General features: G+C 71.4%; 49 protein-coding genes, 22 tRNA genes and 1 pseudogene (1 of these 72 cut by a window edge). 18 read left to right on the forward strand and 54 right to left on the reverse strand.

Going from position 1 to position 55,045, the window contains the following annotated elements; translation table 11 throughout:
• Nucleotides 1-522 precede the first annotated feature (522 nt).
• From CHC05_RS34320 to ettA, 4 genes are all read right to left on the reverse strand, one after another.
• Complete coding sequence (locus tag CHC05_RS34320; protein WP_089254811.1) at nt 523-1,113, reverse strand: type III secretion system chaperone family protein; 591 nt, start codon at nt 1,111-1,113, stop codon at nt 523-525.
• A 129-nt stretch (nt 1,114-1,242) separates the two neighbouring features.
• On the reverse strand, nt 1,243-1,908 hold the full coding sequence (locus CHC05_RS34325) for a DUF8185 domain-containing protein (protein WP_089254812.1): 666 nt from the start codon (nt 1,906-1,908) through the stop codon (nt 1,243-1,245).
• Nucleotides 1,905-2,375 carry an acyl-CoA thioesterase gene (locus tag CHC05_RS34330; protein WP_425426889.1) on the reverse strand — a complete coding sequence of 157 codons (471 nt, stop codon included), beginning with the start codon at nt 2,373-2,375 and terminating at the stop codon, nt 1,905-1,907. Before CHC05_RS34330 ends, CHC05_RS34325 begins: the two co-directional genes overlap by 4 nt.
• A 4-nt stretch (nt 2,376-2,379) precedes the next feature.
• Entirely contained in the window at nt 2,380-4,056 is a 1,677-nt protein-coding gene (ettA, locus tag CHC05_RS34335) for an energy-dependent translational throttle protein EttA (protein ID WP_089254813.1), read from the reverse strand.
• Between the two features lie 151 nt (nt 4,057-4,207).
• On the opposite strand from ettA, the gene CHC05_RS34340 reads away from it, so the two are divergent.
• Together CHC05_RS34340 and CHC05_RS34345 are read left to right on the forward strand one after the other, a co-directional pair.
• Nucleotides 4,208-4,477, forward strand: coding sequence for a hypothetical protein (locus tag CHC05_RS34340; RefSeq protein ID WP_089254814.1), 270 nt, complete (start codon nt 4,208-4,210; stop codon nt 4,475-4,477).
• The gene (locus CHC05_RS34345; protein ID WP_089254815.1) at nt 4,474-4,860 is read left to right on the forward strand and encodes a hypothetical protein; all 387 of its coding nucleotides are present in this window, start codon (nt 4,474-4,476) and stop codon (nt 4,858-4,860) included. The genes CHC05_RS34340 and CHC05_RS34345 overlap by 4 nt, the downstream gene beginning before the upstream one ends.
• On the opposite strand, the gene CHC05_RS34350 is transcribed toward CHC05_RS34345, so the two are convergent.
• Nucleotides 4,857-5,387, reverse strand: a complete 531-nt coding sequence (locus tag CHC05_RS34350; RefSeq protein WP_144022898.1) for a hypothetical protein — start codon at nt 5,385-5,387, stop codon at nt 4,857-4,859. The genes CHC05_RS34345 and CHC05_RS34350 overlap by 4 nt on opposite strands.
• 158 nt (nt 5,388-5,545) lie before the next feature.
• Here CHC05_RS34350 and CHC05_RS34355 point away from each other — a divergent pair, with 158 nt between their 5' ends.
• Together CHC05_RS34355 and otsB are read left to right on the forward strand one after the other, a co-directional pair.
• Nucleotides 5,546-6,949 (forward strand): alpha,alpha-trehalose-phosphate synthase (UDP-forming), encoded by a 1,404-nt coding sequence (locus CHC05_RS34355; protein WP_089254923.1) that lies wholly within the window; start codon nt 5,546-5,548, stop codon nt 6,947-6,949.
• Between the two features lie 73 nt (nt 6,950-7,022).
• Nucleotides 7,023-9,593, forward strand: a complete 2,571-nt coding sequence (gene otsB / locus CHC05_RS34360; RefSeq protein WP_089254817.1) for a trehalose-phosphatase — start codon at nt 7,023-7,025, stop codon at nt 9,591-9,593.
• Here otsB and cobA read toward each other — a convergent pair.
• Genes cobA through CHC05_RS34375 form a run of 3 tightly spaced genes read right to left on the reverse strand, consistent with a single transcriptional unit; the run spans nt 9,583 to nt 14,088 of the window.
• Nucleotides 9,583-10,809, reverse strand: a complete 1,227-nt coding sequence (gene cobA, locus CHC05_RS34365) for a uroporphyrinogen-III C-methyltransferase (RefSeq protein ID WP_089254818.1) — start codon at nt 10,807-10,809, stop codon at nt 9,583-9,585. The genes otsB and cobA overlap by 11 nt on opposite strands.
• Nucleotides 10,806-11,879: a nicotinate-nucleotide--dimethylbenzimidazole phosphoribosyltransferase gene (gene cobT / locus CHC05_RS34370; protein WP_089254819.1), complete on the reverse strand. Its 1,074-nt coding sequence runs from the start codon at nt 11,877-11,879 to the stop codon at nt 10,806-10,808. Before cobT ends, cobA begins: the two co-directional genes overlap by 4 nt.
• A gap of 52 nt (nt 11,880-11,931) precedes the next feature.
• A complete protein-coding gene (locus CHC05_RS34375; RefSeq protein WP_089254924.1) occupies nt 11,932-14,088 on the reverse strand; it encodes a transglycosylase domain-containing protein in 2,157 nt (718 codons plus the stop codon).
• Between the two features lie 91 nt (nt 14,089-14,179).
• On the opposite strand from CHC05_RS34375, the gene cobC reads away from it, so the two are divergent.
• Nucleotides 14,180-15,235: an Rv2231c family histidinol phosphate aminotransferase CobC gene (gene cobC, locus CHC05_RS34380; RefSeq protein ID WP_425426891.1), complete on the forward strand. Its 1,056-nt coding sequence runs from the start codon at nt 14,180-14,182 to the stop codon at nt 15,233-15,235.
• 454 nt (nt 15,236-15,689) lie between these two features.
• Here cobC and CHC05_RS34385 read toward each other — a convergent pair whose 3' ends face one another.
• The 4 genes from CHC05_RS34385 to CHC05_RS34400 form a co-directional block, all read right to left on the reverse strand.
• The gene (locus tag CHC05_RS34385) at nt 15,690-16,142 is read right to left on the reverse strand and encodes a protein-tyrosine phosphatase family protein (protein WP_089254821.1); all 453 of its coding nucleotides are present in this window, start codon (nt 16,140-16,142) and stop codon (nt 15,690-15,692) included.
• 280 nt (nt 16,143-16,422) lie between these two features.
• Nucleotides 16,423-17,781, reverse strand: coding sequence for an APC family permease (locus CHC05_RS34390; RefSeq protein WP_089254822.1), 1,359 nt, complete (start codon nt 17,779-17,781; stop codon nt 16,423-16,425).
• Nucleotides 17,782-17,818: 37 nt separating this feature from the next.
• A complete protein-coding gene (locus CHC05_RS42865; protein WP_245871366.1) occupies nt 17,819-18,415 on the reverse strand; it encodes a hypothetical protein in 597 nt (198 codons plus the stop codon).
• A gap of 316 nt (nt 18,416-18,731) precedes the next feature.
• Nucleotides 18,732-19,538, reverse strand: coding sequence for an SURF1 family cytochrome oxidase biogenesis protein (locus tag CHC05_RS34400; protein ID WP_089254823.1), 807 nt, complete (start codon nt 19,536-19,538; stop codon nt 18,732-18,734).
• A gap of 144 nt (nt 19,539-19,682) precedes the next feature.
• Here CHC05_RS34400 and CHC05_RS43325 point away from each other — a divergent pair, with 144 nt between their 5' ends.
• Both CHC05_RS43325 and CHC05_RS34410 read left to right on the forward strand, forming a co-directional pair.
• Nucleotides 19,683-23,180 carry a cobyrinic acid a,c-diamide synthase CobB gene (locus CHC05_RS43325; protein ID WP_342745713.1) on the forward strand — a complete coding sequence of 1,166 codons (3,498 nt, stop codon included), beginning with the start codon at nt 19,683-19,685 and terminating at the stop codon, nt 23,178-23,180.
• Nucleotides 23,177-23,746, forward strand: coding sequence for a GNAT family N-acetyltransferase (locus CHC05_RS34410; protein ID WP_089254824.1), 570 nt, complete (start codon nt 23,177-23,179; stop codon nt 23,744-23,746). The genes CHC05_RS43325 and CHC05_RS34410 overlap by 4 nt, the downstream gene beginning before the upstream one ends.
• A gap of 9 nt (nt 23,747-23,755) precedes the next feature.
• Here the strand turns inward: CHC05_RS34410 and CHC05_RS34415 are convergent, their stop codons facing one another.
• From CHC05_RS34415 to CHC05_RS34460, 10 genes are all read right to left on the reverse strand, one after another.
• The gene (locus CHC05_RS34415) at nt 23,756-25,312 is read right to left on the reverse strand and encodes an ATP-dependent DNA ligase (protein ID WP_089254825.1); all 1,557 of its coding nucleotides are present in this window, start codon (nt 25,310-25,312) and stop codon (nt 23,756-23,758) included.
• 872 nt (nt 25,313-26,184) lie between these two features.
• Nucleotides 26,185-26,556: a glyoxalase superfamily protein gene (locus CHC05_RS34420; RefSeq protein WP_089254826.1), complete on the reverse strand. Its 372-nt coding sequence runs from the start codon at nt 26,554-26,556 to the stop codon at nt 26,185-26,187.
• A 76-nt stretch (nt 26,557-26,632) separates the two neighbouring features.
• On the reverse strand, nt 26,633-26,839 hold the full coding sequence (locus CHC05_RS34425; RefSeq protein WP_089254827.1) for a hypothetical protein: 207 nt from the start codon (nt 26,837-26,839) through the stop codon (nt 26,633-26,635).
• A gap of 53 nt (nt 26,840-26,892) precedes the next feature.
• Nucleotides 26,893-28,266: a dipeptidase gene (locus tag CHC05_RS34430; protein WP_089254828.1), complete on the reverse strand. Its 1,374-nt coding sequence runs from the start codon at nt 28,264-28,266 to the stop codon at nt 26,893-26,895.
• 32 nt (nt 28,267-28,298) lie between these two features.
• On the reverse strand, nt 28,299-29,405 hold the full coding sequence (locus tag CHC05_RS34435) for a M48 family metallopeptidase (RefSeq protein ID WP_089254829.1): 1,107 nt from the start codon (nt 29,403-29,405) through the stop codon (nt 28,299-28,301).
• A gap of 242 nt (nt 29,406-29,647) precedes the next feature.
• A complete protein-coding gene (locus CHC05_RS34440) occupies nt 29,648-30,217 on the reverse strand; it encodes a uridine kinase family protein (protein WP_089254830.1) in 570 nt (189 codons plus the stop codon).
• Nucleotides 30,214-31,746: a cobyric acid synthase gene (locus tag CHC05_RS34445; RefSeq protein ID WP_089254831.1), complete on the reverse strand. Its 1,533-nt coding sequence runs from the start codon at nt 31,744-31,746 to the stop codon at nt 30,214-30,216. The genes CHC05_RS34440 and CHC05_RS34445 overlap by 4 nt, the downstream gene beginning before the upstream one ends.
• Nucleotides 31,743-32,735, reverse strand: a complete 993-nt coding sequence (locus CHC05_RS34450) for a cobalamin biosynthesis protein (RefSeq protein WP_245871367.1) — start codon at nt 32,733-32,735, stop codon at nt 31,743-31,745. The genes CHC05_RS34445 and CHC05_RS34450 overlap by 4 nt, the downstream gene beginning before the upstream one ends.
• Before the next feature lie 44 nt (nt 32,736-32,779).
• Complete coding sequence (gene solA, locus CHC05_RS34455; protein WP_245871368.1) at nt 32,780-33,964, reverse strand: N-methyl-L-tryptophan oxidase; 1,185 nt, start codon at nt 33,962-33,964, stop codon at nt 32,780-32,782.
• Nucleotides 33,965-34,108: 144 nt separating this feature from the next.
• On the reverse strand, nt 34,109-35,410 hold the full coding sequence (locus CHC05_RS34460; protein WP_089254833.1) for an NAD(P)/FAD-dependent oxidoreductase: 1,302 nt from the start codon (nt 35,408-35,410) through the stop codon (nt 34,109-34,111).
• Nucleotides 35,411-35,457: 47 nt separating this feature from the next.
• On the opposite strand from CHC05_RS34460, the gene CHC05_RS34465 reads away from it, so the two are divergent.
• On the forward strand, nt 35,458-36,141 hold the full coding sequence (locus CHC05_RS34465; protein ID WP_089254834.1) for a TetR/AcrR family transcriptional regulator: 684 nt from the start codon (nt 35,458-35,460) through the stop codon (nt 36,139-36,141).
• Here the strand turns inward: CHC05_RS34465 and ssb are convergent.
• Nucleotides 36,066-36,605 (reverse strand): annotated as a pseudogene (gene ssb / locus CHC05_RS34470) (single-stranded DNA-binding protein); the annotation flags it as partial. The gene CHC05_RS34465 and the pseudogene ssb sit on opposite strands and share 76 nt — an antisense overlap.
• A 178-nt stretch (nt 36,606-36,783) precedes the next feature.
• Here ssb and CHC05_RS34475 point away from each other — a divergent pair.
• The 3 genes from CHC05_RS34475 to CHC05_RS34490 all read left to right on the forward strand — a co-directional run bounded on the left by CHC05_RS34475 (nt 36,784) and on the right by CHC05_RS34490 (nt 39,099).
• The gene (locus CHC05_RS34475) at nt 36,784-37,827 is read left to right on the forward strand and encodes an alpha/beta hydrolase (RefSeq protein WP_089254835.1); all 1,044 of its coding nucleotides are present in this window, start codon (nt 36,784-36,786) and stop codon (nt 37,825-37,827) included.
• Between the two features lie 674 nt (nt 37,828-38,501).
• Nucleotides 38,502-38,577, forward strand: a tRNA-Arg gene (locus CHC05_RS34485).
• 204 nt (nt 38,578-38,781) lie between these two features.
• Nucleotides 38,782-39,099, forward strand: a complete 318-nt coding sequence (locus CHC05_RS34490; protein WP_089254837.1) for a hypothetical protein — start codon at nt 38,782-38,784, stop codon at nt 39,097-39,099.
• A gap of 48 nt (nt 39,100-39,147) precedes the next feature.
• On the opposite strand, the gene CHC05_RS34495 is transcribed toward CHC05_RS34490, so the two are convergent.
• The 13 genes from CHC05_RS34495 to CHC05_RS34545 form a co-directional block, all read right to left on the reverse strand.
• The gene (locus CHC05_RS34495) at nt 39,148-40,710 is read right to left on the reverse strand and encodes a TROVE domain-containing protein (RefSeq protein ID WP_089254838.1); all 1,563 of its coding nucleotides are present in this window, start codon (nt 40,708-40,710) and stop codon (nt 39,148-39,150) included.
• Between the two features lie 436 nt (nt 40,711-41,146).
• Nucleotides 41,147-41,222, reverse strand: a tRNA-Glu gene (locus tag CHC05_RS34500).
• A 5-nt stretch (nt 41,223-41,227) separates the two neighbouring features.
• A tRNA-Val gene (locus CHC05_RS34505) sits at nt 41,228-41,301 on the reverse strand.
• Between the two features lies 1 nt (nt 41,302).
• A tRNA-Met gene (locus tag CHC05_RS34510) sits at nt 41,303-41,381 on the reverse strand.
• A 2-nt stretch (nt 41,382-41,383) separates the two neighbouring features.
• Nucleotides 41,384-41,458 (reverse strand) — tRNA-Lys (locus CHC05_RS34515).
• A 7-nt stretch (nt 41,459-41,465) separates the two neighbouring features.
• Nucleotides 41,466-41,553, reverse strand: a tRNA-Ser gene (locus CHC05_RS41825).
• Between the two features lie 4 nt (nt 41,554-41,557).
• Nucleotides 41,558-41,629 (reverse strand) — tRNA-Asp (locus CHC05_RS34520).
• Between the two features lie 10 nt (nt 41,630-41,639).
• Nucleotides 41,640-41,711 (reverse strand) — tRNA-Arg (locus CHC05_RS34525).
• 4 nt (nt 41,712-41,715) lie between these two features.
• Nucleotides 41,716-41,798, reverse strand: a tRNA-Tyr gene (locus CHC05_RS41830).
• A gap of 1 nt (nt 41,799) precedes the next feature.
• Nucleotides 41,800-41,875 (reverse strand) — tRNA-His (locus CHC05_RS34530).
• 2 nt (nt 41,876-41,877) lie between these two features.
• Nucleotides 41,878-41,949, reverse strand: a tRNA-Val gene (locus tag CHC05_RS34535).
• A 7-nt stretch (nt 41,950-41,956) separates the two neighbouring features.
• Nucleotides 41,957-42,029, reverse strand: a tRNA-Asn gene (locus CHC05_RS34540).
• Between the two features lie 31 nt (nt 42,030-42,060).
• A tRNA-Lys gene (locus tag CHC05_RS34545) sits at nt 42,061-42,138 on the reverse strand.
• A gap of 39 nt (nt 42,139-42,177) precedes the next feature.
• Here CHC05_RS34545 and CHC05_RS34550 point away from each other — a divergent pair.
• Nucleotides 42,178-42,657 (forward strand): LAGLIDADG family homing endonuclease, encoded by a 480-nt coding sequence (locus tag CHC05_RS34550; RefSeq protein WP_144022900.1) that lies wholly within the window; start codon nt 42,178-42,180, stop codon nt 42,655-42,657.
• Here CHC05_RS34550 and CHC05_RS41835 read toward each other — a convergent pair.
• The 4 genes from CHC05_RS41835 to CHC05_RS34565 all read right to left on the reverse strand — a co-directional run bounded on the left by CHC05_RS41835 (nt 42,623) and on the right by CHC05_RS34565 (nt 42,950).
• Nucleotides 42,623-42,709, reverse strand: a tRNA-Ser gene (locus tag CHC05_RS41835). The genes CHC05_RS34550 and CHC05_RS41835 overlap by 35 nt on opposite strands.
• A gap of 1 nt (nt 42,710) precedes the next feature.
• Nucleotides 42,711-42,787 (reverse strand) — tRNA-Pro (locus tag CHC05_RS34555).
• 5 nt (nt 42,788-42,792) lie between these two features.
• Nucleotides 42,793-42,866: transfer RNA gene (locus tag CHC05_RS34560), tRNA-Arg, on the reverse strand.
• A gap of 10 nt (nt 42,867-42,876) precedes the next feature.
• Nucleotides 42,877-42,950 (reverse strand) — tRNA-Leu (locus tag CHC05_RS34565).
• Nucleotides 42,951-43,085: 135 nt separating this feature from the next.
• On the opposite strand from CHC05_RS34565, the gene CHC05_RS34570 reads away from it, so the two are divergent.
• Nucleotides 43,086-43,511 carry a hypothetical protein gene (locus CHC05_RS34570; RefSeq protein WP_089254840.1) on the forward strand — a complete coding sequence of 142 codons (426 nt, stop codon included), beginning with the start codon at nt 43,086-43,088 and terminating at the stop codon, nt 43,509-43,511.
• A 130-nt stretch (nt 43,512-43,641) separates the two neighbouring features.
• Here CHC05_RS34570 and CHC05_RS34575 read toward each other — a convergent pair.
• The 8 genes from CHC05_RS34575 to CHC05_RS34605 form a co-directional block, all read right to left on the reverse strand.
• Nucleotides 43,642-43,715, reverse strand: a tRNA-Thr gene (locus tag CHC05_RS34575).
• A 16-nt stretch (nt 43,716-43,731) separates the two neighbouring features.
• Nucleotides 43,732-43,804, reverse strand: a tRNA-Gln gene (locus CHC05_RS41840).
• A gap of 36 nt (nt 43,805-43,840) precedes the next feature.
• On the reverse strand, nt 43,841-44,281 hold the full coding sequence (locus CHC05_RS34580; protein ID WP_089254841.1) for an HNH endonuclease: 441 nt from the start codon (nt 44,279-44,281) through the stop codon (nt 43,841-43,843).
• A gap of 38 nt (nt 44,282-44,319) precedes the next feature.
• Nucleotides 44,320-44,392: transfer RNA gene (locus CHC05_RS34585), tRNA-Gly, on the reverse strand.
• Nucleotides 44,393-44,433: 41 nt separating this feature from the next.
• Nucleotides 44,434-44,507: transfer RNA gene (locus CHC05_RS34590), tRNA-Glu, on the reverse strand.
• Between the two features lie 67 nt (nt 44,508-44,574).
• Nucleotides 44,575-44,647, reverse strand: a tRNA-Trp gene (locus CHC05_RS34595).
• Between the two features lie 275 nt (nt 44,648-44,922).
• Nucleotides 44,923-47,265, reverse strand: coding sequence for an FtsX-like permease family protein (locus CHC05_RS34600; RefSeq protein ID WP_089254842.1), 2,343 nt, complete (start codon nt 47,263-47,265; stop codon nt 44,923-44,925).
• The gene (locus CHC05_RS34605; RefSeq protein WP_089254843.1) at nt 47,262-47,945 is read right to left on the reverse strand and encodes an ABC transporter ATP-binding protein; all 684 of its coding nucleotides are present in this window, start codon (nt 47,943-47,945) and stop codon (nt 47,262-47,264) included. The genes CHC05_RS34600 and CHC05_RS34605 overlap by 4 nt, the downstream gene beginning before the upstream one ends.
• 137 nt (nt 47,946-48,082) lie before the next feature.
• Between CHC05_RS34605 and CHC05_RS34610 the strand changes: the two genes are divergently transcribed.
• Together CHC05_RS34610 and CHC05_RS34615 are read left to right on the forward strand one after the other, a co-directional pair.
• Nucleotides 48,083-48,871: a sensor histidine kinase gene (locus CHC05_RS34610; RefSeq protein WP_089254844.1), complete on the forward strand. Its 789-nt coding sequence runs from the start codon at nt 48,083-48,085 to the stop codon at nt 48,869-48,871.
• Nucleotides 48,868-49,539 carry a response regulator gene (locus tag CHC05_RS34615; protein WP_089254845.1) on the forward strand — a complete coding sequence of 224 codons (672 nt, stop codon included), beginning with the start codon at nt 48,868-48,870 and terminating at the stop codon, nt 49,537-49,539. Before CHC05_RS34610 ends, CHC05_RS34615 begins: the two co-directional genes overlap by 4 nt.
• On the opposite strand, the gene CHC05_RS34620 is transcribed toward CHC05_RS34615, so the two are convergent.
• Both CHC05_RS34620 and CHC05_RS34625 read right to left on the reverse strand, forming a co-directional pair.
• Complete coding sequence (locus CHC05_RS34620; RefSeq protein ID WP_179266500.1) at nt 49,525-50,184, reverse strand: nucleotidyltransferase domain-containing protein; 660 nt, start codon at nt 50,182-50,184, stop codon at nt 49,525-49,527. The genes CHC05_RS34615 and CHC05_RS34620 overlap by 15 nt on opposite strands.
• 72 nt (nt 50,185-50,256) lie before the next feature.
• Nucleotides 50,257-50,529 carry a hypothetical protein gene (locus CHC05_RS34625; protein ID WP_144022901.1) on the reverse strand — a complete coding sequence of 91 codons (273 nt, stop codon included), beginning with the start codon at nt 50,527-50,529 and terminating at the stop codon, nt 50,257-50,259.
• Between the two features lie 396 nt (nt 50,530-50,925).
• Between CHC05_RS34625 and CHC05_RS34630 the strand changes: the two genes are divergently transcribed.
• The gene (locus tag CHC05_RS34630) at nt 50,926-51,108 is read left to right on the forward strand and encodes a DUF397 domain-containing protein (protein WP_245871370.1); all 183 of its coding nucleotides are present in this window, start codon (nt 50,926-50,928) and stop codon (nt 51,106-51,108) included.
• Between the two features lie 57 nt (nt 51,109-51,165).
• Here CHC05_RS34630 and CHC05_RS34635 read toward each other — a convergent pair whose 3' ends face one another.
• Together CHC05_RS34635 and CHC05_RS34640 are read right to left on the reverse strand one after the other, a co-directional pair.
• Entirely contained in the window at nt 51,166-51,981 is an 816-nt protein-coding gene (locus tag CHC05_RS34635; RefSeq protein ID WP_089254849.1) for an SAM-dependent methyltransferase, read from the reverse strand.
• Between the two features lie 83 nt (nt 51,982-52,064).
• Entirely contained in the window at nt 52,065-52,877 is an 813-nt protein-coding gene (locus CHC05_RS34640; RefSeq protein WP_179266501.1) for a helix-turn-helix domain-containing protein, read from the reverse strand.
• A 165-nt stretch (nt 52,878-53,042) separates the two neighbouring features.
• Between CHC05_RS34640 and CHC05_RS34645 the strand changes: the two genes are divergently transcribed.
• Complete coding sequence (locus CHC05_RS34645; RefSeq protein ID WP_089254851.1) at nt 53,043-53,303, forward strand: hypothetical protein; 261 nt, start codon at nt 53,043-53,045, stop codon at nt 53,301-53,303.
• Here CHC05_RS34645 and CHC05_RS34650 read toward each other — a convergent pair.
• Nucleotides 53,285-53,920, reverse strand: coding sequence for an SRPBCC domain-containing protein (locus CHC05_RS34650; protein WP_089254852.1), 636 nt, complete (start codon nt 53,918-53,920; stop codon nt 53,285-53,287). The two genes, CHC05_RS34645 and CHC05_RS34650, sit on opposite strands and share 19 nt — an antisense overlap.
• 27 nt (nt 53,921-53,947) lie before the next feature.
• On the reverse strand, nt 53,948-54,826 hold the full coding sequence (locus CHC05_RS34655) for a hypothetical protein (RefSeq protein ID WP_089254853.1): 879 nt from the start codon (nt 54,824-54,826) through the stop codon (nt 53,948-53,950).
• A 73-nt stretch (nt 54,827-54,899) separates the two neighbouring features.
• Between CHC05_RS34655 and CHC05_RS34660 the strand changes: the two genes are divergently transcribed.
• On the forward strand, nt 54,900-55,045 hold the start of the coding sequence (locus CHC05_RS34660; RefSeq protein ID WP_089254854.1) for a TfoX/Sxy family protein. 187 nt of this gene lie beyond the right edge of the window; the window shows 146 of its 333 coding nt (coding positions 1-146); its start codon is at nt 54,900-54,902; its stop codon lies off the right edge, out of view.

Below are 55,045 nucleotides of genomic sequence, written 5' to 3' on the forward strand. Positions count from 1 at the left end.
GATGACCTCGATCGTCGCGGAACGCTTGTGCGGATCTACACCGATAACAACCCGAGCCATGAACGACAACGCCCTTCCCCTGGAACCCGACAAAACAGGCCGATCGGCGGGAGGGCAACGCTACTTCGAGCCGGGCAGTCCCCTCTTGAGCCTCTCCACACCCCGGTGACCGGCAGGGTCCACGCCGGGAGAGAGCCACACCCCGCCATATGGGTGGGCAGCCAGAGACAGAGCACCCCTACCAGTCACCTCGACCAAGCCTGGCCGGGCCACGGTCGTAACACCATCCTCAACAAGTAGCCGGGGACCGCTCGCTTCGCTTCGCTGCCAGCTACGCGGTGGGCAGATACCGCCGACTCCGCGGTGGGCATGTTCTCCAGAGATTCAGGATTACGCCGCCCTACGGGAGTTGCTTGTGGACCGCGAGCCTGGCAGGGACGGGCCCCCTTGGGCCCGGCCCGGTCTCCGGCGGGAGCAACGGTCCGGACCACCGCCAACCCGGGACAGGATCGTGTCTCTGGTTTAGAGCAGTGCGCCTTCGTCGTGTAGCCAGTCGACGAAGGTGCTGGAGACGGCGGCGCCGCAGTCGAGCATTTCGACGAGCAACGCGTCGTGCGCGCCGGCGCCGAGCGGCACCTGGATTTCCGCGTAGATGGGTAGCTGGCCGCGTTCCGTCGGGTCGCCCACATACGCCTTGCAGAAGCGGCGCGTGTGGTTCCACTCGTTGACGACGCGGTAGGCGCGGTCGGCCCAGTCCGGCGGGACTGTCGAGTGTGGACGGGCGCGGATCACCAGGATCTCGTCTTCCGGGCCTTCGAGGGTGAACAGCACCGCGTGGCGTTCCCACATCGCCAGCAGGCTGCCGTCGCCGTCGGCGAGGTAGCGGATGTCGAGCAGGTCGAGCGCGTCGCCGAGGCGGCGGAGGGTCACCTGCTCGACCGTCGCGGGCCGATCGGGGGTCTCCCGGGGCACGGCGAGGGCGGCCAGTGGTTCTAGTACGGCAGCGTTCGGATCACGTTGCGGAGGCACTTCCAATCGGACGTTGCCATCCTCCGCCCGAAGCTCGGACTCAACCCCACCGGCGTGGCCGGGACGCCATGACCACCAAGGCATCGCTCGCGCACCTCACTCCCCAGCGAATCCGTCCGCGTACGTTGCGTTGGACCCGGGGTGACGGTACCCGGAAGGTCGGCGGAGGGCATCCCCCCAACGGCAGGCCGGACCCGAACGGCCGGGTGCGTATCAGCCGAAAGTACGAGGCGATGCCGGTTTTAGGGAGAATTGCTGAACGGGCGGTAGCCAGGCGACCCCGTACGGTGCAGAGAGGCCTATCCATCTCCCGGATACACGCACATCAATGGATGACGGAACCGATACGTCCGGCTGACCCAGAAAGCCCATCCGGACTACTGCCTGGATCAACCGTTGTGAGACATCGACCGACGACTGGCCATCGCTGACGACGATCGGTACATGGTCGAGGAGGGCGTCGCGCAGGGCCCGTTGGCCGACCGCCCGCCCGCCGACGCCCTCGGCCGTCGCGGTGCGCAACGTCCCCGCGGCGGCCGTGGCCACGCGGCGCACCTCGTCGCCCGGCACGGACTCCACGACCCGGCCACCGGCGGCCGGTGGCAGTGGCCAGCGCCAGTCCGCGTCCCGGCGCGGCGGCAGCACCACGCCACCCCGGGCGACCTCCTCGAAGAGCGCGGCGGCCGACACCGTGGCGTCGCCGGCGGCGGTGCCGGGCACCGTGCGCCCGACCAGCACGCCCCACGGCAGCGGCGCCCAGAGCTGCACCCGGCCGTCCACCGGGCGCAGCCGGACCACCGTCGCCGCGTCCAGGCGGATCAACCGGCTGAGGAACGCGCCCGCGTCCGAACGGGACGCCAGCCCGTGTGCGGTGGTCATGCCGGCTCGCGGGGCCGCACCGCGGCACCGGCCGCGTCCGGAGCCGGCTCAGCCGCCGGCGCGGGCTCCGGGCCGAAGGGCGACAGGAAGGACCGCTCCTCCGCCGAGAGCCGGCGCGGCCGGCCGGCACTCAGGTCGTACGGCACGCACACCGACCGGGCCCGGCTGGCCACCGCACCGTCGTCGAAGAGCTCGTAGCCGATCACGAACCGGGACGGCCGGATCTCCTCGACCCACATCTCGATCCGCACGGTGTCGCCGTAGTCGACCGGGCGCAGGTAGTCGACCTCGTGCCGCGAGATCACCACGCCCTCCTCCAACGAGGTCAGGCCGTGCTGACGCGCCGCCGTGAACATGAGCGCAACGCGCGCCTCCTCGTACAGCGTGAGGAAGCGCGCGTTGTTGACATGCCCGTAGACGTCCATGTCGGACCACCGCAGGGCGGCCTCGTAGACGAACCTGGCCACGACGTCAGTCGCGGGTCAGCTTGCGGTACGTCACCCGGTGCGGCCGGGCGGCTTCGGCGCCGAGACGGTCGATCTTGTTCTTCTCGTACGCCTCGAAGTTGCCCTCGAACCAGAACCACTTGGCCGGGTCCTCCTCGTCGCCCTCCCAGGCCAGGATGTGCGTCGCCACGCGGTCGAGGAACATCCGGTCGTGGGAGATGACCACGGCACAGCCGGGGAACTCCAGCAGCGCGTTCTCCAGCGACGAGAGCGTCTCGACGTCGAGGTCGTTGGTCGGCTCGTCGAGCAGGATCACGTTGCCGCCGATCTTCAGCGTCAGCGCGAGGTTGAGCCGGTTGCGCTCGCCGCCGGACAGCACCTTGGTCGGCTTCTGCTGGTCGGGGCCCTTGAAGCCGAACGCCGCGACGTACGCCCGGGAGGGCATCTCGACCTTGCCCACCATCAGGTGGTCGAGCCCGTCGGAGACGACCTCCCAGACGGTCTTGTCGCCGTCGAGACCGGAGCGGTTCTGGTCGACGTACGACAGGGAGACCGTCTCGCCGACGCGCACCGTGCCGTCGGTCGGCTGCTCCAGCCCCACGATGGTCTTGAACAGCGTGGTCTTGCCGACGCCGTTCGGGCCGATGATGCCGACGATGCCGTTGCGGGGCAGCGAGAACGACAGGTGGTCGATCAGCGTACGGTCGCCGAAGCCCTTGGTCAGCTCCTTGGCCTCGATCACCGTGTTGCCCAGGCGCGGGCCCGGCGGGATCTGGATCTCCTCGAAGTCGAGCTTGCGGGTCTTCTCGGCCTCGGTGGCCATCTCCTCGTAGCGGTCGAGCCGGGCCCGCGACTTGGTCTGCCGCGCCTTGGCGTTGGACCGCACCCACTCGAGCTCTTCGGAGAGACGCTTCTTCATCTTGGCGTCCTTGCGGCCCTCGACCGCGAGCCGGGCCGCCTTCTTCTCCAGGTACGTCGAGTAGTTGCCCTCGTAGCCGATCGCGCGACCGCGGTCGAGCTCGAGGATCCAGCCGGCCACGTTGTCGAGGAAGTACCGGTCGTGCGTGATCGCCAGCACGGTGCCCGCGTACTTGGCCAGGTGCTGCTCCAGCCACTGCACGCTCTCGGCGTCGAGGTGGTTGGTGGGCTCGTCGAGCAGCAGCAGGTCGGGCGCCTCGAGCAGCAGCTTGCACAGCGCGACCCGGCGGCGCTCACCACCGGAGAGGCTGGTCACGTCGGCGTCCGGCGGCGGGCAGCGCAGCGCGTCCATGGCGAGCTCGAGCGCCGAGTCGATGTCCCACGCGTCGAGGTGGTCGAGCTCCTCCTGGAGCTTGCCCATCTCTTCCATCAGCTCGTCGGAGTAGTCGGTCGCCATCTGCTCGGCGATCTTGTTGAACCGCTCGAGCTTGTTCTTGGTCTCGGCGACCGCTTCCTCGATGTTGCCGAGCACGGTCTTCGCGTCGTTGAGCGGCGGCTCCTGCGCGAGCATGCCCACGGTGTAACCGGGCATCAGCCTGGCCTCACCGTTGCTGGTCTTGTCGAGCCCAGCCATGATCTTGAGCAGACTGGACTTACCGGCGCCGTTGGGACCGACGACCCCGATCTTGGCGCCCGGCAGGAAACTGAGCGTCACGTTGTCGAGCACGACCTTGTCGCCGTGCGCCTTGCGCGCCTTCTCCAGGACGTAGATGTACTGGGCCACGGTGCGGCCTACCTCCGAGTAATTGTCGATACCGGCAGAACGCCGTCGTCAATCCTGACAGGTAGCCAGCCGAACGCCCACATCACCCCAGCGCAAACCGGCAAAACGACAAGGGTAGCCACCGCAAGTATGACCGCTTTACACTATCGGTGTGACCAAGAAGATTACCGTCAGCCTTCCTGACGACGTCGCGGAGCGGCTCGGGTCCGAGCGAAACGTCTCCTTCTTCGTCGCAGACCTCATCAGGCGGCAGATCACCCACGAGCGCACCATGGCCCTGCTGGCCGAAAGCGGCTATTCGATCACGGATGAAGAGATGGACGAGGCGTTCTCGGAGGTCCAGGACGCCAAGCGGACGATGGACGCACGCCTACGCCGGCACGCCGAGGAGGTGCTAGCGACTGGTCGGCGGCCGCGATGACCGCATACTTCGCCGTTTTCGACACCGCCGCGGTCGACGCCTACATCAACGGCGTCATCCGCATTGGCCGCATGCTGGCCGGGGCATCGAAGAACGACCAACGCGTCATCGTTCCGGTGCTCTGCTTCGCCGACGCGCATCGCCGCGCCACGCCAGATCAAGCGTTGATGCTCGATCTCCTCCAGGCCCAACCCGCCGTCCACATCACCCCGGTGCTGGCCGACGACGCGGTCATGGTTGGCGGCTGGTCCCGACGGCTGGGAACGTTCGATGCCGCGCAGGCCGCTCTGGAGGCGGCTACCCATCGGCTGCCGATCATCACCGACCGACGCGAGACCTTGACCCAGATCCTGGCCAAGGAGTGGCCGATCATCGACCTTTAAGGGCGGCGCTCGGTTACCGGGAAAGTGGAGTCTTTTCCGTTCGTGGTTTGGGTCAGGCGGTACGGGGTGACGCTGTAGGTGGTCGTGCCCTGGTCCGTCTGGTTCGTGGCCAGGTAGCCGCCGTCCGTCTGGTCGACAGTCGTCAGGAAAAGGGCGTTCTCGCCCTGGATGAAATCGCCGTCCGCCGGGCCGATGTAGCCCTGGTAGAAGAGCGTCCCCGCCGTGTCCTGGCAGATCCACACCTGGCGGTCGTCCTCGGTGCGGATGTACAGCACCTCCGTCAGTCCACCCGGCGAGCCCGCGGCCCCCGCCGCCTCCTGGGTCGCCCGCGGGCAGTCCTCGCCGCGCGGCGGCGCCTCCTGCACCACCGACGGCGTGTCCTGAATCTCCTCGACCTGCCGGTTCGCCGCCCGCTCGTCCGCGACCTGCGCGCCGTAGATCCACCCGCCGGCTCCGCCGATCACGGCCAGCAGGGCCAGGGCGGCCAGGAAGGCCACCACGCGTGGTTTCCGCCCCGGTGTCGACACGCCTATGAGCCTGACATCCAACAGCAACCGAACGGAAGGATCATTACTTCGGGTGTACGGGTATCCCGTTCCATCGGGGTCAACCAGGCCCGTAACCGCCGCAACGCCACGCAGGTAGGCTCGACGGCGGACTCGTGATCACCGGAGGTGTGCGGAGCGTGACGGTTCGTAGCTCTTTTGTCGTTGTAGCGAACCGACTACCGGTTGACGAGGTCACCACCGACGAGGGGCGCCAGTGGCGACGCAGCCCCGGCGGTCTGGTGACGGCGCTGCACCCGGTGCTGGCCGAGCACAAGGGCACGTGGGTCGGTTGGGCCGGAGGCACCGGCGAGGAGGCACCGGAGCCGTTCGACCTCGAGGGCATCCACATCCACCCGGTGCCGCTGACCGCCAACGACCTCGAGCGCTACTACGAGGGCATGTCCAACGCGACCATCTGGCCGCTCTACCACGACGCGGTCGAGACGCCGGTGTTCAAGCGGCGCTGGCGTGAGTCGTACCGGCAGGTCAACGCCCGGTTCGCCGAGGCCGCCGCCGAGGTGGCCGCCGAGGGCGCGACGGTCTGGATCCAGGACTACCAGCTCCAGCTCGTGCCGGCGATGCTCCGCGAGCGCCGACCCGACCTCAAGATCGGGTTCTTCCTGCACATCCCGTTCCCGCCGATCGAGCTGTTCATGCAGATGCCGTTCCGCGCCGAGATCCTGCGCGGGCTGCTCGGCGCCGACCTGATCGGCTTCCAGCAGCGGCTGGCCGCCCAGAACTTCGTCCGATTGGCGCGGCATTTGCTGGGGCTGCGCTACGAGGGCCAGGTCATCGACGTCGACGGCCGGCCGGTCAAGGCGGGTGCCTTCCCGATCTCGATCGACGTGGCCGAGATGGAGCGGATGGCCGCCGACCCGGCGGTGCAGGCGCGGGCCAAGCAGATCCGGGCCGAGCTCGGCGACCCGCGGATGGTCATCCTGGGCGTCGACCGGCTCGACTACACCAAGGGCATCGAGCTGCGCCTCAAGGCGTTCCGGGAGTTGCTCTCCGACGGCAAGCTGAGCGTGCCCGAGGCCGTGATGGTGCAGGTCGCCACGCCGAGCCGGGAGCGCGTCGAGCACTACCAGACCCTGCGGGTCAAGGTCGAGCGCGAGGTCGGCCGGATCAACGGGGAGTTCGGTCGCGTCGGCGTACCGGCCGTCCACTACCTTCACCAGTCGTACAGTCGCACCGAGTTGGCCGCGCTCTATTGCGCGGCCGACGTCATGATGGTGACCCCGCTGCGAGACGGGATGAATTTGGTGGCAAAGGAATACGTGGCGGCGCGCGCCGACACCGGCGGAGCGCTGGTGCTCAGCGAGTTCGCCGGCGCCGCGACGGAACTACGACAGTCGTTCCTGTGTAACCCGCACGACCCCGACGGAGTCAAGGAGGCGCTGCTGCGCGCGGTACATGTCGAACATCCGGAGGCCCGCCGCCGGATGCGCCTGATGCAGCGGCACCTTCGTACGCACGATGTCGGCCATTGGGCCCGGTCGTTCCTCAACGAGCTGGGCGTGCCTGACGTGGAGGCAGCATGACCGAGCCTTGGCGAGGGCATCATCAGCAGAGCACGCCCGGGCAGGGCGGGTCACCACGAAGTGGAGACCCGTCATGACGAACGTGGTCGAGGTCGATCAGAAGGCCGCCGGCCTGATCGACCCGGAGCTCCGCGCGGCCATCGGCCGGATCGCGCGGGTTCCGCAGCTCCTCATCGCGTGCGACTACGACGGCACGCTGGCCCCCATCGTCGCCGACCCGACGCTGGCCGTACCCCTGCCGGAGAGCGTGGCCGCGGTGCGGGCCCTGGCGGCGCTGCCGCAGACCACCGTGGCGGTCGTGTCCGGGCGCGCGCTGCGCGACCTCGCCACGCTGTCGCGCCTGCCGAGCGAGGTGCACCTCGTCGGCAGCCACGGCTCCGAGTTCGACATCGGCTTCGTGGAGCGGCTGACGCCCGAGCTGGTCGAGGTCCGCACCCGGCTCCAGGTCGCGCTGCGCGACATCGTCTCGGGCCAGCCGGGCGTACGCCTGGAGAACAAGCCGGCCAGCGTCGCGGTGCACTACCGCACGGCGGAGCGGCCGGTCGCCGAGGAGGTCAAGGCGCGCGTGGCGGCCGGGCCGGCCACCTGGCCGGAGGTCACCGTCACGCACGGCAAAGAGGTCATCGAGCTGTCCGTCGTGCCGACCCACAAGGGCACGGCCGTCGACCAGCTGCGCACCTCGCTGTCAGCCAGCGCCGTGCTGTTCATCGGCGACGACATCACCGACGAGAACGCCTTCGCCAACCTGCACGGCCCCGACGTGGGTGTGAAGATCGGCCCGGGCGAGACGAAGGCCGGTCACCGGGTCGGCGAGCCGATCGACGCCGCCCGGCTGCTCGGGCTGCTGCTGCAGACCCGGCGGCACTGGCTGTTCGGCGAGGCAGCGGTGCCGATCGAGCGGCACTCGATGCTCTCCAACGGCGAGACGGTCGCGCTGGTCACCCCCGAGGCCAAGGTCACGTGGCTCTGCCACCCGCGGCCGGACTCGTCGGCGATCTTCGCCGACCTGCTCGGCGGCGGCCCGGCCGGGCACTTCGCGGTCGCGCCGGAACGCGGCGGCCTACCGCTCGGCCAGCGCTACCGGCCCGGCACGATGACCGTCGAGACCCGCTGGTCGGGCCTGACCGTCACGGACTGGCTGGACAAGGCACCGACCGGCGACGCGGCCCTGGTCCGCCGCCTGACCGGCAACGCCAAGGTCGGCCTGGAGTTCGCGCCACGGCCCGAGTTCGGGCAGGTCCAGGTGCGGCTGCAGGCGCTCGGCGACGGGCTGCTGGTGCTCGGCTCCAACGAGCCGGTCGCGCTCTACTCGCCCGGCGTGCGGTGGGAGATCAGCGAGGACGGCGGGTACGACACGGCCCGCGCGACCGTCGACCTGGCCGAGCTCGACGGCGAGCAGCTGCTGGAGCTGCGGTTCGGCACGCACAGCCTGCACGCGCACCCGACCGCGGCCCAGGACCGGCAGGAGTCGGCCGAGCAGCCGTGGAAGGACTGGGTGCGCGGGCTGCACCTGCCGAGCGAGGGCCGCGAGCTCGTGGCCCGCAGCGCGCTCACGCTCAAGGGCCTGGCCCACGAGCCGACCGGCGCGATCCTGGCGGCCGCGACCACGTCACTGCCCGAGGAGCTGGGCGGGGTCCGCAACTGGGACTACCGCTACTGCTGGCTGCGCGACGCGGCGATGACCGCACGGGCGCTGGTCGACCTGGGCTCGCTCGACGAGGCGGAGGGCTTCCTGCGCTGGGTCGACGGCTGCGTCGAGCGCACCGGCGGCCACCCGGAGCGGCTGCACCCGCTCTACACGGTCGAGGGCTACGAGCTCGGCGCCGAGGCGGTCATCGACACGCTGCCCGGCTACGCGGGCTCCCGCCCGGTGCGGGTCGGCAACCTGGCCAACCACCAGCTCCAGCTCGACGTCTTCGGCCCGGTCGCGGACCTGCTCGCGGCCGTCGCCGACGCCCGCGGCTCCGTCCGCGACGAGGAGTGGCGGGTGCTGGAGGCGATGGTGCAGGCGGTCGAGCGCCGCTGGCACGAGCCGGACCACGGGCTGTGGGAGGCCCGGCTCCAGCCGCGGCACCACGTCTACTCCAAGGTCATGTGCTGGATGACGGTCGACCGGGCCCTGCACGTGGTGCGCAAGCACGCCGGGCAGGACCGGCCGGACTGGGTCGCCCTGCGCGACCGGATCGGGCACAACGTGCTCGAGCACGGGTGGCACGAGGAGGCCGGCGCCTACACCGTGGCGTACGGCGACGAGGAGATGGACGCGTCCTCGCTCTGGATCGGCCTGTCCGGTCTGCTCCCCGACGACGACCCGCGGTTCCTGGCGACCGTCCTCAAGGTCGAGGCCGACCTGCGCAGCGGCCCGGTGGTCTACCGGTACCGCTGGGACGACGGCCTGCCCGGTCGCGAGGGCGGCTTCCACATCTGCACGTCGTGGCTGGTCGAGGCCTACCTGCGCACCGGGCGCCGGGCCGACGCCGAGGAGCTGTTCGAGCAGATGATCGCCACGGCGGGCCCGACGGGGCTGCTGCCGGAGCAGTACGACCCGCTGGCCGAGCGCGGACTGGGCAACCACCCGCAGGCGTACAGCCACCTCGGCCTGGTCCGCTGCGCCCTGCTGCTCGCGGGGCTGCTCAAGCCCTGAGAGCCGGCACCACGTCGCCGATGACCACGATCGCGGGAGGCCGGATTCCGGCCTCCCGCACCGTTTCCGCCAGCTCGCCGAGGCTCGCCTCGACGGCACGCTGGTTCGGCGTCGTGCCCTCCTGGATCACCGCGGCCGGGCTCGCGGCCGGACGGCCGTGCGCGACCAGCGTCGACGTGATGGCGGCCAGGTTCTTCAGGCCCATCAGCACGACGAGCGTGCCGCTGGTCGCCGCCAGCGCCGGCCAGTTGACCAGCGACTCCGGGTCGTCCGGCGACAGGTGACCGGAGACCACGGTGAACTCGTGCGCGACGCCGCGGTGGGTGACCGGGATCCCGGCGCCGGCGGGCACGGACACCGCGCTGGTCACGCCGGGTACGACCGTGACGGGCACCCCGGCCTCGGCGCAGGCGATGACCTCTTCGCCGCCGCGACCGAAGACGAACGGGTCACCGCCCTTGAGCCGGACGACCGACAGGCCCTTCCGGGCGCGGTCGACCAGGATCTCGTTGATCTCCTCCTGGGTACGCGCCGGCCCGTACGGGTTCTTCGCCGCGTCCACGAGCTCGGCGTCGGGCCGCAGCTCGTCGAGCAGCAGCCCGGGCGCGAGCCGGTCGGCGACCACCACGTCGGCCTCGGCCAGCAGCCGCCGGCCCTTGACGGTGATCAGCTCGGGGTCACCCGGTCCGGCACCGACGAGCGCGACCTGACCGCCCGTCGTCGCCGCCGGGGCACCGACCGCGGTGGCGCTGACCGCGGCCCCGGTCCAGCCGGCGAGGAAGGCCGCGATCGCGTCCCGGGTCGCCACGGCCCGGCGCGGGTCGCCGCCCCCGAGCACCGCGACCGTGACCGGGCCGCGCCGGGTCACCGCCGGGGTCCAGGCGGTCGCGGCGGTCCGGTCGTCGGCCCGGACGCAGAAGATCTTGCGCGCCTCCGCCGCCTCGGACACCGCGGCGGCCGCAGCGGGGTCGTCGACCGCGACGTGGACGAGCCAGACGCCCTCCACATCGGACGGCTCGAACCGGCGCTGCTCCCAGCGGATCCGGCCGGCGTCGGCCAGGCCGTGCAGCGTGGGGGTCAGCTCGGGCGCGACCACGGTGACGTCCGCGCCGGCGGTCAGCAGGGCGGGCACGCGCCGGCTGGCCACCGCGCCGCCGCCGACGACCAGCACGGGCCGGCCGTCCAGGCGCAGCGCCAAGGGATAGAGGTCGCTCATTTCTCGGCCACCCCGGCCGAGTCGAACGTGGCGACGTCGTGCAGCACCCGGGCCGCGCTGGCCACGATCGGCCACGCCAGCACCGCGCCGGTGCCCTCGCCGAGGCGCAGGCCCAGGTCGACCAGCGGGCCGAGGCCGAGGTGGCGCAGCGCGATCGCCGCGCCGGGCTCGGCGGAGCGGTGCCCGGCGACCATCGCGCCGACGGCGTCCGGGGCCAGCGCCGCCGCGGCGAGCGCGGCCGAGTCGGCGATGACGCCGTCCAGGATCACGGGTACGCGGCGCGCCGCCGCACCGAGCACGAAGCCGGCCAGGGCGGCGTGCTCCAGCCCACCGACCGCAGCGAGCACGCCGACCGGATCGGCCGGGTCCGGCCGGTGCAGCGCCAGCGCCCGCTGCACGACGGCGACCTTGCGGCCGTGGGTCTCGTCGTCGATGCCGGTGCCCCGCCCGGTCACGTCGGCCGCCGCCGCACCGGTGAACGCGGCGATCAACGCGGCGGCGGGCGTCGTGTTGCCGATGCCCATGTCACCGGTCAGCAGGCAGCGGGCGCCCGCGTCGACCAGGTCATTGCCGACGGTGATGCCGACCTCGATCGCGGCCACCGCCTCGTCGCGGGTCAGCGCCGCCTCGACGCTCAGGTCGCCGGTCCCCCGGCGGACGTTGGCGGCCACGAGCCGCGGCTGCCCGTCGTGGTCGGCGGTGATCAGCGGGGTCGCGACGCCGACGTCGACCACGACCACGTCCGCGCCGGCCTGGCGGGCGAAGGCGTTGACGACCGCGCCGCCGGCCAGGAAGTTGGCGACCATCTGCGCGGTCACCTCCTGCGGCCAGGGGCTGACCCGCTGCGCGTGCACGCCATGGTCGCCGGCGAACACCGCGACCACCGCCGGCTCCGGCAGCGGGGGCGGGCTCGTGCCGGCCAGCCCCGCGAGGCGTACGCCCAACTCCTCCAACGCCCCCAACGAGCCCGGCGGTTTGGTCAGCGTGGCGTGCCGCGCGTCGGCGGCCGCCATGGCGGCGGCGTCGAGCGGCCGGATCGCGGCGACGGTCTCGGCGAGGAGGGTGGTCATGCCCCCATGATCCCGTCCGACGGGGAAAGGGCCCCCGGTGGGGGCCCTTTCCTCACTTGACGATCGCCGGTGACGGTGCTGGGAAGTTCTGGATCGGCTGGCCCTTCAAGGCATCTCTGAGTGTTTGCGCGGCCGAGTCGATCGGCTTCTGCGACTGCGCGTCACCCACCGCGTTGAACGGGTTGTCCGGGTCGGCGATGAAGCTCGCCGCCGCCAGCTCCCGGGTGAAGCCGACGAACCAGGCGGACCGGGTGCTGTCCGTAGTACCCGTCTTGCCACCCACCGGGCGCCCCACCGTCGGGGTCACGCTCGGCGCGGTCGACCACTCCTGGCAGGAGCCGGTCTGCGCCTTGCCGCCGGTCGGGCAGCGGGCGGCGTCGGCGGCCGCGCGGGCCACGTCCTGGGTGACCTCCTGGCGGCAGCGCGGCTTGGCCACGTCGACCACGTCACCGTGCGGGTTCTTCCAGGTCACCTGCTTGCCGTCGGGCGACTGGATCGAGGTCACCGGCAGCGGCTCGCAGTAGACGCCGTCGGCGGCGACGGTGGCGTACGCGCCGGCCATCTCCAGGGGTGTCACGTCGGAGACGCCGAGCGTGAAGGCACCCCAGGTCTTGGACCGCGGCGGCTTGGCCATCATCTGGTCGACGTCGGTGCGCCAGGTCAGGCCCAGCCGCTCGGCCATCCGGACCGCCTTGTCGGCGCCGACCGCCTGCTCGAGCTGCACGAAGTACGTGTTGACGGACTTGCCGAAGCCGGACCACATGGCGTGCTTGCCGGTCATCGCGCCGGACGCGTTCGACGGGCACCAGCGGCCGCCGCACGAGGCCGGTCCTTCGCCCGGGTACTGGGAGACCAGCTTCATCGGCGAGTTGTAGGCGGTGGACAGCGGCATCCCGGCGTCCAGCGCGGCCAGCATGGTGAACATCTTGAACGTCGAACCCGCCTGGTAGCCCGGCATGTCACCGCCGCCGAGCAACGGCACCACAGTGTTCGGGTAGTTGCCCTTGATCTTCGAGGCCTTCTGCGGGTCCGAGTGCGTGCCGTTCTTGCTCTGGTCGAGCGAGTACACGCGGTTGACGGCCATCGCCTTGACCAGGCCGGTGCCGGGCTGGACGACCACGAGGCCGTGCGCGAACTTGCTGGTCGACTTCTCCTTCGCCATGACGTTGGTCTCGGCGATGTTCTGGATGTTCGGGTCGAGCGACGTGACGATCTTGTAGCCACCGCGCCGCAGGTTGTCCTCGCGCATCGAGGCGTTGTCACCGAACGCGGTCTGCTCCACCCACCAGGCCTTGAGGTAGTCGCAGAAGAAGCCCCAGCTGTTGAGGTTCTTCGGCACCGAGATGCAGTCGTTGGCCGGGGAGCTCAGGTGGAGCTGGATCGGCAGCTGCTTGGTGGCCGCGTTGTCCTGTGGGCTCAGGTAACCCATCTTCTGCATGTTGTCGAGCACGTAGTTGCGCCGGGCGGTCGCCGCGAGCTTGTCCTGCGTCGCCGGGTCGTACTCGGTGGGCGCCTTGACCAGACCCGCGAGCGTGGCCGCCTCGACCAGCGACAGGTCCTTGGGCGACTTGGAGAAGAACACCTCGGACGCGGCGTAGATGCCGTACGCCCGGTGTCCGAAGTATGCCGAGTTCAGGTAGCGCTCGAGGATCTCCTGCTTCGAGTACTGCTTCTCGACCGCGAGGGCCAGCCGCATCTCGCGGAGCTTGCGGGCGCTCGTCTGCTCGGTGGCCGCCTGCACCTCGAGGGGCGTGGTGGCGCCGTCGCGCTGGGCCATTCGGACGTACTGCATCGTCAGCGTCGACGCACCCTGCTGGACGCCGTCGCTCTGGTGGTTGGCCACGAACGCGCGCGCGATGCCCTTCGGGTCGACGCCGTTGTGCTCGTAGAAGCGCTGGTCCTCACTCGCGACGATGGCCTGCTGGATGTACGGGGACATGTCGGAGATGGGAACGTACTTGCGATGCTCCTCGTAGAACATCGTGAGCAGCGTCTTGCCGTCCGCCGCGTACACGTAGCTCGTCTGTGCGGGGGGTTTGACGTTGAGCTGGCTCGGCATGTTGTTGAACGCGTCGGCGCCCTTCTTGGCGCCGAGACCGCCGACCGCCACCAGCGGATAGGCGACCGCCGCCACGACGACGCCGGCTATGAGCCCGGCCCGCAGCAGCGGAGCGAACCGACTGGTCGCGGAGAGGGTGCGCTTAATCACCAACTAAAACTAGGACATAAGCCGATATGTCCGTAGTTGAAAGCGAGCAACGTCTACGTCTCATGTTCCTGTGCGCTTGCCGGGTACGGTTCTGCGCGTGGTCGAGTTGGGACATCACGGTGATGCCGAGGTCGGGCCGGGTCTGGTGGATCTGGCGGTGAACGTCCGGCAGGCGCCGCTGCCGCCGTGGCTGCTCGCGCCGGTGGCTTCGTCGCTGGGTGCGTTGGCCGCTTATCCCTCGCCTTCGCCCGCACGCGCGGCCGTCGCTGCCCGGCACGGCCGGTCGCCCTCGTCGGTGCTGCTGACCGCCGGCGCCGCGCAGGCGTTCGTGCTGATCGCCCAGGCGTTCCGCTCCGCCGTGTCGCCCGTGGTGGTGCATCCGCAGTTCACCGAGCCCGAGGCCGCGCTGCTCGCTGCCGGCCACCAGGTCGGTCGGGTGGTGCTGCCACCGCCGTACACCCTGGACCCGGCCCTTGTCCCGGATTCGGCGGACCTGGTCTTCGTCGGCAACCCGACGAACCCGACCTCGGTGCTGCACCCCGCGTCGTCGCTGGCCGCCCTGGCCCGCCCGGGCCGGATCCTCGTGGTCGACGAGGCGTTCGCGGACACGACGCTCGGGCCGTCAGGTGCTCCCGAGCCCTCGTCCCTGTCCGGCCGCTCCGACCTGCCCGGCCTGATCGTGCTGCGCAGCCTGACCAAGACCTGGGCGCTGGCGGGCCTGCGCATCGGGTACGCGCTGGCCGCGCCCGACGTGATCGCCCGGCTGGCGGCGGTGCAGCCGTTGTGGCCGGTCTCGACGCCGGCGCTGGCGGCGGCGGAGGCGTGCGCGAGCCCGGTCGCGGTGGCGGCGGAACACGCGATCGCCCAGTCCTTGGCCGCCGACCGAGACCACCTGGTGGGCCTCCTGTCCCAGATCCCGGGCGTCTCCATCGCGGCGCCACCGTCGAGCTCGTTCGTGCTCCTACGCCTGGCCAACGCGGACAAGGTGCGATTGGCGCTGCGCGAGCGCGGGTACGCGGTCCGCCGCGGAGACACCTTCCCGGGCCTGGGCACGGACTTCCTCCGAGTGGCGATCCGCGACCGTCCGACGATGGACGCCTTCGCCCGCGAACTCTCCGCAGTGCTGCACGGGAGGGAGCCTCGTTAGAGCTCCCGGGAGCCTGACTTCGCGCCGACGCCACGCGGTGGACCATCTCCTACGCGCCGACCCTCCCCTGCAGCCCGGACCGACGCGCCTCGGGCGTCGGGGAGTGGGGCCTGCCGCGCCGCATCGTCAGCTCAGACCGCGCGCGCCCGGGGCGGATCCCGGCGACGCCGGGGCTGGACCTGTTCGTGCTCGATGTTTCCGGTGTCGTCGACCCGCACCCGACCGTGCGGGTCGAGTCGCCCGACGACGGCCGCAGTCCAGGAACTCGATCGCGAGGCTCTCGGCGGCGGCCAGGTCGCTCAGCGCGAAGCGGTGCTGCCAGTGAGTCTCGACCGCTCGGCGATCACAGTTACGCCGGACATAGGTCACCGCCTCCCGCGCGCCGACCCTCCACAGGGCCCGGACCGACGCGCCCTCGGGCGTCGGCGGGGTTGCGGCATGCCGCGCCGCATGGTCAGTTCAGGTCGCGCGCGCCCGGGGCGGCGAAGCGGGCGACGAAGCGCTTCTGCCAGGGGGTCTCGACCGCCCGGCGGTCGTAGTTCTGCCGGACGTAGGTGACCGCCTCCGCGGCCGGCACGCCGTCGATGATCGCGAGGCAGGCCAGCGCGGTGCCGGTGCGCCCCCGTCCGCCACGACAGGCGAGCTCGACCCGCTCGGTCGGGGCCCGCTCCCACGCCTCGTGGAGCGCGGCGGCGGCGTCGGCCGGGTCGCTCGGGAGCCACAGGTCGGGCCAGCGGACCCAGCGACTCTCCCAGACGGTCAACGAGGCGGGCTTCCCGAGCAGATACAACCCGAACGTCGGCGGCGGCCCCATCGGGTACGCCCGCAGCAACCCCCGCCCCCGAACCAGCCGCCCGGAAGGCAGCCGCAGCACCCCGGCGCCCGCGGGATCCCACGAGTCGATCATGAGCCCACCATAATGGCCACCTACCCTTTCGAAGCAGATTCGCCCGTTTTGCGGACGGCCTACCCCGCCTCGGCTAACGCTCCCCGGCGCTGCCCGCACTCGGCAAGGGTCACTCTTCGGGCGCGCAGTCCGCGCAGCCCAGGCAGGCCGGCGTGCGGCACAGGCGACACATCGGCCGCGACTCGCTGACCAGGCCCTCGTCGCCCGCGTGATCCCACCGCCGCAGCCCGGGCATGATCCAGACCGGGTCGGCGGATTCATCGACTTCGGACCTGCTCCTCTAGCGCGCCGCCGACCTGCGGAGGAAGGCCCAGTTGAGGGCCCACAGTGCCACGCCGCCCAGCAGAAGCCAGAGGGCCAGGACGTAGATCGACGCTTCGCGGACCATCGGCAGCAGGAAGATCAGCGAGACCACGGCGCCGAGGACCAGGACCACGGTCGGGGCCCGGAAGTGCGGGTGGTCGACCGGGTCGCGGCGCAGGTACAGGGCCGAGAGGTTGACCAGCAGGAAGACCGCGGTGAGCAGGAGGACCGTGGTGTCCGACAGGTCGCCGAGGTCGTCCACGAAGAAGAGCAGGACGATCGAGATCGCGGTGGTGAAGGCGATCGACACCCACGGTGTACGGCGTACGCCGAGCCGGCCGAAGGCGCCCGGCAGGACGTCGCGTTGGGCCATGCCGTACAGCAGCCTGCTCGCCATCAGCATGTTGATCAGCATCGTGTTCGTCACCGCGATGATCGAGACGGCCGAGAAGAGCTCGGTCACCGGCAGGTCGGGGGCGCCCAGCCGGACCACTTCGAGCAGCGGGGCGGTCGACTCGGTAAGCACGTCGAGCGGCACGGTCATCGCCGCCGTGAACGCGACCAGCAGGTAGACCACGCCGGCCAGGACCAGGCCGGTGATCATGGCGGGCGGGAACGACCGGCTGGGCTCCTCGGTCTCCTCGGCCAGGTTGACCGAGTCCTCGAAGCCCAGGAAGGCGTAGAACGCGGTCGCCGCGCCGGACAGGAGGCCGGTGACGACGCCGAAGCCCGTACCCGAGAAGGTGAACGCCTGTCCCGGGTCGCCGTCGCCCCCGCCGAGCACGACGACGCCGACCCCGATGATGAACAGCAGGCCGGCGAGCTCGATGCAGGTGATCACGACGTTGACCCGGACCGACTCGGCCACGCCCCACAGGTTGACCGCCGCGACGAGCAGGATGGAGACGATTCCGATCAGGACCATCGGCGGGTCCTCGACGCCGAACAGACCGGTGAAGTAGTCACCGCCGATCCGGCTCGCGGCGAACGTCGCCGAGGTGACGCCGGACGCCATGATCGCGAAGGTGACGAGGAAGCTCAGGAACTTGATCCGGAACGCCCGGTCGCAGTAGAGCGCGCCGCCGGCGGCCTGCGGATATTTGGTGACCAGCTCCATGTACGCGAACGCGGTCAGGAACGCCAACGCGAACGCGACCAGGAACGACGCCCAGATCGCACCACCGACCTCGCCGCCGACCGCACCGGTCAGCGAGTAGATGCCGGCGCCGAGGATGTCGCCGACGATGAAGAAGGTCAGCATCGGCCGCGAGATCACCCGGCGCAGGCCTTCGCCGGCGGGCCGGGTCGGATCTGTCGTGTCGGTGTCGGTGGTCATGCGAGGCGCCATACCCAGACGGGCGCTGTGGCATGCCTCACAAGGCGGCGAGCGCCCGCACGTAGTTGACCTGCTGATGCAGGTACTGCACCTGCTCCTGGTTGCTGACGGCGTTGCGGGCGACGTACTGATGGCGGCCGTTGCTGACCGTGACCTGCACCGTTCCGCGGTGGACGGTCTCCTTGACCAGCAGGAACAGCAGGCTGAAGACGGTCAGCACGCAGAAACCGAAGATCGCGGTAAGCACGGCCCAGGTCGGCGTCTTCTGCTCGGTGTGCCAGAAGTCGTTGACCTGCCAGGTGGACCCGGCGAGCGGAAAACTGCCGGCCGGCGTGTGCACCAGCTTGGAGGTCACCTGAATCTCACCGATCTGCGCGACGACGGTCGCGTCCCCACCGGGCGCAAATGCCCCGGGCGGAGGCGTCGGCGGTCCGGACGGCGAGACGGGAGGCCCGCTGACGTGCTGCTGCGGCGGGCCACTGGTCGGCTGCGGTGGCGAGGCGTAGAGGGGCCCAGGGTCGGAGGTCGGGTCCGGCATGGGCCCGAGGTCGGGCGTCGACCAGGGATCGGTCGCCGGCGGGAACTGACCGGGCTCCCCCGCCCCGGGAAGCGGCAGCGTCGGCTCCGTGCCCATCACGCACCCCCTCGTCGCGGCTACTTCCCGGCACCTTACTGCCCACCACCGACAACCACGCGCCACGACATCACCGACCGCCGACGGCTTCCCGCATTGTGGATGCCCGATCCCAACCAGCCAGCGAGCGCCCCCCGACAACCTCCACACCCGTGGACGCGCAGATAGCCCGCCCTGCCTACCCGCCGGCAACGCCGGGCAACCTCTCGGCTCGTGGATGCCTGGCGCCGCAAGGACGCTCCGTGACAAGCCAGCACCGACCGATGACCTGACGGCCCCTTCGAACACCGGCGTCGACAGGACCCGGGCTGCGCCGTCAGGCGGTGCTGGCGAGCTCCGGCTCCGGGGTTGCCCGGTCGCCGCGTTCGCGGGGGCCGCGGGCCTCGCGGCGGGCGGCCCAGCCGAACGCGAACAGTGTCATCGCGCCGAACAGCCACCACTGGACCGTGTAGCCGAGGTTGAGCCAGTCGTTCTCGTAGTTCGGCGGGACCGCCTTGAAGCCCGCGTCGGCGGCCGGCGCCTGGGTGTCGAGCTGCACGAACGCGCCGCGCACCGGGTAGGGCAGTTCGGCCGCGATCTCCGGCACCGCGATGCGGCGGGTCTCCAGCTTGCCCTCGGCGCGGTCGACCGCCGTGCCGCGGCTCTCGGAGAGCTTGACCGCGCCGGTCACGGTGACCTGGCCCGTGGGGATCGGCGGCACGGTGGGCTGCGCGTAGGCGCCGCCACCCGGCGCCGCCGGCACCCAGCCCAGGTCGACCAGCACCGCCGACCCGTCGGATAGTCGGAGCGGTGTGACGATCTCGAAGCCGACCTTGTTGTCGACCGTGCGGCCGCGGACCAGGACCACGTTGGCCGGGTCGTATTCGCCGGTCGTCGTCACCCGGGTCCATTCGACCGCCGACCACGGACCAGGACCGGGCGTGCCCGTGGTGCCACCCGCCGTGATGATGGTGTCGAGCGGCACCGGCGTCATGGTGCCCGTCACGTCGATCCGGTGGTTGACCGCTTTGCGTAGCTCGTAGCGCCCGTGCTGCCAGTTGCCGAGCAGCACCATCACCGTGGCGGCGACCAGCGCGAGCGCGAGGAAGCCCAGCCAGCGGGGGGTCAGCAGGAACCGGTACACGCCAGAGAGGCTACTGCGGGGGTATGACGGGTTTTCTGTGCGGTCACCCCGCGTACCAGATTGGTCGATGTGTCGTCAGCCTGATGTTGTCGGGCGCATTAGGTATCGTCGGACGGCTCACCTTTTTCCGCCGAGGAGTCGCCGATGTCCGCCGTGCCCCGGGTGGTGGTCAGCGCGCCGTCGTCCGGCCACGGCAAGACCGCGCTGGCGGTCGGGCTGCTCGCCGCGTTCGCCGGCCGCGGCCTGTCCGCCGTCGGGTTCAAGGTCGGCCCCGACCACACCGACGCGGCCTATCTCGGCGCCGCCGCCGGCAGCCCCGGGCGCAACCTGGACCCCCGGCTGGTCGGCGCGCACCGGGTGGCACCGCTGTTCGCGCACGCGGCGCAGGGCCGCGACATCGCCGTCGTCGAGGGCACGATGGGCCTCTTCGACAGCCTCGCCGGCCGGGTCGAGACCGACTCCACCGCCGGTGTCGCCGCCGCCCTCCGAGCACCCGTGATCATGGTCGTCGACGTTGGCGCCATGGGCCAGTCGGTGGCGGCGCTCGTGCACGGCTTCCGCGCGTACGACGAGTTGACCTGGCTCGGGGGTGTGATCCTCAACCGGGTCGCCTCCGACCGCCACGAGCAGCTGCTCCGCGAGGCGCTCGACGACATCGGCGTGCCGGTCTACGGCGCGCTCCGCCGCCGCGACCTGCCGTCGACGCTGCCGCCGCGGCACGAGGGCGTGGTCCCGGTCCTGCACCGCGAGGTCGAGGCGCTGCGCGGCATCCGCCGCCTCGGCGAGTCGGTCGCCGGCGCGGTCGATCTCGACGGCCTGCTCGCGCTCGCCCACTCGGCGCCCAACCTGCCGGCCACGCCCTGGTCACCGGCCAGTGAGCTGGCGCTCGCACCCGGCGACACGGCCGCCGTCCTGGTCGGCCGCCGCCCGGTCGTCGCGCTCGCCGGCGGCCAGGGGTTGTCCTTCACGTACGCGGAGACGCGCGAGCTGTTGGAAGCCGCCGGCGCCACTGTCATCCCTGTCGACCCACTCCGCGACGAGTTGCTGCCCGAAGGCACCGACGCCCTGGTCATCGGGGGTGCGCTTCCGGAGGCGTACGCGGAGGAGCTGTCCGCCAACCGCCGCCTCTGCGCCGACGTGGCCGACCTCGCGCGTTCGGGCCGCCCGGTGGTCGCCGAAGGCGCCGGTCTGCTCTGGCTCGCCCAGTCGTTCGACGGGCGCCCCATGTGTGGGGTGCTCGACGCCACCGGCAGCACCGGCGACCAGATGATCGTCGGCTACCGCGACGCGACCGCGCGGGCGACCACCGCGGTGGCCGAGGTCGGCGCGCGGGTGGTCGGCTACAAGCAGCACCGGGGCGTGGTCAACCCGCGCTCCGGCCAGACCCCCGCCTGGACCTGGAACAACGGCACGCCCGAGGGCTTCGTCTGGCGCCGGGTGCACGCGTCGCAGCTCAGTTTGCACTGGGCCGGCTTCCCGGAGATCGCCCGCCGGCTGGTGCTCGCCGCCCGACCCGGCGACGGGCCGGCACCCGCCGGTTCGTGGGCGCAGCCGACCGGGCCCGTGCCGGTGGTGGGCGGGCCGCGTGACGAGGCCGGCGCGCTCGACTACGGTACGTCTCCCGCTGAGGGTGCGCCGCGGCTGCGGGCGGTGCCGGCCAACGCTGCCGACGCCGAGACCACTGAGGCGCCGTCGGTCTCCGGGCCGCCTCGGCTGCGGGTCGTTCCGGCGCCGACTCAGTCCGATGGAGACCCGGCCGATGCACGCGGGTTCGCCGGTGGTGAACAGGTGACCGACGGTTACGGGTTCGCCGGGGTGCCGGGCGCGCGGGCAGGCGACGGGTATGCGCCGGCGATGCCGCCCGGCGAGCCGGCGCCGCGGCCGGAAGCCGTCGAACAGCGGCGGGCGGCCGAGTTCGGCTTCCCGGTGGGCCGGGGCGGCGGCGGTGAGTTCCCGGCTGGAGAGCGGCCGCCGGCTCCGGACGACGGTGTCGGCCAGAGCGATCGGGCGTCCGCGGGTGGTTTCGGTCCGGGCGTCGCCCCGGTCCCGGCTTCGGGCGTGCCGGCGCACGGGTACGCGCAGGCGCCGTTCGCTCCGCGCAGCGTCGCGTCGGCCGGTCAGCCGTCGGGCGTACCTGCCCACGATGTCGGCGGGTTCGACCAGCGCGGGGGGCCGGACGCGGTCTCGAGCGTCCCTGCCTACAGCGGCGGCTTCGACGAGGGCGGCGCGGCGGGATCCGAATGGTCGGGCGGCGGCTATCGGGCGGGCGAGGCGACAGCACCCGAATGGAACGCGGGCGGCTTCGGCCCTGGCGGACCGGCGGCGTCCGAGTGGACGGGCGGCGGGTTCGGTCCGCCGGTGTCCCCGGGACAGCCGGCGCCCAACGCGGCTGTTGGCGGCGGCCACGGACCGAGCGCGCCTGGCGCCCACGGTCAGGCGACACCGTTCGCGCCGCCGCGTGGCAGCAACCACGGCCCTGCCGTCGCCCATGGCCACGACGGGCCGTTGCCACCGCACGGACCAGCCGTTCCCGGCGTCCACGGCCACGAGGGACCATTTCCCACGCACGCGGGCAACCACGGACCAAGCGCTCCCGAAGCCCACGCACCTTTCTCGCCGCATGTCGGTAGCCCCAGCCCGGACGGTCCCGGCACCCACGGCCACGACGCACCGTTCCCGCCGCGCGGCGACAGCCACAGCCCAAACGGTCCTGGCACCCACGGTCACGACGGACCGTTCCCGTCGCAGGGCGGCAACTACGGACCAGGCGCACACGACGCCCACGGGCATGACGGACCGTTCCCGCCGCGCGGCGGCAGCCACAGCCCGGACGGTCCTGGCACCCACGGCCCTGACGCACCGTTCCCGCCGCGCGGCGACAACCACAGCCCGGACGGTCCTGGCACCCACGGCCCTGACGCACCGTTCCCGCCGCAGGACGGCACCTATGGGCCAGGCGCTCCCGGTCACGACGCACCGTTCCGGGCGCTGCCCGGTGAGAGCCACCAAGCAGGCGGTCCCGGCACCCACGGCCACAACGGACCATTCCCGCCGCAGGACGGCAACTACGGACCGGGCGCTCCCGGTCACGACGCACCGTTCCGGGCGCTGCCCGCTGAGAGCCACCACGCAGGCGGTCCCGGCACCCACGGCCACGACGGACCATTCCCGCCCCATGGCGGCAACTACGGCCCCGACGCGCACGGTCACGACGGACCCTTCCCGCCACATGGCGGCAACCACGGCCCCGACGCGCACGGTCACGACGGACCCTTCCCGCCACATGGCGGTAGTTATGGGCCCGGCGGTCAGCCGTCCGGTGTCCAGGCGCCCGGCCACGGTGGTTTCGGACCGGCGTATGACGGCGGTGGGCAGGCCGGCGTGCCGCATCAACCGGCCGGCGCCGGTGGTCGGCCCCATGACGACGGTCGGCCCAACAGCCAGTGGGGAGTGGCGCCTGTCACGGGTGGGCAGCCCGTACCCGGTGGCGTTGACCAGACGTTGTCGGGACTGGCGGCGGTCGACGGGGCTCTGGACGGCGGCACGGCCGAGGTGCCGGCGGTAGCGGTGCGGCGGGCGCCACACCCGCCGCGGCAGGCCGGCGGCGGGCGAACGCGGGACGACGACGGGGGGATCGGGTGAGGGGCCAACTTCCGCTGCGCCAGTTTCCGGTGCTGCGGGTCTCGACGCCGCGCGTGCATGTGCGGCAGCTCGCCGACGAGGACGCCAAGCCGGTCACCGAGATTTTCGCCGACAAGCAGACCCAGCGGTGGCTGCCCTTTCCGCGCGACTTCGGCCAGATCGACGGCACCGCGTGGTGCACGGAGATGGCCCAGGAGCGGCGCGACAGCGGCGCCGGCGACCACTACGGCATCGTGCGGCGCGAAGACGACCGGTTGGTCGGCTGCCTCTGGACCAAACGCACCGACTGGGGTGCCAAGGTCACCGAGATCTCGTACGCGATCGCACCCGAGGCCCGCGGTTTCGGCATCGCGCCGGAGGCGGTCGACGCCCTCGCGATCGCGTTGATCCTGGAGCACGGCTTCCAGCGCATCGAGCTGCGCGTAGCACCGGGCAACACGGCGTCGCGGCGGGTGGCGGAGAAGGCCGGCTTCACGTACGAGGGGCTGTTGCGCAACGCCGGCCACGTGCACAGCGGCCGGGTCGACCTGGAGGTCTGGTCGTTCGTCGCCGCCGACCTGCGCTGACCGCAGGCGTCAGGGCGTGATCGGCCGCCCGGCGTGGATGGCCAGCACGGTGTCGATCGTGTCGGCCTCGTCGGCCGTCTTGTCGTCGCGGTAGCGCAGCACCCGCGCGAACCGCAGCGCCACCCCGCCCGGGTAGCGCGGGCTGGTCTGCACCCCGTCGAAGGCGATCTCGACCACCTGCTCGGGCCGCACCCGAACCACCCAGTCGCCCTTGTCGACGGCCAACTCCTGGAACCGCTCGGTCTGCCAGCGCAACAGTTCGTCGGTCAACCCCTTGAAGGTCTTGCCGAGCATGACGAACCCGCCGGTACGCGGATCGCGCGCCCCGAGGTGCAGGTTGGACAGCCAGCCGGTGCGCCGCCCGCTGCCCCACTCGACGGCCAGCACGACCAGGTCGAGCGTGTGCCGCGGCTTGACCTTGACCCAGGCGGCACCACGCCGCCCGGCGTCGTAGGCCGCGGTCGCCGCCTTCACCACCACGCCCTCGTGGCCGGCGTCGAGCGCCTTCGCGTAGAAGTCCTGGGCCTGCTCGGGCCGGTCGACCATCGTGCGGGGCACCCGCAGCGACTCGGGCAGGGCCGCCTCCAGCGCCGCCCACCGCTCGACCCCCGGCGCGTCGAGCAGGTCGGCGCCGTCGATGTGCAGCACGTCGAAGAAGTACGGCGTCAGCGTCACCCCGTCGGCGACCGGCGCGGCGGGCGCACCACGGCGCGCCCCGCGGGTCGCCGCCCGGCTCGCCGTCTCCTGGAAGGGGCGCGGCCGCCCGTCGGCGTCGATCCCGATGGCCTCACCGTCGAGCACCAGGTCGCGCGCCGACAGCGACCGCACCGCCGCCACCACCTCGGGCAGCCGCGGCGTGATCTCGTCGAGGCTGCGGGTGAACACCGCGACGTCGTCACCGCTGCGATGCACCTGAATGCGGATGCCGTCCAGCTTCACGTCGACCGCGGCCGGTGCTCCGGTGGCGTCGAGCGCCTCGTCGACGCTCGGCGCGCTGGACGCGAGCATCGGCGCGAGCGGCCGCCCCACCTGGAGCGTGAACTCGGAGAGCGCACCGACCCCGCCGTCGAGGGCCGCGACCGCGACGGTCTTGAAGTCGCCGACGAGCAGCAGCGCCCGCCGCACGGCCGGCCCCGGCACGTCGGCGGCCCGCGCGATCGCGTCGGCAAGCAGCCCGGCCTGCGCACCCTGCCGCAGCTCACCGCTGAACAAGCCCCGCAACATCCGCTGCTCGTCGACGGTGGCGGCCGCGAACAACGCGCCCAACAGCCCCTTGCGCCGCGCCTGCGAGCCGCTCCCGCTGACCATGGAGATCTCCGCGATGGCGGCGTCGACCGCCCCGACGGTCAGCGACGGCTGCTCGGCCGGCGGCGGCAGGTCGCGCAGCCCGGCGTAGCCGACCCCGGTCTGCCGCTGCCGCAACTCACCCGCGAGGTAGGCCGACCCGGCCTCGACCTCACCCGGCTCGAGCCCCTGCAGGGCGGCAGCGAGCAGATCGACCTTGGCGAGCCGCTTCGAGGTGGCCGCCACCGCTGCCGAGGTCGCGGCAAGATCTGCGAACAGCATCTGAACATCCTGACACCCGGGTACGACAACCGTCGGCCACGGATCCCACCCGCCCCACAGGCAACAGCAAGAACCAACGTCGAAGAACGGCGCCGGCAGGTAGCGGCGGCAGGGGCGCGCTCACCGCAGGCCCGCGCGGCCCGTTACCCGTCGCCCGCGCTAACGCAGCCCACCGCCATCGCCGCGTAAGGACGCGCGCGGCCCAACGCGAACGCCTGAGGCCACCCGGCCGCACCACACCCCGCCAAGCCCGCGCCACGCGAACATCCCGGCGAGGTTGAGAAATCGGTGCCCACAGGGGCAGACCGGTCCGGCTCCGACCCACTCCCCCGGCCGGCTGCGCGAGGTGTGGGCGGCGAGCCCGCGCCGCGATCTCCGCAAGGGCGTCCCCGCAGATGATCCCAGCCGGCCGCGCACGGCAGCCGCCAAACGGTCGCGGGGCCCCGCCAGCCGTGCCATTTGCGGCCGCACCACGCGGGCACCACAACCCCCGCAGCCGAATTACGTCACCGCCGCGCAGCCACGCCACCCAACCGCCATTACGCCGCGCCATCCGACCGCCGCGCCGCGCAGCCACGCCATCCGACCGCCATTGCGCCGCGGCAGCCGCGCCGCGCAAGCGCAACAACCCCCGCTCAGCCCGCGCCACGCCCGCCACCCGCATTACGGCGCAAACCGCGCCGTCAGCCCTCCGGGCCGCTGCGTGGCCACCGGAGCGCCGCGCCGCCCACCGGGCGCCCGTCCATAAGCGGTCGTCGGTCAAAAAGAGGGCCGATCCGAGCCCGCACCTGGCGATCGCGGCGGGGCCGCGCCTGGCCGCGGCGGCCATTCGCCGCGGCCGGCACGCCGCCCCGCCGCGCGATCACATCGGGTCAGCCTCGGGGTGGCATCTGCTGGAGCGACCAGGTGTTGCCGTCCGGGTCGGCGAAGTAGACGAAGTGCCCCCACGCCTGGATGTCGACCTCGCTCGCCTCGACGCCCTTGCTGATGAGTTGCTCCCGGGCCTTGGCCGCGTCCGCGACGACGACCTGCACGCCCTTTTGCGAGCCCGGCGCCATCTCGGTGATGCCGGTGCCCAGGACGATGGAGCAGGCCGAGCCGGGTGGGGTGAGTTGCACGAAGCGGAGGTCAGGGCTGACCTGGTGATCGTGGTCGGCGTTGAAGCCGCACTGGTCGACGTAGAACGACTTGGCTCGGTCGACGTCGGTCACGGGGATGGCTACGAGCTCAATCTTCCAGTCCATGGAGCGACGTTAGCGACCGGGTGCGACAACTTCTTCCCGATTGTCGGGGGTCGGCCAGGGCCGACCCCCGATCGGGTCAAGCGGCGACCGGCTCTTCGATCCGTAGGCCGCGGGCGCGCACGCCGTCGGCGACCTTGGCGAGCAGGGCGTCGAGGGCGCATAGGTTCACCGACAGCTCGCCGAGCTGTTCGCGGAGGGCCTCCTCCGACCACGCGGAGACATCGAGGTCTCCCAGTGCACTGACCGCGGCGCCGAGCCGCGTGATGGCCTCGTTCGTACTCATGTTCGATAGCGTAGGCCATACCCCCGACAAAAAGCTGCCCAGAGATCGAAGAGTCACCCAACCGTGCCGCGGGCGGCGGTCGCCGCGACGTTGGCGAACAGCAGCGCCTCGGCCAGGCATACCCGCTGGAACTCCGCCAGGTGCAGGCTCTCGTTGGGGCCGTGCGCCTTGGAGTTCGGGTCCTCGACGCCCGTGACCAGGATGGCCGCCGCCGGGAACATCTCCTGGAACGTCGCGATGAACGGGATCGAACCGCCGACGCCCATGTCGACCGGCTCGACGCCGTCCCAGGCGGCCCGGAACGCCGAGCGGCCGGCCGCGAACATCGGCCCGCTGGTGTCGATCTCGCACGGTGCGCCGTCGGACTCCAGCACCACGGACGCCACGGCGCCCCACGGGGTGTGCTTCTCGACGTGCTCGACGATCGCCGCGTACGCGTGCTTCGGGTCCTCACCCGGCGCCAGCCGGACGCTGACCTTGGCCTTCGCGGCCGGGATCAGCGCGTTGGGCGCACCCGCGGTGGGCGGCGCGTCGATGCCGAGGATCGAGACCGTCGGGTGGTTCCAGATCCGGTCGGTGAGCCGCCCGGTGCCGATGAACGACACCCCGTCGATCAACCCGGCCTCTTCCCGCAGCCGGTCCTCCGGGTAGTCCACGACCGCCGAGTCGCGCGACGACAGCCCGGAGATCGCGACGTCGCCCGCCGAGTCGTGGAACGTGGCGATCAGCCGCGACAACACCGTCAGCGCGTCCGGCACCGCCCCACCGAACATGCCGCTGTGCACCGCCGCCTCGAGGACGCGTACCTCGACGAAGCAGTTGACCAGCCCCCGCAGCGAGGTGGTCAGCGCCGGCACACCGATGTCCCAGTTGCCCGAGTCCGCGATCACGATGACGTCGGAGCGCAGCGTCTCGCGGTGCTCCTCCAGCAGCCCGCCCAGCGACTCCGAGCCGAACTCCTCCTCGCCCTCGACGAACACGACGACGCCGACCGGCAGCGCGTCGCCGAACGCCCGCAGCGCCGCGACGTGCGCCATCACGCCGGCCTTGTCGTCGGCGGCGCCGCGGCCGTAGAGCCGCCCGTCGCGCTCCGTCGGCTCGAACGGCTCGGACTTCCAGAGCGCGAGGTCACCGACCGGCTGGACGTCGTGGTGCGCGTAGAGCAGCACCGTCGGCGCGCCCTCGGGGGCCGGCCGGTGACCGATCACCGCGGGCTGCCCGCCGTTGCGGACGATCGACACGTCGAGGCCGCAGCCGCGCAGCAGCTCGGCCACCGCCTCGGCGGAGCGCTCGACCTGGCTGAAGTCGAAGCCATCGAAGGCGATGCCCGGGATGCGGATCAGCCGTTCGAGGTCGGCACGGACGCCGGGCATCTCGCGCTCGATCGCAGCGCGCAGCTCGGACTCGGTGGGGATGGCAGCGGTCATCCCGTGATCGTAAGCCGCCCTGGATCAGCCGCTCACCCGCCGTTGGTGGTGGGGTCGTCGGGACGCCCTCGGGCGGCCCGGCCGGCGGCGTCGGCGGCATTGGCCACCCAGTCGCGTGCCCGGGCCGCGCCGGTGCCGGCCCAGTCGCCCAGGTCACTCGCGCTGTCACCGAGCCGGCGCAGCAGGCCGACCAGCGGGTCCTGGGTGCGGCCGAACGCCTCACGGTAGGACGCGGCGGCCGCCTTGATCTCCTCGCTGACGCTGGCGTCGCGGTCGTCGTCGCGGCGCGGGTAGTCGCCGCCGAGGATCCGGGCGTAGTCGCCGGAGTCGACCCAGTGGCGCAGGTCGGCGGCCCGGGCGACCGGCACCGGGTGGGTGCTCCACGCGGTCATCCGGATCTTGTGGAAGCTGTCGCGCAGGTCGCCGCCACCGTCGTAGTCGGCCGCCTGCTCCAGGAACGCCGCCGTGTCGATCTGGCTGAGGTCACCGCCGCCGGCCAGTTTCATCAGCAGCCGGAGCGCGGCCGCCGGGTCCTGGTTGGCCAGCAGGCCGGCGCGGTCGGCGGACAGCTCGGCCTTGCGCCACCACTCCAGCATCGCCGCGATGATCGCCCGCAACGCGATCGCGCCGACCGGCAGCCAGCTCAGGTTGGCGGCCCACCGGGTCAGGATCATCAGGATCGTCTTGTAGACGGCGTGCCCGCTGCGCACGTGGCCGAGCTCGTGCCCGAGCAGCGTGCGTAGCTCCTCGTCGTCGAGATGCTGGACCGAGGCGGAGTTGATCACGACGAACGGCTTGTCGAGCCCGATCGCCATGCCGCCGAGCCGCGGCGACTGCCGCACGAACAGGTCGGGTAGCTCGGGTAGGTCGAGCGCCTGGGCGGCCTCGGTGTAGAGCGTGTAGACCCGCGGATATTGCCGGTGGTCGACGCGGATCGAGGAGGCCAGGTAGGTCAGCCGGAACCCACGCTCGTTCCACATGCCGAAGAACGCCTTGACCACGTCGTCGAAGCCACGTAGCTCGCGCAACGCGGTCAACGCGCCACGATCGGCCGGGTGCTCCCAGGCCCGCGAGCTGATGCCAGTCAGCACCACCCGTCTGCGGACGGGAAGCGTCTCGCCCTGCTCGTCACTGGTCATGGGCTCCCCCGGGTCGCCGCTGCCTGTCGTCCAACCAGCGTGCACCACGGCACGGCGTGCGTCTATGCCTGTGGATAACCACTGACCGGTCGTATATCCACATCCCGACAACAAGTTCAGGCCGCGTAGCGCCGAAACCAAAAGATAAAAGATCATGGAACCTTGCAGGGGATACGCGCGACCGTGCGACCGCTGCACGAAGGAGCACGCCGGTCAACCCCTGTGGACAACACCGCCCCGGGTCAGCGAGAGAGCAGGACCGGCTCGTCGCTCCAGACCCCGGACACCACCACGTCCGCACGCGAAGCGGTCCGATCAACAGCGAAATGCCTGTTCTCCCGCCGCCGCCACCGCAGCAGCTCCGGCCGGGTGTCGACACCGTCCCGCGCCAACGACCGCCGAAGACGCAACGGACCGGGCGCGGTCACGAAGACCGCGAACGCCAACTCGGGCCCGGCCCGCATCGACCCGAACCCTTCCAGCACAACGACAGGCGCCGCCGGCACCGGAATCCACGGCCCGGCGAACGCACCCCGTGCCCAGTCGTAGCGCCGATGCCGCCCCGGCCGACCCGACCGCAACGGCCCGAGCACCAACTCGTCGAGCCGCGACCAGTACGAGAACTGGTCGTCCCAACCGTCGAGAAAGTCGTCGGTGTGGACCAAGGGCACGTCACCGAGCGCGGCCCCGAGTCGCTCGGCGAGCACCGTCTTACCCGCGCCACTCGGCCCGTCGACGGCGACGAGCCGCGTCTGCCCCAGCCGAGGTCGGCGCCGCAGGATCCGCCGCGCCAACCCGTCGAAGGTCGTCACGGTGCGCCGGGCGGCACGAACGGCAGCCCGGCGGGCGCACCACGCTCGACCAGCCGCCACAGCGCGTCCGTGTCCAAGTGCTCCTCGACCAGGTCACCGAGCAGGTCCAGGGTGCGCTCCCGGACGGCGGCGAACACCGTACCCGGAGCGGTTGTGAATCCGGTCCGGCCCGACAGCCGCGCCGCCTCGCCGAGGAACCAGCGCCGGAACCCGTCGGACTCGAAGGCCCCGTGCCAGTGCGTGCCGAACACCGCCCCGTCCCGGGCCCCCTCCGGCCGACCGTCCAGATAGGTCAGCAGCGGAGCCGGAGGCGCGCCCGCGGAAACGTACCCGTGATGGATCTCGTAACCCCGCACCGGCAAACCGCCGCTAGAAGTGCCCGACGCGAGCGTCACGGTCTTGCGGGGGTCGAAGGTGACCTCGATCGGCAGCAGGCCGAGCCCGTCGACGGTGCCCCGGCCGCTCTCGACGTCGTCGTGGATCGCCCGCGCGAGCATCTGGTAGCCGCCGCAGATCCCGAGCACAGGCCGCCCGGCCTCGGCCCGGCGGGCGATCGCGGAAGCCAGACCGGTCTCCCGCAGCCAGCGCAGATCGTCCACGGTGGACTTGCTGCCGGGCAGCACGACCAGGTCCGCGGCGGCGACGTCGGCCGGCTCGATGGTCAGCCGCACCCGCACGCCGGGCTCGGTCGCGAGCGCCTCGGCGTCGGTCGCGTTCGAGACGCGCGGCAGCCGCACCACCGCCACGTCGAGCCATTCGCTGCCGTGCGGCGCCGCCGGCCGCCCGAGCGTGCTGCCGTAGGCAAGCGAGTCCTCGGCGTCCAACCAGAGGTCGAGATGCCATGGGAGCACGCCGTACGTCGGGCGTCCGGTGACCCGCTCCAGCATATCGATGCCCGGCTGGAGCAGCCCGCGGTCGCCACGGAACTTGTTGACGACGAACCCGGCGACGAGGTCCTGGTCGGCCTGGTCGAGCAACGCGACCGTGCCGAACATGGCCGCGAACACGCCGCCGCGGTCGATGTCGCCGACGACCACGGTGGGCAGGCGGCCGTGCCGGGCCAGGCCGAGGTTGACGAAGTCGGTGTCCCGCAGGTTGATCTCCGCCGGGCTCCCCGCGCCTTCGCAGACGACCACGTCGTACTCGGTGCGCAGTTGGTCGAAGGTCTCGAAGACGACGCCGGCGAGCCGCGACTTGAGCGCCCGGAAGTTGCCGGCGTCGACCCGGTCGACCGCCTCGCCGAGCACGACGACCTGGCTGGAGTGGTCGCTGCCCGGTTTGAGCAGCACCGGGTTGAAGCGCACCTCGGCCGGAATCCCACAGGCGGCGGCCTGCATCGCCTGCGCCCGCCCGATCTCGCCGCCACGCCCGTCCGGACCGACCACGACGGCCGAGTTGTTGGACATGTTCTGGGCCTTGAACGGCGCCACGCGTACGCCCTGCCGGCGCAACCAGCGACAGATGCCTGCCGTGACGACGCTCTTGCCGGCGTCGGAGGTGGTGCCGGCGACGAGCAGGCCGCCGTTCACCGGGCGACCGCCGCGCGGCGCCGGGGTCTCGCGAAGGCGACTGCCGCCGCCAGCGCCACCGAGGCGACCCCGACCGTCCCCGACAGCTTCGCCGCCCGGGCGATGTGGCGGAAGTCGGGACGCGGACCGTCGCCGAGGTACGGGCGGGTCTCGCTGCGTCCGAAGTAGACGTTGCGCCCACCGAGCCGCACCCCGAGCGCACCGGCCATCGCCGACTCGCACTGGCCGGCATTGGGGCTCGGGTGGTCGGCCCGGTCCCGCCGCCAGACCCGCAACGCCTCCGCCCGCCGGCCCCGGACCCGCGGCGCGGAGGCCACCGTCAACAGCGCGGTCAGCCGGGCCGGACCGAGGTTGAGCACGTCGTCGAGCCGGGCCGCAGCGGTGCCGAACCGGGCGTAGCGCGCCGACCGGTGACCGACCATCGCGTCCAGGGTGTTCGCCGCGCGGTAGGCCAGCAGCCCCGGCACGCCAGCGACGGCACCCCACCACAGCGGCGCGACGACCGCGTCGGAGGTGTTCTCGGCGACCGACTCGACGGTCGCCCGGGCCAACTCCGCCTCGTCGAGCGCGGCCGGATCGCGACCACACAGGTAGTTCAGCCGCCGCCGCGCACCGGGCAGGTCGCCGCCGCGCAGGAAACCGGCCATCCGCCGTCCCTCGGCCCGCAGCGTCCGCCCGCCGAGCACGGTCCAGGTCGCGGCCGCGGTCACCACGAAACGGGACACGGGACGCCCGCGCGTGGCCAGCGCCGCCGCGACCCCGAGCATCGCGGGAGCGCCGACGGCGATCAGCGTGTACGCGGCCCCCGCGCGGCGGTCGTCGCGATAGACCCGGCGTTCCAGGCGCTGCGCGAGCGTGCCGAACCCGGCGACCGGATGGAACCGGCGCGGGTCACCGAGCAACGCGTCGAGCCCGTACCCGGCCAACAGCCCGGCGGCGTCGGCCGCCCGCCCGCCGAGACTCACCCGGTCCACCGCCAGCCATCCCACATGATCACCCTAGCGGCCGGCTCATGGCCGCCTCGGGGACCGCCTCAGGCGGCCTTCGCGGTGAACCGGCCCGGCGCGAACTGGTCGATGTTGTGCAGCGTGTAGCCGGTCTGGGCCAGGTCGGCGAGGATCTCGCCGATGACGGGTGCGAACTTGAAGCCGTGCCCGGAGAAGCCGGCTGCCAACGTCACCAGGGGCGCTTCCGGGTGCGGGCCGAGGATGAAGTCGCTGTCGGGCGTCATCGTGTAGAGGCACGGCTTGGCCTCCAGGTACTTGGCGTCGGCCAGCGCCGGCATCCGCCCACCCAGCCACGCCAGCATCGTCGCCAGGTCGTCGGGGGTCGCCGAGGGTGCGCCGAGCTCGGCGTCGGCGGGCCGCTCACCGCTGTGGAACGCGGCCTTGACCACGGCACCCACGCCCGGGCCGAGGTCGTGCAGGTCGGCGGGCGGTGCGAACGCGGGCACGCCGTACCCCACCTGGTCGTCGCTCGGCTCCCAGATCCAGACGGGGCACCGCCCGATGGCGAAGACGTCGGCCGGCAGCCAGTAGTGCTGCATCCGGCTCTCCAGCGTGACAGGTGCGCCGGGCATCTGCAGCAGGTCGGCGGCCCACGGCCCCGGGCAGACGACGAGCCGGTCGGCCTCGATCGTGTCGCCGTCGACCCGCACGGTCACGCCGTCTTCGGTCGCGTCCCAGCCGCCGACGGTGGCGCCGTAGCGCAGATCGGCGCCCGACCGCTCGGCCAGGCGCAGGTGAGCGGTGATCGCGGCCTCGGGACGGATGATGCCGGCGGCCCGCTCGTAGAGCCCGACCTCGTCGTCGGCGGGCGTGAAGGCGGGGAACCGCTGCCGGATCGCGTCGGCGTCGAGCAGCTCGTGCTCCAGGAAATGGGCGCGCGCGGACGCCAACGCACCGGACACCTGCGCGGAGTCCTCGCGGCCGACCATCAGCCCGCCGGTGCGGGTCATCAGCTCGACACCGGCGAGCTCACCGAGCTGCTGCCAGAGCTCGTAGGCGCGCTGCACCAACGGCACATAGGCACGACCTTCGGCGTACGCCTGACGAATGATCCGCGACCCGCCGGCGTGCTCACCGCGCCCGTGCGGCGGCGTGAACCGGTCGATTCCCAACACCCGCATGCCACGGCTGGCCAGGTGGTACGCGGCCGCCGCGCCCATCGTGCCGAGCCCGACGACGATGACCTCGGGCCGGCTGCCGGTCATTTCCATTCCGGCAGCCTAAACGCAACCGCGCATTCGGAAGCGGACAGGAGATGCGTAATCCACCCTGACGCGTCGCACCGTCCGGCCTGGTCACCCTGGCGGTGCGCCCTGGTTGTCCAGACCCCGACCGGTTGGCCCGGGCCGTACCGATCACCCAGACATCTGCGCCGCTCCCGGCTGGTCCGCGGCCGCGACCCGCGCCGGCCCACGGCACAGCCGGCGTTTCGCTCCCGCGCCGAGCCGGCCGAGCACGTTCCCGGCACGCAGATAGTCGTCGTAGCGTTCGGCCCCCGCCAGCACGGCGAGGAACCGGGTGGTCTCGGCCGGATCGTCGGCGATCGCGGCCAGCAGCAGCCGCTGCGCGGCCGACACCCGCAGCGTCGCCAGCGACCTGGTCATCGAGTAGATCGGCAGCGCGGCCGCGTCGCGGTCCCGCTGATAGCCAGCGAGCGCGTCGTCGAGCCGGCCGCCAGGCCCGAGCCCCCGCACGATCGCCGCGGCAAGAAGCTCGGCATCCCGGAAGGCGTTGCTGATGCCCTGACCGGCGACCGGGTCCATCACCACGCCGGCGTCGCCGACCAGTGCCCACCCGGGGCCGTGCGCCGCGCGGAACCCGTTCGGCACGTCCGGCGCCAGCCGGAACGGCTCGGCCCGCACCCCGGCCCGGACGCGCTCGCCGAGGTCGCCGCCGCAGCGGTCGAGCACGGCCTGGTAGCTCGCCCCCGGATCGGCCCGGAACCGGTCGAAGTCGGCCAGCGGCGCGAACAGCGCGACCATCACGAGCCCGTCGTTGGTGGGGAACGCCGGGACGGTCAGCCCGGGCCGGACGTGGATCTCGCCGACCGGCAGGTCGACCCCCGACCAGTAGGTGTAGCAGGCGAACGTCACCGGCGGCCGCACGTGGTAGGCCCGCGCTCCGACCGCCTCGGCGATCGTGGACCGCTTACCGTCGGCACCGATCACGAGCGGGGCCGTCTCGGTGGTGCGGCCAGCAGAGGGGCCCCTCCCCCTCCCCTCCCCGCGTTCTCTGCCGCCGATGCCGGTTACCCGGCCTTCGGCGTCGCGGGTTAGTTCTTCCACCGCGAAGCCTTCGCGGACCTCGGCGCCCGCCTCCCGGGCGGCGTCGGCCAGGGCCGCGTCGAGCACGGTGCGGCGCGGCCCGTAGAGCGCGTCGACACCGTCGACCGTCGGGTAGCGCCCGTGCAGCACCGCCGGCCGGCCCGCGTCGACCCGGACCGTCGGCACCGCCGGCGTCACCGCGGCGATCCGGTCGAGCACGCCCCACCGCCGCAGTCGGGCGATGCCGGGCACCTGCACCTGGTGCGTCGAGAGGGTGTCGCTCGGGAAGCGCGCGCGGTCGACGGCCAGCACGCGCAGCCCGGCCCGGGCCAGCAGCATCGCGGTCGCGGCACCGGCTGCCCGGGTGCCGACGACGATCACGTCATGGTCCATGAGGCCTCCTCCATACGGAACCGTATGGAGGAACCATACGGTAGCGTATGGCTGTGCGTAAACCCCGTCTTGGACGCGATGACTGGACCGCCGCGGCGTTGACCGCGATCGGCGAGCAGGGCCTGGCCGGCGTGGCCGTCGAGCCGCTCGCCGCCCGGCTCGGCACCACCAAGGGCAGCTTCTACTGGCACTTCGCCAACCGGGACGCCCTGCTCGAGGCCGCCCTCGGCAGCTGGGACGAGACGTACACCGACGCGATCCTGCGCACCGTCGACGCCGAGCCCGACCCGGCCGCCCGCCTGCGCGCACTGTTCGTCGCGGTGACGGCCTCCGAGCGGGCGCCGGTCGAGGTGCACCTGCACGCGGCGGCCGACCACCCGGCGGTGGCGCCGGCGATGCGCCGGGCCGTGGCCCGGCGGACCGCCTACATCGCCACGCAGCTCGTCACGCTCGGCTTCGAGCCCGCCGAGGCCGACCGCCGGGCCCTGTTCGCCTACGCCACGTACATCGGCCACATCCAGCTCGTCGTGCGCATCCCGGAGGCGGTGCCGCAGGGCGCCGCGCTCGAGGCCTACCTGGGCACGGTGTTGGCCGCCGTGCTGGGCAACGCGGACAGCGGCGGGCCGGCGGCCAACAGCACCGGTCAGGCCGACACCGACTCCTCCTCGGGCGTGGGTGCGGGCAGGTCGGCCAACTCCGAATCGTCGAACAGCTCGGCGCTGTCGCCGTAGCGGGCGGGCACGTCGTCGTCGGCGACCTCCTCGGTCGGCTCGCCGCGGGCCCGCAGCGCGCCCTCGTCGTCGTCGAGCTCACTGGTCGCGCCGGCGCCCCGGGTGCGCACGAACCGCGCCTTGCCCCGCGACAGGTCATGGCCGATCGCCACCGCCTCCACCTCGTACGACGTGCGGTTGTTGCCCTCGCCGTCAGACCAGTCGCGGGTGTAGAGGCGGCCGACCACGACGACCGGGTCGCCGGTCATCACCGAGGACGCGATGCCCTCCGCGAGCCGTCGCCAGCAGGTCACCCGGACCCGAAGGCTGTTGCCGTCGACCCAGCGGTCGTTGTCGCGGTCGAATCGGCGCGCCGTCGACGCGACCCGGAAGCTGGCCACGAGCGTGTTGGTCTTGGTCGTGCGGCGCCACTCGGGCGCGGTCAGCACGTTGCCGACAAGCGTCACATAAGTATCGAACATCATCATCTCCACAAGAAGGCGGAACAGCGGGCGAGTCGACTCGGAGCACCAGCGTCGCGAAACGCGGGGCGACGCGCCACGGGCGGACTGACGGCTGTGGATAACCGGCCGGCTGTGGAAAACCGAACGATCAAGTTCAGATGTGCTACAGGAGCGGTAAATTCGGGACGTGGCAACAGACGTGGAGATAGACGTCCTCGGCGAACCGTACGAGCGCCGGGTCATCGACCTCGGTCACGACGACGAGGGACCGCTGGTCGCGACGCTGGTCAGCCGGCGCGCCGAGCGCTCGACCGGCCGTGCCGTCCTCTACGTGCACGGCTTCGTCGACTACTTCTTCCAGACCCATCTCGCCGACTTCTACGTCGACCGCGGCTGGGACTTCCACGCCATCGACCTGCGGCGCTACGGCCGCAGCCTGCTGCCGCACCAGACACCGAACTTCACCACCGACCTCAGCGAGTACTTCACCGAGCTCGACATCGCCGCCGAGCTGATCGGCGCCGACACGCTGCTGGTCAACGGCCACTCCACCGGCGGCCTGGTCGCGTCGCTGTGGGCACATGCCCGGCGTGACCGAAAAATGATCGATGGTCTCTTCTTGAACAGTCCGTTCTTCGAGTTCAACATGCCCTGGCTGATGCGCGGCCCGGCGCTCGCCGGCGTCGCCCGGCTGGGCCGCCGCCGCCCGCGCCGAGCCGTACCCCGTGGCCTGGAAAGCCTTTATGGGCAGAGCCTGCACATCAACTACCGCGGCGAGTGGGACTACAACCTGGCCTGGAAGCCGATCGAGGCTTTCCCGATCTACGCGGGCTGGGTCGGTGCGATCCGCTCCGCGCACCGCCAGCTCTGGGCCGGCCTCGAGATCCCCGCACCGGTGCTGGTGGCCTGCTCGACCCGCACGTTCCGCGGCGCGAAATGGCACGAAAGCATCAACGTGGCCGATGCCGTCCTCGACGTCGAGCACATCGTCCGCTACGCGCCGCGCCTCGGCCAGCACGTCACCCTGGTCCGCATCGACGGCGGCCTCCACGACCTCACGCTCTCCGGGCCCAAGCCCCGGGAGCAGCTGTTCACCGAGGTGGGCCGTTGGATCGACGCGTACGTGACTCCCACTGACGGGGGTCCGGCGGTTGGCGCCGATAGTCCGGATCTGGATAGTCAGGTTCGGGGCGCTGGCGCGGCGGCTGCCACCGGGGCGGCGCCGGATCAGGTGCCGAGCTGACCGGTCGCGGCCCAGTCGCGGCAGCGCGGTTCCAGCCCAGCTCCGGCGGTCGTGGCCCGGGCCGTCGCCCGGCCAGCAGCGGCTGCCACTCCCCCTGCCGCCACACCAGCAGCTCACGGCTGATCGGATGCTGGTCGCCGGCCATGAAAACCCGCTCGATCGCCCGGCGCGCCTTGTTGAGCCCCGGCGGCGACTCACTGCCCGTGATGATCACAACATCCCGGGCCGGAACCCCGACGACCAACTCACCGGGTACGCGCGGCGCGATCTCGTCCCAGAACTCCTCGGCCAGCAGCACGCTCGACTCGAGTCCCTCGAAGGAGAGCATCAGCGCCGGTGGCCGGCCGTGGATCTGCGCCCTGCGCAAGTTGTCGTAGAGGTGGTCGATGGCCACCCGCCGCAGCGTGCGCCGGTTGATCGCCATCCGATCAAGATCCGACCAGCTGACCAATCTTTCCCCGAACGGAGGACCGAACGAGTAGGCGACGGCGATACCCTCCGTGAACTCGTCGAGCACGTGCCCCTCGTCGACCGAGCGATCAGCGGTCGACACCAGGAGCGGTAGAAAGCGGGTGCTCGTCACCTGCACGCGTGGAAACCTAATATGTGCAAGCGAGATCGTCACGCCCTGGCTGTCCGTCAATTCGACCGACACAGGGTGCGACATCCGCCAGGCGCTCGTAGCTCAGTGGATAGAGCAGGGGTCTTCTAAGCCCAGGGTCGCAGGTTCGAATCCTGCCGAGCGCACCATCGGCCCACGTCGGGTCGTCCGCTGCCGGCGGCAGCCGTCCAGCTTGACCAACATCGGCCGGGCGATCCACAACCTCCTCTCGACCCGTCAGGTCGTGCGAAAAGCGACACGAAGCTGTCGGATCCGCCGCACGGCGTACGTGGGTCAGCGAACGCTTCGTCGACGATCGCAGAGGAGACACATGACCTTCCGACACGGCGTACGTGGGCGGACAGATCTCCTGGTACAACCGCACGGTTTCGGTCGCGGCCGAGGTGGACGACTGGACACCGGAGCAGTGGGTCTGGACCTACGCCGAGTTCGCGGCGTTCGCCGGCGACAGGAAGATCAGCCAGAAGGGCATCTGGGCACGCGAGGGTACGGCCAGGGAGACGTTCCCGCTGGGCGACACCAACCTGGTCGGCGGCGTCAACCGGATCCGGATCATCCTGTGCCGCGACAGCGGCCCGCACATCCAGCCCCACCAGAACGGCTTCTTCCGCGAGTGCGGCCCGCACGGCAACCACCACCATCCCTGGTGAGTGACGCGTCCGGCGGCCACGGTGCGTCCGTGGCCGCCGGACCACCGCTCAGCCCACCAGCCACAGCCAGTCGGCGTCGCGACCGGCCGAAAGCAGCGGAATCATCCGGAACGCCTGATCGGTCAGGCCGCCGAAGGTGTGCCGGTTGCCCGACCCGGACGGCGCGTGCCCCATCCGGTAGCCGGCCAGGTTCCACGTGAACATCGGCACCGACGCCGGGACCGCGCGGTCGACGCTGCCGCCGGCCGCCGCCTGCTCGTCGGTGACCACCACGACCCGGTCGTGGCGGGCGAAGTGCCGCCGCAGCGCGCCGGAGGTGTCCGTGCCGTCGCCCAGGAAGAACCCGCCGGCCTTCCACCGCTCGATCGACCGCAGCAACGACTCTCCCGCGACGAGCGGGAACACCTTCGTCGACGTGGAGAACGAGACCACGTCGGCGGCCGCGCACCGCTGGGCGAGCGCGACGCCGAAGATGACCGCGGCATCCCAACGCCGCAGCGTGCCGTCCTTGCTGAAACCGGCGTTCATCGAGTACGACGTGTCGACCAGCACCAACGTGCGCCCCGGGAGCGCAGGCACCGACGCGAGCGAGTGTCCGATCGCCTGCTCGAGCGGGTACGCCCACCGCAGCGACGGCGCCGCCCGGTAGGCGGACAGGAACCGCATCGGAAGCTGCCGCGACGCCGAGACCTGGGTCGGGTCGGCCAGCCGCGCGGCCACGACGCCCGCGACCGCGTCGGAGACCCCCGCCTGGTCGAGGTTGCGCAGGTTCCGCAGCAGTGCCGTGTAGCCCATGCCCGGAACGAGCGCGGACCACAGCGCGGCCTTGTCGAGGCGGTCGCCGGCCAGCGACAGCACGTCCTCCCACGTCATGCCCGCGGCCCGCAGCCGGTCGGCGTCGAGCAGCACGCGCGGGTCGGTGGCCGCGGCCTGCCGGATCTCACCGTTCGCGGTCAGCATCGGCAGCGACTCCCGGCGTACCTCGTCGCGGTTGTGGCGCCGCTCCAGCGCGACCTGGAACAGGTCACCCTGCCAGGGCGCGGCCGGCACCGGGTGGACGAGGTCGATGGCGTCGGCGAACCGGAAGCCCTTGCTGGCGGTGTCGTACTTGAGGAGCCCGTACTCCGTGTAGAGCCGTGCGATCGCGTCGGCGATCCCGCGCTTGACCGGCTTCGGGATGGCGCGGCCGTAGCGGGACGTCCAGTACGCCAGGGCCTCGCCCGGCTCGTCCGCCCGCTTCAGCACCGCGGCGACGAGCTGACGACCGCCCGGCACGCCGGCGTCGACCAGCGCGCGGGTCGCCTCGAGCGCGCCGACCAGCGACGCGGAACGCAGGTTCGCGTCGGAGCGCAGCCAGCCGAGGAAGCCGGCCACCCAGGCCGGGTCCGCGACGGCCACGTCGCGGACGAGCCGCGCGAAGCGGCTGTCGCGGTCACCCGCCGACTCGTAGAACGTGGCCTCGCCGACCATGTTGGTCACGGCGAGCAGGAAGAGCTCGGACTTCTGGTCACGGGCGAAACCCGGACCGCCCTCGTACGTCCGCCCGGTCGGCGTGGTCGCGGTCCGGACCGGGCTCGAACCGGGCGCCGTACGCGTGTTGAACTTCGCCATAGGTTTGGGTCCCTCCGCCCGAGAAGGAGCCACGTCCAGATGGGGGGTGCCCGAGATCAAGTCGGTCCGGCGAACATTAGGTGCTCTACCGATTGAGCTACGCCGGCCCAGAGCCGACGACGGGACTCGAACCCGCAACCACCCCGTTAGCAGCGGAAGAACTCCGAACCTGCGCACCGGGCACCCCATCTGAAGTTGTGCTCCCCGAGATCAGATCGGCGACGGCGTTAGCGGGACTTGAACCCGCCGACCTTTACAGGGTCGCGTTACGGAGAAGTAGCCGTCGCCCGCGCACCGGGGAGGTGCGTTCGCAGCGGGACCGGATGGCCCCACCCGTCGCAGGCCCCGGTGTCGAACCGGGCGGACCGCCGTTATGAGCGGCGGCTGGACAGCCAACGTCCCCCTGCGCAGTGTTTCCACAGTGGATGGCATGAAGCAGCGCGGACGGGACTCGAACCCGCACATGTCCCGGGTGAAAACCGGGCGACTCTACCTATTTCGTCCACCGCGCCGTGCGTGTCCCGGGAGGGCTTCGAACCCCCGACCCCCTGCGCGTCGAGCAGGTGCTCCACCAGGCTGAGCTACCGGGACGTGGTAGCGGGAGCGGGATTCGAACCCGCGATCTCAGGCTTATGAGGCCAGCGAGGACGACCGAGCTCCTCTATCCCGCAAGTGTTCCGTGAGGGATTCGAACCCCCGACGCGCGGCTTAAGAGGCCGCCGCTCTGACCAGGCTGAGCTAACGGAACAGGGCAGTGGCGGAGAGTGCCGGAGTCGAACCGGCCGACGAGTCACCCCGCCCACGAGTTAGCAACTCGCTTGCCCCACCGATGGCGGACTCTCCATTGCGCCCCGTACCGGGATCGAACCGGCGGCCTTCCGTTCGACAGACGGACGCTCCTCCATTGAGCTAACAGGGCAAGACCGACGTGCCCCCGGCTGGATTCGAACCAGCGGCCTCGGCCTTCGGAGAGCCGCGCTCTTCCGCTGAGCTACGAGGGCATCGTGAGAGCGGAGGGATTCGAACCCCTGAGCCCGAAGGCAACTGGGTTACAGCCAGCCCCACCTCACCATCGGTGGCGCGCTCTCCTGGGGTGAACGCAGGGACTCGAACCCTCGCCTTCCGGAACCACAATCCGGCGTGCACACCCGTACACCACGAACACCGAGCCCGGACCTGGGATCGAACCAGGGGCCCCTGCTGTGTGAAAGCAGTGCTCTCCCGCTGAGCTACCCGGGCATTGTCGCTTCCCCGGCTGGATTCGAACCAGCAGCCTTGCGATTAACAGTCGCCTGCTCCGCCGATTGAGCTACGGGGAACTGCGGCGTGCGTGCGCCCGCCGCGTGGTGATGGTGTCCCGTGACGGATTCGAACCGCCGACGACGTGGGTTAAGAGCCCACCGCTCTACCAGGCTGAGCTAACAGGACGGGACATTGTCGTCGGCCATGCGACGGTAGAATGTGGACATGCCTTCCGAGGTCGAAAAGGCGTGGGTAGCGGGTATTCTCGACGGCGACGGGTGCGTCACTCTCCATGGGTACGCAGCGAGCAAGGCTTATCGAAAACCACTCATCGTGGTCGACAGCACCGATATCGAGATCCTTCAGGAGCTAAGTCGCCTCTATGGTGGCGGACTCGTCGTCAAGAAAAAGGCCAAGGATCACCATCTTCAGGCGTGGACCTGGCGCCTCTACGGCAGCGACAAGGTTCTTGCGCTGATTGCCGACGTGCTGCCGTACATGCGATGCGCAGTCAAGGTCGACAGGGCGACGTTGCTCGCCAACGAGTACAAGCACGTGACGCGTCGAAACGGCTACTACACTCCCGATGCCCGCGCTCGAAAGGAAGCGTTCGAGGCACGTTTCATGGCGATCGGCGCTGGCCGGGGAAGTCAACGGCGGCGGGCATTCGCGGAGGAGGGCGGGGTCGAACCGCCACAGGTCTGACCTCAACCGTTTTCGAGACGGTGGCCGGCGCCATCTGTCGGCTGGCTCCTCCTTGGTCGGGCTGGCCGGATTTGAACCGACGACCTCTGCTTCCCGAAAGCAGCGCGCTACCAAACTGCGCCACAGCCCGTTGTGTGCCCGCGGCAGGACTCGAACCTGCTGCCTCCGGCTTCGTAGGCCGGCGCTCTCTCCAGATGAGCTACGTGGGCGTGTTACCCGTACCCGCCAAGGGATTCGAACCCCTACCCTCCTGGTCCTGAACCAGGCGCCTCTGCCAATTGGGCTACGCGGGCATTGACGTACACGAGCGTTCGAGCGTGTACGAAGATGTTCGAGAGTGTTCGTGCACTGTGGACTTCATCGAACCCCGGGCTCGACCATCGTCGATGACGGCCAGGCGGGTCGTCATTTTCAGGGGGTGGTCGAGCATGAAGGGCAACAGATCGGTCGTACGGTGGACCGGCCGCACGTTGCTGGCGCTGGCGTTGGCCGCCGGCGGCCTCGTCGTCGCGCCCGGTGCGGCTTTTGCCGACTGGGCTTACAACGCGACGTCGACCAAGAGCTCCAAGGGCGGCTACGCGTCGGCTTACTACACCGGCGTCGGGAACTACTACCCGGAGCTCACCGTGTGTGACCTCGGCCCGGCGGACGGACTGCGGGCGCGGGTCGAGTTCTGGTACGGCGGACAAGGAATCAACCTCGAGGCCACGGGTGGCAGCGGCAGCTGCGTGACCGTCGACTACCCGCTCAGCCGCGGCACCCACTTCACCATGAAGGCCTGCTTGCGCAACGGGTCGGTACCGAACAGCCAGCCGACGAACTGCGGGACCCTCAGGCAAGGTGTGGTGCCGTAACCGCACCTCTTTCCGGAGGCCGGGCCGCCGGCGAAGGGCGGCCCGGCCCACGTGGAGTGACGCGGTATCGAACCGCGCACGCGAAGCTTGCAAGGCAACGCTGTGCACCTGCACCCACCCCAGACACAAGAGCCGCCACCCGGGTTCGAACCGGGGACCTCCGCTTTACGAGAGCGGCGCTGCTACCAACTGAGCTACGGCGGCAAGCACGAGGGCAAAGCTGGGAGCCCAGGATTCGAACCTGGACGAGCTGCTTCAGAGGCAACCATGCTGCCGGGTTACATCAGCTCCCATGGTGCGGCCGGCGGCGGGAGCTCCGCCGGCCGCGGTCAGCGCCGGGTGAGTGACGCCCACGACGGGGTCGCCGGCTCGGACCGCAGCGTCATCCCGGCTTCGGCCGGGGTGCGGTCGCCCTTGCGCTGGTTGCAGCCTTCACAGGCCGCGATGGTGTTGGACCAGGTGTTCCGGCCGCCGCGCGAGCGGGGCAGGACGTGGTCGACGGTGCTCGCGTGCCCGCCGCAGTAGCCGCAGGCCCGGCCGTCGCGGACCAGCACGCCGGAGCGGGACCAGGTCGGCACGGCCGTGTAGCGCCAGCGGGTGACCACATAGCGCACGAGCCGCACGACCGTCGGCACCGGGTAGACGCCGATCAGGCTGTCGGGCCGCGACTCGTGGACCTCGGCGACCTGGCGGACCAGCATCCGCACGGCGTGCCTGAGACTGACCCGGTGGAGCGGGCCGAGGTCGGCGTTGATGACCAGCACGTCCACCGGATCCTCCTTTCATATGCGAGAACCAACAAACAAAGAGCGGATGACCGGGATCGAACCGGCGACCTGCACCTTGGCAAGGTGCCGCGCTACCAACTGCGCTACATCCGCATGCGAAACAACGTGGAATCGCTTCCTGAGTGAGCGATTTGTGGGCCGTAGGGGGCTCGAACCCCTGATCTTCGCGCTGAGAACGCGACGAGCTAGCCAGCTGCTCCAACGGCCCGAAATGCCATCCACTGTGGAATTTTCAAATCACAAACCCAACCGTGCCCATGGGTACGGTAGGAAAGCAGGGGCGACAGGACTCGAACCTGCAACAACCGGATTTGGAGGCCGGTGCGCTACCAGTTGCGCCACGCCCCTATGGATAAACGAAAACGCCGCCCGGTCCCTTGCGGGTGGGCGGCGTCAGCGCTTGGTGAAGAGCGCTACGTCAGCCACCGACCCGCATAGGCCGAGTGCTCGCTGAGCTTCAGGTGATCGGATAGCCCGGTGTTGGGCATGGCCGCGATGCCGCGCGGCGTGTGCCACTGCGGTCGCGAAACTCGCTGCCTCAACATCTCGGTTTCTCCTCGTTCGTCGTTGTCTGTATCAAAGGTAGAGCGCGTGATCCGCCAAGGGCAACAGAATAACGAGGATCATTCGTTGTGGAGTACGGAGGCGATGGTCAACCGGGCCGCACCACGCGCTGGCACCAGGGCTCCGAGCAGCGCGATCACCACTCCGGCCAGGCCCAGCAGGGCCAGCGTCGGCGCGTGCCAGACGTCCATCACAGAAAGCGGAAGGGACACCCGGGCGGACTCCGCGGCCAACGGCACGACGAAGCGATGGGCCAGCATACCGACCGGGATGCCCAGCACGCCACCGACGACACCGACGAGGGCCATCGACGTCAGCACCATCGCGACCACCTGGCGCGGCGTCATCCCGATCGACTTGAGCGTGCCGAGGTCGCGGCGCCGCTCGCGGACGTTGAGCACGACCGTGTTGAAGACACCGAGCGCCGCCACGGTGGACAGCAGCAGCGACAGCACCGACGAGAAGCTGACGACGGTGACCAGGAAGTCGCTGAGCTGCGCGTTGTTCCACGCGTCGATCGCCGGGTCGGCGGCGGTGACCGCCGTGACGTACCTCGCGATGTCCCCGCCCGGCACGAGCTGGACCTGGTAGTAGACGTCCCACGGCGCGACCACCCGGTCCGGCGCCATCGTGGCGAGCACGCTCCAGTCCACGAACAGGGCGGGCGGCCCCTGCGGACCGTCCATCGTCTCGCCGACGACCGTCAGCACCGCCTGCCCGCCGCCGAGCCGCAGGGTGATCCGGTCGCCGAGAGCCAGTCCCCGGCCGCGCATGACCTCCGTCGGCACCACGGTCTCCGCCGGCCCGGCCATCCAGCGCCCGGCGGTGAGCTCCGCTTCGTACCCCATGGCGGAGTAGTCGCCGCGCAAGAAGTTCACGGGCAGCGGCTCGGTCTGCCCGACCGCGGACACGGGGAGGCGGTGGATGGCCGTCACCCGCGCGGCGTCCGGCAGGCCACGGAGCAGCTCCTCGACCTGCTCGTCGGTGCGGGTGGTGGTGGCCGGCGGCCCCGCGGGCGGCGGCGCGTTGTCGGGCGCGACGCGGAAGAGACCGTTCGACGGTTGTACGCCGATCTGCCCGGCCGCCGTGTCCTCGATCGTGGAGATCCGCACGAGGGTGTCGGCGAGCCCGGTCGCGAAGGTCACGGTGGTCACGCCGAGCAGGACGGCCGCGACGGTGAACGCGGTGCGGCCGGGCCGGGCGAACGGCAGTCCGAGCCCGAGGGAGACCGAGCGGGGCAGCCGTACCCCGGCGAGCCGGTGTTGGATCCGCGTGCCACGTCCCTGCCGGGGCGCGCTGCCTGCGCTGATGGCCTCGGCCGCCGAGAGGCGGTGCGCGCGGACGGCCGGCACGAGCGCGGCGAGCACCACCGTGGCGGGCACCCCGACGAGCCCGGCGAGCCAGATCCACGGTCCGACACCGATGCCGACGTCGAGCCCGAGCCCCTCGAAACCTTCCGACAGCAGCGGTTGGGCGGCCAGTGAGCCGGCGACGCTGCCGAGGACGCAGCCGACGACGGCCGGCACCGACACCATCATCAGGTAGACGGCGACGACCTGGCGGGGCGTGAAGCCGAGTGCCTTGAGGATGCCGATGTGGCGGTAGCCGGAGACGACCGCGCCACTGACCACGTTGCCGACGATCACGACACCGACGACCAGTCCGAGTACGCCGAAGGTGGCGAGGAACGGCACGTACACGCCGACGTCCGCGGAGATCTGCTCCTTGACCACGAGGTAGGTCTGCGAAGCGGTCAGTGGCAGCCCGGCGGTGGCGGTGGCGAGCGAGGCCTCGACGGCCGCCTCGGTCGACACGTCGCCGGTGAACCGGTAGAGCATCTGCGTCGCGGTGGGTCGCAGCGCGGCGACCTGCGCGGGAGTGACCCAGGCGTCGGCCGACCCGACCAGGCTGTGCGCCAGGCCGACGATCGTGAACGGATGCCCGCCCAGGGTCACCGAGGTCGACCGGGGCGGCATCCGGTCCAGGTCGTGGACCGGCTCGTTGAGGACGATCTCGCCCGGTGCGGACGGCCAGCGCCCCTGCCAGAGGTCGAGCTTGTCCACCGGGCCGCCGGGATCGGCCCGGCCGACGACGGTCAGCGGACCCTGCGGCCCGAACCGGACGCTGTCGGTGGACTCGAGCTCGACCTGGCCGAACGGCCCCGCCGCCGCGGCCACGCCGGGTCCCTGCGAAGGAGGGCTGGCAGCCGGATCGAACAGCGCGACGGCGTGCGGCCCGGCCTGCCGGGCGAAGGCCTTGTCGAACGGCGCCGACGTCGCCGCCAGCAGGGCCAACGCGACCACGATCGTGGTGGTCGACAGCAACACCACGAGCCCGATAACGAACGTCTGCATCCTGCGCCGCCGCACCGCCGCGCGCGCGGCCCTCCACACGGAACTCATGCCCGTTCCAGGGTGCGCTCGTGGGTGACGCGGCCGTCGGCGAGCTCGACGACGCGGCTCGCGCAGCGGGTGGCGAGGCGCTCGTCGTGGGTGACGATCAGCAGGGTCTGGCCGATCTGGTTGAGGTCCAGCAGCAGGTCCATCACCTGCTCGCCGGCGCGGCTGTCGAGGGCGCCGGTCGGTTCGTCGGCGAGCAGCAGCGCCGGCCGGTTCATCAGGGCGCGGGCCACCGCCACCCGTTGGCGCTCGCCGCCGCTGAGCGCCGCCGGATAGACGTTGCGGCGGTCGGCGATGCCGAGCTCGTCGAGCAGCTCCAGGGCCCGCTGCCGGGCCACGCCGACCCGGCTGCCGGTGAGCTGGGCGGCCAGCGCGACGTTGTCGAGCGCCGGCAGGTCGTCGAGGAGGTTGAAGAACTGGAAGATCATGCCGATCCGGTGTCGGCGGAACAGGGCCAGCTTCGTCTCGTTGAGCCGGCCGAGCTCCTCGTCGTGGACGCGGACGGAGCCGGACGTCGGGCGGTCCAGGCCGGCGATCATGTTGAGCATGGTGGACTTGCCACACCCCGAGGGGCCCATCACCGCCACCGCCTCGCCGGCCGACACCGACAGCGACACCCCGTCCAGCGCGGTCGTGTCTCCGTACTCTTTGCGGACGTTCTCCAACCGCACGACTGTGGTCATGGCAGCAAGGTAGCCAGCACGAGGCCCGCAGAGCGTCGGCCACGGGATGCAACCCAGGACCACCGTCATCCCCGGGATGTAGGCGGCTGGACCTCGCGGATGACGCGACCAGGCCCGCCGTCTGCCATCGTGGACCCGTGGGTTGGCTGGTCGCTGTGCTCGCGGGCGGGATCGCCGCGGGCCTGGGTGTGGCGTGGCTGCGCGCCCGCCGCCGGCACCGAAGCGCCCTGGAGGAACGGGGCTGGCTGCTCGAACGCGAGCGGGAGAGCGCGGCCCGGGCGGCCGTCGAGGAGGAGCGCGCCCGGATCGCGCGAGAGCTGCACGACATCGTCAGCCACAACGTGAGCCTGATGATCGTGCAGGCGACCGCCGCCCGCGAGGTGCTGACGACGCTGCCCGACGACGCCGGGGCGGCGCTGGAAGCGGTCGAGACCGCCGGCCGCACCACGATGACGGAGCTGCGGCATCTGCTCGGACTGCTGGCACCGGCCGCGGACGGTGCGGAGGAGGACGCACCGCAGCCAAGCCTGAGCCGGCTCAGCCCGCTGGTCGACCGGATCGCGTTCGCGGGCCTGCCGGTGGAGGTGCGGATCGCAGGCGAGCCACGACCGCTGCCGTCGGGTGTCGACGTCACCGCGTACCGGATCGTGCAGGAGGCGTTGACCAACGCGCTCAAGCACGGCGCGGCCGGCAAGGCCGAGGTGACCGTCCGGTACGCCGAGCGTTCGCTGCGCGTCGAGGTGCTGACCAGCGGCCCGAGCGTGCTGACCGGTGCCGGGCCCGCGCCGGCCGACCCGAACGGCGCCGGGCGCGGGTTGCTGGGCCTCAAACAGCGGGTCGCGGTGTACGGCGGCGACCTCGACGCGCGACGAAGGCTCGGTGGCGGCTTCCGGGTGCGGGCGCGCATCCCTGTGGAGGGACCGTGACCGCGCCCCGGGTGGTGATCGCCGACGACCAGGAGCTGATCCGCACCGGCTTCCGGCTGATCCTGACCGCCCGCGGCATCGACGTGGTCGGCGAGGCCGGCGACGGCGCCGAGGCGGTGGCGGAGACGCGGCGGTTGCGACCGGACGTCGTGCTGATGGATATCCGGATGCCCACGATGAACGGGCTCGACGCGACCCGGCACATCCTGGACGAGCAGACCGGATGCCGGGTGCTGATGCTGACCACCTTCGACCTCGACCGGTACGTCTACGCGGCGCTCTCGATCGGCGCCAGCGGCTTCCTGCTCAAGGACGTCACCGCCGACCACCTGGCCGCCGCGGTGCGCCTGGTCGACACGGGCGACGCCCTGCTCGCGCCGTCGATCACCCGGCGGCTGGTGCAGCGGTTCGCGGTCGAGGACCGCCTAGGCACGCCGCGGGTACACCAGGACCTGTCGGCGCTGACGCCGCGCGAGCGCGAGGTGCTGACCCTGCTGGGCCGGGGAATGTCCAACACGGAGCTCGCACGAGCGCTGACGTTGAGCGAGGCGACGGTGAAGACACACGTCGCGCGCATCTTCGCGAAGCTGGCCCTGCGCGACCGCGCGCAGGCGGTGGTACTGGCCTACGAGACGGGCCTGGTGACGCCCGGCTCAGAGGAAAGCTAGGCGTACGCGGCGGAGCCAGGCCTCGACCGGGGCTACGTCCGGCGCGTCCGGCAGCGGCGTCGTGGCGGCCGCGAAGCCGGCCTCGTGGTCGGCCAGCATCGCGCGGGCGGCGCCCAGGTCGCCGGCCGCGACCCGCTCCCCGAAGTCGAGGAACGCCCGCGGGTCGTCGAGCTCGACCTGGATCTCGCCGGTCCGGTAGGCGTGCAGGCCCTGGTGGCAGAGCCGCATCAGGTGCCGCGCGTGCTTGGCGACCCGCGGGTCGTAGTCGCCGCCGCGGTTGGCCAGGAGCCGGAACTGCCTGGTCGCGTAGCCGAGGTACGCGTCGCGCACCCGGCGGGCGGACAGGAACCCGCCGCGCAGGGCGATCAGCTCGACACCCAGCGGCGAACAGACCTCGTAGAGCCGCGACGGCAGCCACAGCAGCTCGGTGACGGTGGGGTTGCCGGCCAGCGCCAGCCGGCAGAACTTGGCGGCCTCGTGCAGCGTGACGTCGGGTTCGGCGCTAACGACGCTCTCAGGCGGCGGCTGCAGGCCGTGCAGCTCGACGGTCGGCACCGCGAAGACACCCAGCCGGTCGACGTCGGAGTCGGGACCCGCGAGACCGTACGCGGTGGATCCGATGACACCCAGGAGCAGGACCGACACTGTGATTTTTCCCCGGACGATGCAACCAGAACGCGGCCCAGCGCATCTACTCCTATGTGGACGAAGGCAGGCTCAGCGCAGTGCCGACAGCGGCGCGTTGTCGAGGAACGGGTCCTCGTCCTTGCGCGGGGCCAGCGAGTGGCTCGTCACGGTGTCGACGCTGGTGCCCCGCCCCTGCGCCGGCCGGTAGCGCACGGTCGCCGCGTGCGGCGACGAGTGCAGCACGATCCCGGGACGCCAACTGCCCAGTGTGTGCACCCAGACCCACGTGCCGGGCTGAAAACCATCGCTGGGAACGGTCGGGGCTTCCATGCGGAGGTTGGGGTCGAGCAGCGGCGCAGCCATGTGGATCATCTCCGTCGCGATGTCGGTGCTGGGGGGGCGCGATGGGGTGGTGCCCATGAGCATCGCAGCCGGCTCATCAGCGTGCAAGATTTCACGGCGATCTTTAACATCCTGAGGACATCCATCGGCGCGGGTTTCAGTTACGCTTTGTACGCCACGGTTTCATGGTGAAAGAAGCAAGCCGCGAGCCGTAAACCCAATATCGGTCTCTACCAGGAGCAAGTGCAGCGACGGAAGCGCGAAAGGGGCACACGGTGCCGATCTTCGACTACCGAGAGCAACTTCTGAGTTTCGACCGAGTGGGTGTCCGGTTCGCCGGAAACCGTGGTGGGCGCCAGTTTCCACGTCAAATGACCAGAAGGGACTAACCCCATGCCGGACAGCACGGGATGGATCATGTCCAGCCGATCCACAGGCAACGGTGGCAGCTGCGTCGAGGCGCGCCGCCACGAAGGCTGGATCGAGGTGCGCAACAGCAAGAACCGGTCGGGTGGCCTGGTGCGGTTCACCACCGAGGAGTGGGACTCGTTCCTCTTCGGAGCCAGGCGCGGCGAGTTCGACCAGCTGCTGGCGGACTGAGCCGGAAACAACAGAGCGCCGGGCCGGTCAGACCGGCCCGGCGCACGTGACGTCGGATCAGCGCAGGATGCCCACGGCGCACACGCCGCCGCTCTCGGTGGGACGGTCGGTGAAGTCCTGCGGGTCGTCGGCGCCGGGGCGCCACTCGGGCAGCCACACGACACCCGGCTCGACCAGCTCGAGCCCCTCGAAGTAGGTCGCCACCTGAGCCTTGGACCGCAGCACGAACGGCGTCGCCGTGTCGCGCTTGTAGACGGCCTGGGCGTCGTCGAGGTTGGTCAGGTCCCGCTGCATGCCCTCGGCGGAGCCGTGCGAGATGACCAGGTAGCTGCCCTCCGACAGCGGCGCCAGCAGCTCGCGCACCGACTGGCTCGCCACCTCGTCGTCGGCGACGAAGTGCAGCACGGCCACCATCAGCAGACCGACCGGCTGGTCGAAGTCGATGATCTTGCGGACCTGCGGGTTGTCCAGGATGGACTGCGGGTCGCGCAGGTCCGCCCGGATCGCCGTCGCGTTGTGGTTGCCGGCCAGCAGGTCGAGGCTCTCCGACACGGCCACCGGGTCGATGTCGACGTAGACGACCCGCGCCTCGGGGACGATCTCCTGCGCGATCTCGTGGACGTTGCCCTCGGTCGGGATGCCGGAGCCGACGTCGAGGAACTGGGTGATGCCCTGGCTCGCCAGGTGCCGCACCGCGCGCCGCAGGAAGGCCCGGTTGTTGCGGGCGAGCAAGGGCACGAACGGGAACATCTTGGTGATCGCCATGGCCGCTTCGCGGTCGGCGGTGAAGTTGTGTGTCCCGCCTAGGTGGAAGTCGTAGATCCGAGCCGCCGTCGCGGGTTTGGAATTGCCATCGTTCGCAACACCGGCCACGAATCCCTCCCCAGGGTTCAAGGTCGACAAGCTGACGCGTCCACTATGCACGAGGACGCGGGCCAAGGTCACCCCGGGACGGATCAGAAGTTCTCGAGCGGCACCGACGCGCGGGAGACCAGGTCGAAGACCCTGCGGTATTCGGCGACCTCGTGCTCCTCCTCGAGGTAGAGGGCGCCGACGTGGGACTCGAGGTAGACGACGTCTGGGTCGTCCGGGTCGTCGAAGTCGAGGATGCGGAACGCGCCGGCCATCGCCGCGTGCGCGCCGACCGTGAATGGCAGCACCCGGATCTCGACGTTGTCGCGCTTGGCGGTGCGCCGCAGGTGCTCGATCTGGCCGTCGAGCACGGTCTTGCCGCCGACCGGGCGCGTCAGCGCGCCCTCGCCCAGCACGGTGACCAGTTGGGGCGCCCGGGCCAGCAGTGCGCGCTGCCGCTGCATCCGCAGCTTCACGTGCCGGTGCACCGCCTCGTCGTCGCGGGGCTGTTCGGCGCCGAACACGGCCAGCGCGTACTGCTCCGTCTGCAGCTCGCCCGGGATGATCTCGCCGTCGTAGGTGCAGATCTTCGAGGCGCTGGCCTCCAGACCGACGTAGAGCTTGAACCAGTCGGGGATGACCGGGCTGCCGTCCCACCACTCTTCGCGCGACGTGCCGAGGGCGAGCTCCGCGAGCGCGTCGGTGACGCTCTGGTCGGCGCCGTAGAGCCAGCACAGCGCGCGGACGTTGGCGCCGGTGACCGGGACCTTGCCGGTCTCGATGCGGTGCAGCGTCGGCTCGGAGATGCCGAGCTTCGCCTCGGCTACCTCACGGCGCGACTTGCCGTTGGCGACGCGCAGTTTGGTCAGACGTCGCCCCAGGGCACGCCGCACCACCCGCTGGCCAGTGACCGGCACTTCCCGACCTCCCGTGCGCTGCGCCCCCGCGACGCCTCTCATGTCAACGCCGACACCTTACTAGCCGTACCAGTCCAGTTACACCACCCGAAGGATCAAATCCCTGAGATCGATCCGGGTGGTACGGGTACTGCGCGCGCCACCCTATCGGGGGATACTGCCGTCATGCCGCTCCCTACCGGCTATGCCGACCTGGTCCAGCACGCATCCGCCGAAGCGAAGGCCGGTGCCACCGAAACGGTGGTGCTGCGGCAGCTACGCGACGGCGGGCTGCAACTGCTTCCCTCCGCCCGCGCGCTCTGCGATATCTACGACATCGACCTCGGCGAGGCGCAGCGGCGCATCGACGCCAGCGGTGTCTGGGCGGACGTCCGCGACGACCGCGCGCCGTTCGGTGTGCCGGCGGCTCAGTCCGCCGCGGCGTAGAAGGCGATGGTGTTGGCGACCGCGGCCGTCACGGCCTCCGGCGTGGCGCCGTCGGCGAGCTGAGCGGCGCCCCAGCTCTCGGCACTGGCCACCATGAAGGCCTGCGCCTCGGGTGACTCCTCCCAGCCCTCGGCGTCGTCGAGCCCGCCGCCCGACAGGTGCAGGCCGAGGCCGAGGAACGCGAGGTCCCAGCCGACGCCGGTGGCGCCCGGGCCGTACTGCTCCCAGAGGGCCGGGTCGACCACCGCGACGTGGCGCAGCAACAACTCCGTGCCGCCGTCCGGCTCCGGCGACAGCGTCACGTGCACCTCGCTGCCGGTGGTCGTGGCGATGTCGGCGCCGAAGATCCAGGTGAGCACCAGCTCGGTCGGCCGCTCGCAGCGCAGGATCCGGCCGCCGGCGTTGCCCTCCATCTGGAACTGGCCGCCCGCCCGCAGGTCGCCGGTGATCGGCAGGAACCAGCGGGCGAGGCGGTCCGGGTTGGTCAGGGCGTCCCAGACGTCGTCGGCCGGCACCGGAAGGCTGCGCCGCAGAACCACCGAGCGGGCCGGGCCCTCGGGGAGGTTCTGCCGGCCCACCTCACGGGTGGCGGCCTTGATCGCGTCCAGAAAGTCCATGTTCGACACTTTATCTTGGCGTACGGGTCACCCTTGCTTGGCTAGGTCCGCGCAGTCGCTCTCGTCGGGCAGCACCGGGCGCAGCAGCAGCGACCACTGCTCGCCACCGGAGGCCCACGGCGTGGCGGCGTTGGCCTTGCCAGCCGCGGCGAGCACCGCCTGCGCCTGGTCGCCGGTCGCGGTCACGCAGCCCACGTCGACGTTCGGGTTGAGCTTGTCGCCCGGCAGGGCCGGCCCGGGCCAGTCGACCGGCACCGGCGGCTGGAGCTCGAGCGGCTGTTCCGGCTTGACGTAGGGCGTGGCGATGGCCGCGACCGACTTCGGCTGGTAGGCGCCCTCCTCCCGGACCGCGCCGGTGCCGAGCGTCGCCGGCAGGTCCTGCAGGGCGGCCAGCAGGTCGGCCAGCTTCTGGCGGGCCGCCGCCTGCGAAGGGCTCAGCAGGCCGCCGACGTCGGCCATCCCCAGGGCGTACGCGTCGGTCTGCTTGACGCCGTTCTCGGTGGTGACCACGAACCGCGTGGTCGACGCGTCGGCGACGCCGGGCTGGCCCAGGTCGGTGCCCGCGCCCACGCCCGCCGCCACCGCCCGGTCGACCAGCGCGTCGACGTCGGCCTCGGAGATGCGGGCCTGCTGGAGGTTGGGCAGCGCCGGACCGGGGTAGATCGCCGCCACCGGACCCTCGGTGATCACCCGGCCGTCGCCGTAGACCGACACGGCCGGCACCCGACCCGGAATCGACTGCGGCGTCACGAAACCGCCGGTGTAGGTGACCCGCAACGCCACCTCGTCGGCACCCAACGACGCGGCGGCCGGCGGGGCCGGCGATGCGGCATCAGCGGCCCCGCAGGCGGAGGCCAGCAGCAGAAGCGGAGCGGCGGCCACAGCCGCCCAGGTCGAACGTCCCATACCCCCTCTGACGATCCGGAGGCCCGCCGCGTTCCGGGCAAAGTCATTTCTCGGGCGTGGCACGATCGGGGGCATGGTGCGCGATGAAGGGCTGGCCACCCAGGTCCGGGAGCTCGTCGCCGGTGACCCCGGGGTCGACGAGCGCCGGATGTTCGGCAGCCTGATCTTCATGGTCGACGGGAACATGGCCTGCGGCGTACGCGACGACGGCCTGCTGGT

This window comes from Asanoa hainanensis, assembly GCF_900188485.1.
GTDB lineage: Bacteria > Actinomycetota > Actinomycetes > Mycobacteriales > Micromonosporaceae > Asanoa > Asanoa hainanensis.

Bases quoted from the DNA above. Each gene is read 5' to 3' on its own strand.
- CHC05_RS34320 (WP_089254811.1), bottom strand. From the start codon at position 1,113: ATGCCTTGGTGGTCATGGCGTCCCGGCCACGCCGGTGGGGTTGAGTCC.
- CHC05_RS34325 (WP_089254812.1), bottom strand. From the start codon at position 1,908: ATGACCACCGCACACGGGCTGGCGTCCCGTTCGGACGCGGGCGCGTTC.
- CHC05_RS34345 (WP_089254815.1), top strand. From the start codon at position 4,474: ATGACCGCATACTTCGCCGTTTTCGACACCGCCGCGGTCGACGCCTAC.
- otsB (WP_089254817.1), top strand. From the start codon at position 7,023: ATGACGAACGTGGTCGAGGTCGATCAGAAGGCCGCCGGCCTGATCGAC.
- cobA (WP_089254818.1), bottom strand. From the start codon at position 10,809: ATGAGCGACCTCTATCCCTTGGCGCTGCGCCTGGACGGCCGGCCCGTG.
- cobT (WP_089254819.1), bottom strand. From the start codon at position 11,879: ATGACCACCCTCCTCGCCGAGACCGTCGCCGCGATCCGGCCGCTCGAC.
- CHC05_RS34385 (WP_089254821.1), bottom strand. From the start codon at position 16,142: ATGATCGACTCGTGGGATCCCGCGGGCGCCGGGGTGCTGCGGCTGCCT.
- CHC05_RS34390 (WP_089254822.1), bottom strand. From the start codon at position 17,781: ATGACCACCGACACCGACACGACAGATCCGACCCGGCCCGCCGGCGAA.
- CHC05_RS42865 (WP_245871366.1), bottom strand. From the start codon at position 18,415: ATGGGCACGGAGCCGACGCTGCCGCTTCCCGGGGCGGGGGAGCCCGGT.
- CHC05_RS43325 (WP_342745713.1), top strand. From the start codon at position 19,683: ATGTCCGCCGTGCCCCGGGTGGTGGTCAGCGCGCCGTCGTCCGGCCAC.
- CHC05_RS34415 (WP_089254825.1), bottom strand. From the start codon at position 25,312: ATGCTGTTCGCAGATCTTGCCGCGACCTCGGCAGCGGTGGCGGCCACC.
- CHC05_RS34420 (WP_089254826.1), bottom strand. From the start codon at position 26,556: ATGGACTGGAAGATTGAGCTCGTAGCCATCCCCGTGACCGACGTCGAC.
- CHC05_RS34425 (WP_089254827.1), bottom strand. From the start codon at position 26,839: ATGAGTACGAACGAGGCCATCACGCGGCTCGGCGCCGCGGTCAGTGCA.
- CHC05_RS34430 (WP_089254828.1), bottom strand. From the start codon at position 28,266: ATGACCGCTGCCATCCCCACCGAGTCCGAGCTGCGCGCTGCGATCGAG.
- CHC05_RS34435 (WP_089254829.1), bottom strand. From the start codon at position 29,405: ATGACCAGTGACGAGCAGGGCGAGACGCTTCCCGTCCGCAGACGGGTG.
- solA (WP_245871368.1), bottom strand. From the start codon at position 33,964: ATGGAAATGACCGGCAGCCGGCCCGAGGTCATCGTCGTCGGGCTCGGC.
- CHC05_RS34460 (WP_089254833.1), bottom strand. From the start codon at position 35,410: ATGGACCATGACGTGATCGTCGTCGGCACCCGGGCAGCCGGTGCCGCG.
- CHC05_RS34465 (WP_089254834.1), top strand. From the start codon at position 35,458: ATGGCTGTGCGTAAACCCCGTCTTGGACGCGATGACTGGACCGCCGCG.
- CHC05_RS34495 (WP_089254838.1), bottom strand. From the start codon at position 40,710: ATGGCGAAGTTCAACACGCGTACGGCGCCCGGTTCGAGCCCGGTCCGG.
- CHC05_RS34550 (WP_144022900.1), top strand. From the start codon at position 42,178: ATGCCTTCCGAGGTCGAAAAGGCGTGGGTAGCGGGTATTCTCGACGGC.
- CHC05_RS34570 (WP_089254840.1), top strand. From the start codon at position 43,086: ATGAAGGGCAACAGATCGGTCGTACGGTGGACCGGCCGCACGTTGCTG.
- CHC05_RS34600 (WP_089254842.1), bottom strand. From the start codon at position 47,265: ATGAGTTCCGTGTGGAGGGCCGCGCGCGCGGCGGTGCGGCGGCGCAGG.
- CHC05_RS34605 (WP_089254843.1), bottom strand. From the start codon at position 47,945: ATGACCACAGTCGTGCGGTTGGAGAACGTCCGCAAAGAGTACGGAGAC.
- CHC05_RS34625 (WP_144022901.1), bottom strand. From the start codon at position 50,529: ATGGCTGCGCCGCTGCTCGACCCCAACCTCCGCATGGAAGCCCCGACC.
- CHC05_RS34630 (WP_245871370.1), top strand. From the start codon at position 50,926: ATGTCCAGCCGATCCACAGGCAACGGTGGCAGCTGCGTCGAGGCGCGC.
- CHC05_RS34645 (WP_089254851.1), top strand. From the start codon at position 53,043: ATGCCGCTCCCTACCGGCTATGCCGACCTGGTCCAGCACGCATCCGCC.
- CHC05_RS34650 (WP_089254852.1), bottom strand. From the start codon at position 53,920: ATGGACTTTCTGGACGCGATCAAGGCCGCCACCCGTGAGGTGGGCCGG.
- CHC05_RS34655 (WP_089254853.1), bottom strand. From the start codon at position 54,826: ATGGGACGTTCGACCTGGGCGGCTGTGGCCGCCGCTCCGCTTCTGCTG.